Below are 57,671 nucleotides of genomic sequence, written 5' to 3'. Positions count from 1 at the left end.
AGCAATAAAAAAGTTTAATTATTTGTACCTTACAGTAAAACTTAAATCCAATTAGTAGAAATTATAAATTTCATAATCCCGATGGATTGTATTTTGTAAGTTTTGCTGTTGTAGGCTGGTTAGATGTTTTCACACGAAACGAATAGAAAGACATCCTGATAGACAGTCTTGATTTTTGCCCAAAGGAGAAAGGCATGGAAATCGTTGCTTGGTGCATAATGACCAATCATGTTCATTTAATTTTTAGAAGTATAAGGGGTAAGAAACCAGAAACTATATTGGGTGATTTTAAAAGATTTACTAGCAAAAAGATTGTAAAAGCAATTCAAGATACCCCAAAGGAAAGTAGACGAGAATTTTTACTTGAACAGTTTGAAAAAGCAGGTGATAATAGTTCAAATGTTCGCAACTATCAGTTTTGGCGTCATGACAATAAGCCTATTGAGCTTTGGAGTACAAAAGTTATACTGGAAAAAATAAATTATATTCATCAAAATCCTGTTGAAGCTGGAATAGTTTATCACCCAGAAGAGTATCGCTATAGTAGTGCAGTTGATTATGCTGGATAAAAAGGTATGATTGGAAATTTAGTTATATTTAGAAATTATTGAAAGATTTTATTAATGTACCACAGGATGAATTGACTTCGTCGAATCTTCGACTTCGTGCGGTAGCGGGGTGAAAATTAAGAATTAAATGATAAATATTTTAAGTTAGCTGTAAAGGATTTTCAAAATCAGGCTAGAACAGAACACCCAATTTTACACAAAAGATAGTCATGGAAATAATTTATAGGCCAAGTAAAAAAAAACTTTTTCATAACATTTTTATCTATAGCATACTGATAGCTTGTGGTTTATTTATTTTAATAAAATCAGATTACATAGCTACAACCTATTACGCAAGAAGTTTAGGCTTATTTGGAACGCAAACATCTTTACAAATCCTTGGGATTTTAAGTATCACAGGGCATTGTTTTTTAATTATAGGCACAATAAATTTATTCTTCCAGAACTACGTCCTGATAATTAATGAAGAAGGTTTTATTAACAATACAAACTTCACCAATGCTGGCTTGATTCTTTGGAGTGATGTTATAGACATAGGAATAAATAAAAAAAAATACTTTAGTAGGATTTCAATTTATATGAATAAAAAAAATAAAAAGAAATACTATAGTAAGATCAAAAATCCAATTATTAAGTTAAATGTTATTATTTATAATAAAGTTTACGGAGCACCTTTCTATATAGAAACAACACACCTATCAACTTCAGATGATGAATTATTTGAAATACTAAAAAAACATGCCAAATTGTAATTTGAATTCACTCTTCCACGCTGCCGGACTCCCGAATCATCGGGATGTATCGTGTGGTAATTTATAAAAGAAAACAAACCACTTCAATTATAGGACTGGTTATTTTTTTGTTTAAAAAGAAAAAGAAACCCTTTATCAAGACGGAACTTCAAAGTATTGTTTAGTCCATTTAAATGAAAACTGGTTAAAAGGCCTTGTCAAGGTTTTGATCCTTGACAAGGCTCAGTCCAATAGCTATCAATATTATATTGCTACTATTTATAAAATCATTTTTCAAAGGTGAAAATGTTAGGTACAAATTCTTTCAATAATTTACATCTAATTATGCTATTTAAGTCTAGAAGCCAGTATTCCTTATAAAATCTACGTCATTTGATGCCAAAATTGTCGAAATAAGTCATCACTACCAATTGGCTAAACATTCTATAAACCAAAATAATTCCCATATAGCTTATAGGACAATTTTGTAACTTTGATAAAAATCCAAAAGAAATGGATACAACAGTCGATTTAAGAAAGCGCGTTCTAAATTACATTCAAAATGCTGACGATAAATTACTGCGATTGATACAAGCATTGGCAGAGACCTATCAGTCAGATGAAAATACGGTTGAACATGATTTAACAGAACTTCAGAAAAAAGAATTGGATGCGCGTATGGAAAGCTACCAAAATAATCCAGAAAACGTTACGGACTGGAAAGAAATGAAAGATAGCTGGTAATGGTTTACACGGTCAAAATTTTACCGATTGCTCTCAAAGATTTGCGAAATGAAAAAATCTGGTACCAAGAGCAAAGTGAAAATATAGGCGAAGAATTTAAAAAAGAAATTTATCAAGAAATTGATTATATCAGTAAAAACCCCAATCATTTCCAACTCAAATACCAATCTATTCGTCAAGCTTTAGTAAAACCTTTTCCCTATGCCATTTTTTATTTTATTGATGAAGAAAGAGCGAGAATAGTTCTAGTAGGGATTCTTCACGTCAAAAGAAATCCAAAAATTATTCAAAAACGAATCAAATAGGTTCTTTAAAGGAGTCTTGTTAAGGTTTTAAATGCCCATATATCGTTCAATTTCAATTGATTTAAATTTTGGATATATTTAGAGTTTAATAAAGGATTTACTAAATTGACCACAAGATGCTCCCTAAGCTTTGGGAGTGCGGTAGCGGGAAGGATTCACTGTATAGTAGTTATAATTAAGGAAAATGCAAAAGAATAATAATTTAGATTTTATTAATGATTGGTTAACTTTTATTATAAAATTTTTATATCAAAATAAGCAAAATTCTGCCTATTTTGAAACTATGCTCTTACGTTTGGAAAATTATTATTCAATTAAAAATAAAAAAGAGATGAATTCCATGCTAATGGAACTTCGTTCTATTTTATCAACAAGTTCAATTGAATTGAGAATTAAATTAGATGATGCTTTAAGAGAAAAATTTAACCTTTCTTTTAAAGATATCTCTCCAATTAAAAAAAGCAATCAATTCTTAACTGAAAAACAAAATTCAGAAGTTGAATTTATCAAAGATTGGTCTCTTACAATTATTAATTTTTTAAAATCTATACATAATTTAGAGGTTTCATTTTTGCTTGATAATGAACAAATTTTTTCTGAAGAAGTAAAACGTAAATATTTAATGGAAACAAGTCCTTCAATTTATATAAAGGGATTAAGAATGGTTTTCAATGATATTAATGAAATGGCATTGGATTTATCATTACAATTACAAGTTGAACTTAACAAATTGTTACTTAGTAAATTTGAAAAAGATTTGAATTTTTATTCAACTTCATTATCTAAAAAAGTTAGACAAATCATCAAGAGAGGAGAAATAAAAAATCCAAATGAATTTAGATTATTGCAATCTAGAGCTGAATTAATTTATGAAAATGAAGAGTTAAAAACTGAGCTCACTGAGATTAATAAATTAATGGTGAGCTACGAAGAAGATGGAAGAGCTGAAGTTTAATAATTTGTAATTTTCAGCTATAACCCGATATCGCGGATTTTCAATCCGTGAAAAAAGTATAAAAATCCACTCTGTTTATGGAGTGGTTATTTTTGATTAAAAAGAATAAAAATCATTCTCGATTCCCCACAGTCATTTGGTTAAAGAAAAATAAATCAATTATCGATTACTGCGCAAACGCTATGGTCATCACAGAAATTTTCGCTTCCGGATATTCAGTATGAATCAAATTTACACAAGTAGAAATGGTTGCACCCGTAGTCAGAACATCATCCATCAACAAAAAATGACCTTCAATGGGTTGATTCGTCAGTCCGAAAGCTGTTTGAAGTGTGGTCAGTCGTTTGCTTCGATTTTTCAAAATTTGCGAAGGATTGTTTTCCTTTCGTATCAATATATCTTCTCGTAAAGGAATTTCAAAATGTTCCGCCAATGTTTTGGCATACGGAACCACTTGATTATAGCCTCTTTTCTTTTCCTTTTTCGGGTGAATCGGTACCGGAATAATTCCATCGAATTTCGATAAATCCAATTCCGATTTTGCTTTATCGGCTAGTAATATCCCAATTTCAGGATGATTCAGATATTTCAAATGATGCAGTAATTTTTGCGTCACATTGTTGTGCTGGAAATACAAGAAACTATGAGCTGAACTGAGATTGCAGAGTTTTTTCAATTTGGTATAAGCCGGATTTTCTTTGTCCAAATGCCAATGCGTATAAGGTAAATTGGCGGCGCATGGTATACACAAAGGATTGTCAAAGGAAATGATGGCATCACAGTTCAGACAACGCCTTGGAAAAAATAAATCGAAGATAGCCTGTCCGATTGATTGGATTTCCATTAACTTTGCAGTTGGTTTAGACCATTAAGGTAATGAATAAAATTCGCGTAACAAAATCATTTAACTTCGAAACAGCCCATGCTTTGTATGGTTATGACGGAAAGTGTAAAAACATTCACGGACATTCCTACAAGCTTTTTGTCACCGTAAAAGGAACTCCTATTCAAGACAATTCCAATCCAAAATTTGGGATGGTCATTGACTTTGGGGACATCAAAAAAGTGGTAAAAGCTCAAGTGGTCGATCAATTTGACCATGCGATTTTGTTGAATGAAAATTCACCACACAAAACCTTGGGAGACCAATTGATTGCGGAAGGGCACAAAGTGATTTTCACTTCCTATCAGCCATCTTGTGAGAATATGTTGTTGGATATGGTGGACTTAATTCGTCCGCATTTAGATGCCTCTGTAGAATTGCATTCGTTGAGACTTCACGAAACCGAAACATCATATGCTGAATGGATAGCCGAGGACAACAAATAGAACTTCAACTCCCACCAGGCAAAAAAATCTATTTTGCTTCAGACCAACATTTGGGTGCGCCAAACGATGAAGAAAGTTTGGTTCGCGAAAAACGATTTGTTCGTTGGTTAGATGAAATCAAATCCGATTGTCAAGTTTTATTTCTTTTGGGAGATCTGTTTGACTTTTGGTACGAATACAAACAAGTTGTTCCTCGTGGATTCGTTCGTGTTTTGGGGAAATTAGCCGAATTATCAGATTCTGGTATCCAAATTTATTTCTTCACGGGTAACCACGATTTATGGATGCGCGATTATTTGTCCAAAGAAATCGGAATAACCGTTTTCAGAGATCGTCAAGTATTTCATATTAATCAGAAGAAATTTTTTATTGCACATGGCGATGGATTAGGACCCAATGACAAAGGCTACAAGCGCATGAAAAAGTTGTTTACCAATCCGCTTGCACAATTCATGTTCAGTACCTTTTTACATCCAGATTTTGCAGTAAAATTGGGCATCAATATGTCACGTAAAAACAAATTGATTTCGGGAGACGAAGACGTGAAATTCTTGGGCGAAGACAAAGAATGGTTGGTTCAATACGCCAAACGTAAATTGGAAACAGAGCATTATGATTATTTCGTTTTTGGACATAGACATATGCCAATGGAAATCAACGTTGGTGAAAATTCAATCTATATGAACTTAGGAGATTGGGTAAATTACTTTACCTATGCGGTTTTTGACGGTTCTAACTTAAGTTTAGAACGAAACATTGCCCAATAAATCCTGGTAGAATTCCATGATTTCCACTCGGAAATAAAATCCCATCATACAGACTAAAAATGCCCAAAGGATGATTTCTTGAAGAATTTTAGAGGATTGGTATTGGACAAATCTTGTAAAGAATATCGCAATCGGAAGTCCCAAAAAGGCCAACAACGAATAGAATTCTCCTCCAAATACAATCAAAATGATCAACAAATTGATAAAATACAAAAAGGTTAAAAAGTATTTATGACGTTTGTTGATGTCTTGTGTGTTGGAATTGGACAAATGATCAAACCAGCAAACCAAAATGAACAAGCCTATCGGAATCAAGCTCCATAAGGAATAGTTCCAAAAATCGATACAAAAAGCCGAATAATAAGTTTCCAACCAAGCCAATTGATCTGTTAAAAATAATAACTGAATTCCTACGACCAAGGGTAAAGTAAATCCGATGAAAAACAACAAAAAGGATTTGATGTTAAAGGATTGAACGTAGAAAAATATAAAGATTAAGAATCCAGCTAAGAGTAAACTTGGCGGATAGAAAAATCCGGAAATGCTCAATAGAATTCCAATATCAAAGAAGAATTTCTTGTTCTCCATACTCTGTTCGGTAGCGAGCAATCGCCAAAAGATAAGCGTAACGAAAAATAGAGAAGTAGAAATTCTTGGTTCAAATGCTATGTCAGCAAATGGAAACATCCAAATCATCAAAAACCAAATGCCAAAACCTGGATATTTGATTAAATTTTGATTGAAAATAAGGACCGAAGAAAGGAGGATGGTTGCAGCAAAGGAAATAATTCCCAAATTATCAATCCAATCTGTTGAAAAAGGTGTGTTTTTCCACAAGAAAAGGATGAAAAAAAGGACGCCTAAAATAATTTCTGCAAAAAAAGATTTTCTTGAAAGTAAATTTACCAACATTTTTATAACTTTGTCCTTTTAAGGAAACAAAGATATGGGATTAATTACAGATATATTCTTCGGAATCGCAAATTTCTTCAAGTGGATTTTTGAAAACACTTTGGAGCCAATTGGAGTTGGAATGGACTGGCTTTTGTTTATCATCGGAATGGTGATGATGGGATGGTGGTTATACAAATTGGTTCAATTTGGTAACGATAACGAAAAAGATTACGAAGGTTGGTAAATCTAAACATTTAGAATACCCATTAAAAAATATATCCTGTTGGGAATTCATTCTAAACGGGATTTTTTATGTTCAAAATTTTCGTTTTAGATAGCATTTTCATCGCCAAAGATCATCAGTTTAACCGTCTTGTAAATGATGAAAATATCCAATAGAAAAGACCAATTGCGAACATAATAGATATCGGCACGAATTCTTTTCTCCATATCAATATCACTATCAATTGCTCCTCTATAACCTTTTGTCTGGGCAAGTCCTGTAATTCCTGGTTTCACATAATGGCGCAATGAATATCTCTTAATGATTTCGGAATAAGATTCGTTTTCTGACACCATATGAGGACGAGGTCCTACAATCGACATTTCTCCTTTTAAAACATTGATAAATTGGGGTAATTCGTCTAAACTTGTTTTGCGTAAGATTCTTCCGAGTCTGGTTACTCTTGGATCGTTCCGTTCCGTAGGCTTCACGGAATTATGTTTATGGGGAATCATGGTGCGAAACTTCAAACAATCAAATTCCTCCCCATTCAAACCATTTCGTTTCTGAGAAAAGAAGATAGGTCTTCCTTGAGTGATTAAAACTAAAAGTGCAATAATAGGCATCAACCATGAAAGAAGGAAAACGAATACAAAAACGGTAAAAACGATGTCAAATACTCGTTTTGTAAATTGGTTGAATGTATGGTCAAGTGGAAGTTTTTTGTAATAAAGTATTGGAAAAGAGTCCAAATAGTTTATTTCTAAACTCTGTTTATTTTCAATGGAACTATCTGGAATGTAACCAATTATTTTGTAATTTTTTTCTGCTATTTCAACAATTTGGTTAATAGTTGTCTCGCTTAAACCACTGCCCAAACAAATGTAGATTATGTCAATTTTCTGCTGAATTAATTCATCTTGAAATGTTTCCAAATCAAATAATTGCTGGTTTTGTTTAGGGTCTTTAGATACAAGAATTTTGGTTACCATCAAACCAAATTCTTTTTTTTCATTCATCAAATTCAACAGGCCATCCGTATTATTGTTGTACCCGACCAACAAAACATTTTTATTATCAAGTCCTTTTCTCCACTTGTGTTTCAAAAGTCGTAATACTGCGAATCTAGAGACCAAAAGGTAAATAAATAATATAGCCAAAAACACCAAAGATAACTTGCTTGAATATAACATTTCTGACTTCCCGCCTGAAATTGCAAATAAAATAATGGCAAATCCTAAAGTTTGGAAGGTTGATTTTCGCGCAAATTCAAGGTATCTCGTTAACCTGAAACTTTTATAAAGTTTGGAATGGTTTGAAATTAATAACCAGAAGATGATAAATAGCAACAAGGATTTATAATGAACTTTCCCAAAAATAATTAGACCTTGAAGACTTCTATCCCAAGTAGGATCGTTTACAAAAAGGAACAAAAAGAACAAGAATACAAGGATTGTGAGGTCCAAAATTACCATCCCAATAGGAATTTTTAATTTTGATTCTTGGTTTTTTGTCATTTGTTCTTATTTACACTTCTAAATGGTGGATAATAGCGCAAATATATCAAATTTGAGATAGTAAAGTATGTTCTTCTAGCATCTTTTCCACATTAAAAGAAAAGGATTTTCAAAAGGTTGTTTGGCTTGGTGAGTAATATTCTCTTGAATGAGTTTGGTAGAAAACGATGGATTTAAAAATAATGCGAAGTTTCTATAAATTAGATTCCGAATACTTTATACAGATAGTAAATTGGTAATGCTATTGATGAACTCTTTTTTAGAGAATTTTTGGGAATGTTTTGAAATGTATTCATAATCAAACTGGTGGGATTCAAATTCCTCGACAGATTTGATAAGAGAAGTTACATTTTGATTCTCTACCAAAATTCCTGTTTTTTTATGTAAAATAGTTTCTGCCGTGCCGCCATTACCAATTGCAATTACTGGGGTTCCACAAGCTTGAGCTTCAACGGCTGCAATTCCAAAATCTTCTATACCAATGTAAATTGCCGCTTTGGCTTTTTTCACATACTCATATACCTTGTCGCTGTTCAAGAAACCTGTAAATTGTATATTGGATTTAGCGGTTTTTCTGAATTGATCATTAAGTTCACCATCTCCAATCAAAATCAGCTTTTTATCGGGCATTTGATTAAAGGCATCAATCAAAATGTCGAAACGTTTCATTTTTGCAAATCGTCCAACCGCAACATAGTAATCTTCCTTTTGGGTGTATAGTTGGTATGTTGATAGATCTACTGGCGGATAAATAACGACTGAGTCACGATGATAGTGGTCCCATAGCCATTGCTTTTGAAACAAAGAATTGGCGATTAACAGATCTGGTTTTTGAGCTGATTGAACATCGTATTTTTGTAAATATTTTACGAAGGGTAAAATCAGGAACTTAAATTTCCCAAAATACAAATCAATTTGTTCATCATCCCATATGTATTTCAAATTTCGAGATTGAATATAAGAGTAGTGAATTTGATCTGCTGATGTTTTTGAAATCCCTTTAGCAATGTTATGCGATGAGCTAAAAATAAATTTCGAATTGGGATCTATTTTGATTTGTTTTACAAAATAGGGGAATAAGGGTAAAAGGTAACGGAAGTATTTTCCAAAAACTTGAAGTTTTGTTGAATGAATTTTGGGATTTCCTTTGAAAAATAAATGTTTATCTTCTGGTTTTCGAATATCTGTCAAAGTGTAGACTTCATCAAAATTTATAATTTCATCTAAAATAGTTATGACTTTTTCTGCACCTCCATATAAATCGAGCCAATCTGCAACCAAAACTCTTTTACCTTTCATTTCAAGAAAATTAACCATTGTTAAAATTAGTGAGTTTCTTGAGTTTGTTTGATAAATCTCGAGAAATAAAATATAAAAAGGAGTTTCTCAATAAGCTATAAATAGGGTAAAAGCCAAATTCAAAATGGTTGAGAATTATTTTGATTCTGTTTTTAACTTGGAGTTTTCTTTTTTGAGTTGAAATAGATTTTTCTTCTATAACATACACTAACAAAGATTCTGGCAAATTTTCGCATTTAAATTTTTTAACCGCATCAAAATAGAATGCATAATCTTGTGCAGCATGTCTGTATTCATATTTATACAAGCCAATTGTATCGAGAATTTTTTTTCGGAAAATAACAGTTGGGTTTATGAACATGCTATTTACAAACATCTTTTTCTTGATTTTTTCATATTCCGTTGGGAATTCCAATACAAACATAAAATCACCATTTTCATTCACGATATCTGCCCATGTTCCCAAAACCATCACATCAGGATTTCTATTCAGGTAGTCTAATTGTTTTTGATATTTATTGGGTTTATTTAAATCTCCACAATCTAAACGTGCAATTAGCTCATAATCCATTTTTTGAATTAATGATAGTCCATGATTTGCAGCAATTCCAACTCCTTGATTTTTTGGCAATAATTCTAAAAAAACCTCTCCTTTGGTATAGATTGATTTTAAGTGATTTAAAGTAGGTTTTGTCTCGCTTCCATCATCGACAATCATAATGTCAACATCAAAAGGTTCATCTATAGATAAAAGAGTTTTTTCTAATCCTTCTAGATTGTTATAATGGGCGATAAGTACAATTAAATTCTTGCCAATCATTTTATTGATTTTGCTACCTTGATTCCACTAAAAAATATATAAATAGATAGAAAAGGTAATTATTTTTGGGTATCTTGTTTACGATTACCAATACTGGTGTCGCAAGATAAGAATAAACTTATTATCCAAACAAATCCAACAAGCATCGCACCAAGCTGTCTACTTAAAACATTTTCAAAAAAGAAGAACAAAGCTAGCGCTAATACAATGGCAATCTGTGGATATGTTGAGGAGTTTTTATATAACAAAGTTGTCATGAACAATAAGAAAAGAATTAAACCAATAAAACCTGTACTAAGTAAAAAGTTTAGATATTGATTATGTGTATTAAATCTACTTTGTATAAAATATTGTCGATGGTCTTCGTCTAAAAATCCATCTTTTGTTGTATAATTTTCTACTAATTTATCAATTGTAGTTCTATAACCATACCCTAAAATGGGCAATGGTTCCGCTTGCAAAATTTGATAAGCAGATAACCAGATATGTGATCGTGGTTCCATTGCAATTACTTTCTGTACTTTGATATCTTCTTGGGCGAATCCAGCCGTTAAACGACTTTTGAAGGTGGGATTTGTCAGTGCAAAAACCAAAATTCCAGCTATTCCTATACTTACAGCTCCAAAAAGTTTCAGTTTATTTTTGGCATAAAATATAGATATACCTAAAATAATCACCAAAGTTAAAATAGAAAGTCTTGCGGAGATAAATAGAATAAAACTTGCAAAAATTAAGCAAACTACACCTAAGAGTATACGTTTGGCTCGATTTTGACTTTTGGTAATCAAATAAAAACATAAACAAATCGACACGATGTAAATAAAGCCCAAAAACGGTCTTTCTCCCATCAATAATTCATTCACTTCTTTTCCTACATCTAACTTTAGCGTTTGAAAATGCAGATAATGATTCGTGAGTTTGCCAACTGATATAAGTAGTAAACCAAAAGAACCTAATAGAAATGAATAAATCAGTTTAGGAAAATCATTTTTATGAATTCCTAAAGCTAAAATTATAAAGATAGGAACAGAGATTAATTTGTTGAGAAAGCCTAAGTCCTTCCAATGTTGATTCCACAAAATGCCCATTAATGTCCACAAACAAATAGCCAAATAAGCGAAAAATGGGATTGTGTTTAATTTTGACAATGATTTTTTTTTGAATACAAAAGGAAACAAAATCAAAAGTAGACCCGTAATAATGTTGGGGCCGGCCTTAAAATGTTCAGTGAAAGGTATAAGTAAACATAACGCAGAAAATAATAGAGGATAGATTTTTTGAATATTCTTCACTTTAGAGTTATTTACTTTTGATTGAACGATATTAGAAAACAAATATTTTATCTTTTTTGTAAATAATCGCAATTGTTATACTATGCCATATAACGATTGTAATACCCGTTGCAAGAGCAGATCCATTCATCCCCATTTTGGGAATTAAGAGGTAGTTTAACGCGACGTTAAGTAAAAAGGCAAAAATTAGAATTTTATGTAAAATCCTTTGTTTCCCAGTCATATTCATATAATTTCCTGCCATTCCCATTACGGTTGTGATGTATTGTGCCGTTATAAGGATGAATAAAGCCATTTTGGCTGATTTATATTGTTCTCCAAAAAGACCTAAAACAAATTCTGCAAAAACAAATAAAAATAGAATCGCAGGAGTACTAAATAACAACATCAATCTGATGGAGGATTTGACGAGTTTCTGCAATTCATCCAATTTTTGTTGATTATAGAGTTCAGCAATTTTTGGTGCTATTACAACATTTACAGACATTACACCGATCATAGTAAGAGATGCAACACGAACAGCCGTGTCATAATAGGCGACGGTGTCAAATTGCTCAAATTTACCCAACAAAATAACATCTGTACTTTGCATGAGGAAAAATGTCATCGCATTGAGTGCCATCGGATAGGAAGTGTAAAATATTTCCTTCGTAGATATTTTTACGTCAGGATTAATTTCGCCTAATTTTTTAAATTCCAACGCCAATAAAATACAAGTGATTAGGCAAAGCACTACAAAACATCCTAAGTATACATCCACTAAATAGAAATCTAAATCATTTATGAGTAGAATGTAAGCTCCTATGAAAAATAGTCCATATCGGGTGATATTTCTAAAGATTTCTGAAATAACCATTTTATTCAATGCTCGAAACATTTCAATGTTGAGCATCATGATGGAATGGAAAAATAAATAAAATGTAACTTTTTTAACTAGTCCAAAAGGGTTTTCTACTTCGAAGAATGAATTGATAAATTCAGCATTTATTAAATTCATTATGAGTATAAGCAACAAGGATGAAAACAAAATCAGTTTAACGGTTTTGAAGTAAACTGATTTTATATTGTTGATAGCATTTTTCGAACGTAAATAGCCCGAATAATAAATAATAGATTGTTCTGCGCCAATTATACTGATACCTCCTAAAATCAATAATATGGAACGACTAAAACTATATTGTCCTACCAAATCTGGAGAAAAATTATTGGTTAAAAACAATGTGAGTAAGAACAATAACCCAACCCCTGACATTTTGAGGGTAAGGGCTATCATACTATCTTTTGCATTTTCTCGATTTTTAAATTTTTCGAGTAACGACTTCAACATACTATTTCTTTTGATTTAGCGTAAATGCTATAATTGGAGCAAATGTAACTTATTTGTTGTGTAAAAAGTTATTAAGGGGCCTTTATTGGTTGTATTTTATTGCTTTTTTAAGTTTAATCATTAGGTTTCTTGGGATGAAATAAATAATGGAATTTTGGACTAGGGCTAATATCGGATAGATTCCAAATTCGAAATTATCCAAATTTATCATCAATCGATTTTTGACTTGATCTTTTCGGTGTAAACTTGAAATTGAGTTTGGGTCTACCACATAATCTACCAAAAATTCAGGAAGGTTGGTTGTTGGGTAAATTTTTGAAAAATTGTAAAAAAACGCATAATCCTCACCGTTTCTATTGTATTTTTCTGGAAATAACCCTGTTTTTTCTAATGCCGAAACATAGAAAATCACACTGGAATTAGTAAAAGCACTATTAAAATTTAATTTCTTTTTTATAGCCTCATAGTCTGTCGGATGTTTGAGTTTCATTAGTACTTTTCCTTCCATATCAACCATGTTAATCCAAGTCCCTAAAAGTTTTATTTCTGGGTTATTTTCTAAAAACTCTAGTTGTTTTTCATATTTATTAGGATGAACGATATCTCCACAGTCCAATCTTCCAGTTAAATCATATTGATGCTGGATGGCAAAATTTAGGCCCACATTTGATGCCTTACCTACCCCTTGATTTTCTGGTAATAGCTTCAAAAAAACCTCTCCATTTTTATACAAATTTTTAAGATTTTGCTCGGCAGGTTTGGTTTTACTCCCATCATCGACAACTAATATGTCAATTTTAAAATTTTCCTTTATGGATAAAATCGTTTTCTCTAATCCTTCAAGATTATTAAAATGACAAATGATGATTAGAAGTTTAGCGGTAATCATAGAGATTGTACGAAAAGTGAGCTCATAATTTTTAGATATTCATTTGAAAAACCATTAGTTCATGATGTTGGTTGATTTCGTAATAAAAATAATCTTTTGAAATTATATTTTCACAATATTTAAAAAATTATTTTTTCTCCTTAAAAAGCTTTTATCCTAGTGGGTTTTAAAGTTTACTTTATAAACAACACTGTCCATTCGATCGGAATTATATGAATCTAAATATACTTGATAGAATGTTTTATCTTTAATCAATACTATATTAAGTCCTCTCTTATTTAAGGATAAATCAGCGCCATTAATTCTGATAGAAGAAACATTCCCCGATCGGTATCCGCCTGATTTCATTTTTGTAATACCTAAATCATTTAAAACTTTATGATTCTCAAAGGTAATTTGTTTTTGATCATCTATTTCTTCCAAAAGAACTTTGTTATTGGAAATAATTGAAACATAAGAATTACGATATCCTAGTTTGGGTAAATTTAACTTAAATTCTTGATAGATTTTATTTTTCTGTTCGTTGTTAAACCCATTACTTGCTTCGTCCTTTGCAGATATTAATAAAGTTTCACTGTCAAATTTTCGTAAAAAGTCAATAAAATTGGCATCGTTAGATAAACCAAGATCAGATAACATAAGCGTGTCAACACTTGCAATGTTAGATATCTCTTGGATTTTTACATTGGCAAATGTATTTGGGAGGTAGATAAAATGTCCTTCAGTTATTTTCGTTAGTTCAAAAGGAATATTGTTTTCTTCAAATCTTTTGTAAACATGGAAGAAATTTTGTTGGTCAATTTTCAATTTTACGCCATCCGTTTTCCAATCTTTCAGTAAAGAATTTATTTCTTTTGTAGAATTTATTTCAAATTTAAGTGTTTGAGTTAGGCCTAAATAGAAGTTAAAAAATAAAGAAAATAATAAGAAGAATTTTAGAGCTCTAAAAAAGTATTGTTTTGAATCCCAAATCATCACTAGAGCTATGATGTTGATAAGCCATAGTTGAGGTACATATCTTGCCCACCAAAATTCGGGATTAATAAAAGTTGTGATGATTATACCAAAAACTATAGTATATAGCACCAATAGTTTCTCTTTGTTAACTTGAAAAACTTCTCTTTTATAAATATACATGTATAAAGGATAAACAATCAAAATCAAAACTGATAGAAGCAAGATACCACTCGCGAAAACACCAAAACCAGATAGCCTCAGATCGTAATGATGCAAAAATTCAATTTCTCCAGGTTGAATGGTAAATGGAATCTTTGATTTTTGAACCGGAATTCTATCTTCATTCATCATATAAATATTGGTTACCTCAGAAAAAAAAGCAGTTTTAAGTCGTTCTAATTTTCCTTGGTCACTCATATAATGCGGTATAACTTGTGAGATGATGTCTACCTTCTCAGTTCCCATAAGTGGGTGAAAAATATGCTTTCCTTCATTTATATTAGTAAGCAATGGGTTAAAAGTTGTGATGATACCAGCAAAAAATACGATTGTCAAGGAAATAACTGCTGGTCGAATGAATGTCCAATTTTTTTTATAAATGATAAATGCTAAAAATACGGCTACAAGTACTACAAAAGAGGGTAATGTTGAGAATTTAATGTTGCATAACAAAATGGAAATCATAATCAAATTGGCCCAATAGAAATTTGTTTTGTGTTGATACACCAAAATCATACTAGCAACCAAGGATATGTAAAGCAAATAATAAAGACCGTCATTATAATTAGTGAAAAGTTGTGAGATGACAATCAAAGAAAAACTTGCTAAAATAGCTAAGAAAAAAGCACTAAATGTATTTTTAATAGTCAATTTTATTGCTTCAAAAACCACCAATAAACAGCTGATCAATAAAAGAAAATTGATGGTTTTGACAGATTCTAGTTTATTTGATATGAGATAAAAATTTGCCTGCATAATTTCAATACCCTTTTGGTAATGGTTTAACCAAATAGCATACTGAGAGTCTGTTTTTTCCTTTATTGGATTCCAGCCTTCGGCTAATTGCACAACTGCATCTTGATGATAGGCCATGCCATCAAAAGAAAAATCATAATAATTTATACTTAAGAAGTAGCTTATCATTAGGATTAAACTTGCCCATAAAAATGATGATATATAATTTTTCAGATCATTTTTTCCATATAAAAAATAGGTGGTAACCAAAGCCAAAATAATCGCAATTGGGAAATGAAATTCAGAGAGTTTTATGTTGAATAGAAATCCTAAAGATGAAACAACCAATAAGAAAAAAAGTAAGGCTAACAGAATACTGTAAATTCCTTTTAAAAGTCGGTGATTGTAAAGTAACATTAAAAATTAATAAGTTGATTAATAAACAAATATAAAAATACCTACATTAGCTTTTGTTCAATAATGGTTATAATTATGAAGGACTTATTAAAATTGTTAAGAGTTCACCAATGGTTTAAAAATTTATTTGTTTTTATACCTGTTATCTTTTCTGGTAACCTATTTATTCATAACCTGTTTTTTCAATCAGTTCTAGCATTTTTTCTGTTTAGTATTGCCGCAAGTAGCATATACATCATCAATGATTATAGTGACATTGAGTCAGATAAAAACCATCCTACAAAACGCTTTCGACCCTTGGCGTCTGGGGCTATCTCAAAAACTCAAGCCATAATTTTACTTTTTCTTTTAGTGTCGATTGAAATTGTCTTGTTGATTTTATTTGCCAATTTGACCACGTCATTTTTGGTGCTGGGATATTTCTTACTCAACCTTTTCTATACGTTTAAATTAAAGACAATAGCCATTTTAGATGTTATGGTGATTGCTATGGGTTTTGTTTTACGCGTTTTGGTAGGTGGATCTATGACGGGAATTGAAATTTCAGATTGGACCATTTTATTGACCTTTGTTTTGGCTTTGATGTTGGCTTTGGGTAAGAGAAGAGGTGAAATCGTTAATGACCAAACAATGGGAGTTACAAGAAAATCTTTAGAAGGTTATAACTTAGAATTTATCAATATTGCATTGGTAATTAATAGCGTGATGGTCATTGTATGTTATATGATGTTTACTTTGTCTGAAGATACACAAGAGCGATTTCATTCGCTTATTTTTTATACAATTATATTTGTCATTATAGGGGTATTTAGATATTTGCAACAAACATTTGTATTCAATCGAACTGAATCACCTACAAAATTGATTTATAAAGATCTTTTTTTACAGCTTACAATAGTGGGTTGGATTTTGACAATCGTTATGCTAATTTATTTTAACTAGACAAATTTGGAATCTAAGAATTTATACCTATTTGATTTTGATGGAACGATTACCCATGTAGATACTTTATTTGATTTTTTGAAATTTAGTTTTCCAGATCAGTATGGGAAGAAATTTTTACATTTCACAGCTCAATTTATATTGGCCAAACTCGGTTTGAAACAAAAAGCTGAAGTAAAACGTAGGTTTATCAATTCTTTTCTCCTTCATAAAAATAGAACGGAATTATCCATATTAGCTCAAAACTATTATGAGGCAAGGTTTAATGTTATTTGTAGGAAATCAGCTATAGATTTTATCAAGAATATAGAGAACAATCATAAGATATATATCGTATCTGCTTCTCTAGATATTTGGTTAACTCCCTTTGCCAAACATTTTGGAGCGGAACTGATTTGTACCCAAGCAGAATTTGACAAATCAGATACGTATACAGGAAATTTTGCTACACCCAATTGCAATTTTGAAGAGAAGAAAACCCGAATTTTAAAAGAAATTGATCTTGCCTCATTTTCAAAAATATATGCTTTTGGTGATTCCAAAGGTGATTATGCTATGTTTTCATTGGCAAGCCAACATTTTCGGAAAAAATTCTAATTGGCTCCATATTAAAAATTTAGAGTAAATTGATAAACCAATTAAGAAGACAAAAAATATAGAAAGATGAGTCGAGTAAAAAATTCCGAAATAATTAATTTTTTCAGCCAATTTTCTCACTCATCAAATTTTATAGACAATTTAAAAATCAAGTACAGAGCTTTAATTTGCCCATTTGATGATTTGCTAGAAGAAATTCCCAAAAATTCAAAAATTGGTGATATTGGTTGCGGTTCTGGGCAATTCTTACTTTTAGCAGCTGAATTTAAACATCCAGAAGAAGTATTTGGCATTGAAATTTCAGAAAGACTTATTGAAAATGCTAGAAATAATTTTCGTCAACATGGTTTAGTAAACTCTGAATTTAACGTATATAATGGAGAATATTTTCCTGATAAATTAAGCGAGATGGATATTGTTTTTTTAATAGACGTTTTGCACCATGTTCCCAAAGCAAAACAAAAAGTTTTTCTTGAAAATCTATGCAAATCACTTAAAACGGGAGCAACTTTGGTTGTAAAAGATATTGATGCCGCAAGTCCATTTGTGGTATTCAACAAAATTCATGATTTGATTTTTGCCAAGGAAATCGGGAACGAGTTAAGTAAAACGAAAACAAAAAATATATTGCTAGACTCGGGGATGAATTTTATGAAAGAATCTTATAGGCAAATGTATGTCTATCCCCATTTTACATTAGTTTTTAAAAAGTAATTATATCTTTATTCGTTCAAAATTGATTTTCTTTTTAAAATCATAATTTGGATAAGTAACATCAAGCAAAGCCAAAATCCATATTGTCTAAAGTAGTCTAATTGCATCCAATTTATGGATAATCCTACAAAAGATATTATCAAAATAACTCCCACAAATCGCATAGAATTATTGCTCAATTTCCAAACCATAAAGGAATAATAAATACACAATAGCATGAGGATAGAAAAAATCCCCAATCCTATGACTCCTAATTCTGCTGCGAGACGCGTGTAGATATTATAATTGGGAGGAAATGATTTGTCTGTTTGGTTTTTATATTTTAATTCAAATTCCCAATTATTATGAGTTGACCAGTAAGGATAATGCCTTATTGCATGATAGGTGTTTTGTCCCAATCCTACACCTATTATGGGATTTTCTTTAAATACTTCTAGGGTTGCGTGTTGAATTCCGAATCTCGATTTATTGGAAACGTTTTTGGTTAAATTTTTAGAGAAATTTACACTATCAGCTTTTTCAGAAACGGTTTTTACAATAGCTTCAGAATTCCATAATAATAAACAAAAAATGGCTATGCTGCTATATTTTAAAAGACTTAAAGTGTTCTTACGATATTGGGGATCCAATATGAGTAAAATGAGTAATACAATTAATTGTAGTAATATGACGATTAAGGCAGACCTAGAATTGGAAAAAAATAATAAAATGAGGGAAACTCCTAATGGTAAATATTTGAGTATATTCTTTTCGGTGAATATATAACTAACCATCCAAGGCAGAACCATTATTAAATAAGTTCCTAATGCTGGAATTTCAAATGTAACGGACGAAATACCTATACGACTGCCTTGATGTAAATTATTATTAATAAATGGTAAATACTCAAATAAATCAAATACAGGCATCAAAAATCCCATGCCTAGATAAACAATTGCTATTTCAAAAAAACCATATAGAGATACAAAAATGAAACTGAATAGTAAAACCTTTCTAATTCGTAAAAAATTCTCATAAACCGTATTATTTTTGATAATATTCCAGAAAAAAAGTGGAAATACTATCGCTGAAATTAACAAAGAGAAATTTTGTCTAATGAACCTATTCCAGCCAGATGTTTGTTTGTAAAAGTTTTGATTGACCGTATCAAAATTTAAGATGGTAGCAATTGTTGCCCATAAAATAAAAGCTCCCAATATCCACATTAAATGATGTTTGTAGGGAATAGCAAACTTTCCCCTCACTAAACTTTCAATAATTAAAATAAAGAACCCAATTAAGAAGAAATAAGTAGCAGATTCATTGCTATATTCTCCTAGAAAGGTAGGTCCTTCCATTTCATTAAACGGAATAAGGAAAATTCCTATAAAAAAAAATAATGTATATATATGTCTGAGGCTCAAGTGCATTGTCTTGGCTTAAGAATTTTGAGAGGTTTTGTTTTTATATTTTTTGGATAGTATTAAAATTAAGTTAGCTCCTAAGAAAAGAACAAATAATACAATAGGTAATAGAATCATTTTAGGAGTAGATGATTCTTTTATATTCAGAACTTTGGAAGAATCGTAGATAATTTTGGATTGCTCCAATTGAAAAACTTTCGCTTTGTTTCTATCTTCCACCAAACTTTTCTTACTATTAATAAGATTATTTAGCTCTGAGTACATCTCAATGTTTAAATCACCAGCTGTTGAACTAGATTGGCCTATTTTATTAAGAATGGCATTAACACTTTCAATTGATTTTTCGATTTCAGATATGGACAAATTGAGATTTTGTTGCTCTATACTTTGTCTTGATAAATAATAAGGGTCTGCATTTAATGTATTTAAAAGTGAGTCAATTGTTTGACCTTTGGAGTCTTCGCCTTTTGTATAGATAGTCATCAAGTGATAACGATATAACTTTTCTACTGCATTTTTATCATTAAATTTATCTAATTGGATATTGTTTTCGCTCATGTATTTGGCGATTTCCAAATTTTGATATCTTTCTTGGATGAATTGATATATATCGATAATTGGTTCAACCTGAGCTTTAACTATTTTACTATTTTTATATTCTAAATTTTGAATGGAATTATACAAATAACTATTGCTACTAAAATTTGGAATGACTATAACTTCATGCTTGTATAGTTTTTCAGCTCTATTGTCTAATAAATATCCGATAACTCCACCAACTATTAAAAGCACTAATAGTATCCAGATATTTTTAATCAAAAACTTAATAAATCGATAAATTGAATATCCAATTTTATCAAATAAATGACCTGTTTTTTTCGACAAATAAGATAGATCGATTTCTTGCGAAGAATTTGTATTCGACTCCATTTCGATAAGTGTTAAAAATTAATTTAAGCACAAATATAAACGAATAATCTATATATATGAATCTTTTGAATTTCCTTTGGCCTAACCCAAAACACTCCACAAGGGACGCTTTGCAGGTGTTGGATATTCCGCTGTAGTTATCGGATTGATTTTTGTCTTAAATCCATTTTCTTGTGCAATTTTCTGCGCAAATTCAAACCATGACATTTGGTCTGGTCCCGAGAAATGATGAATTCCATAATCGGTGGAATTCGTCTCAATCATATTATAGATGTAAGCCGCTAAATCCTTTGCATGCGTTGGCTTTCCAATTTGGTCCGCAACAATGTTTAATTCATCGCGTTCTGCCATTAATTTCAACATCGTTGTATAAAAGTTCTTCCCATAGTTTGAATAAACCCAAGAAGTTCTAATCACAAAAGAATGAGGATTTTTTGCTAAGGCCCATTTTTCTCCTTCCCATTTCGATTTTCCATAAACGTTGATGGGATTGGGTTGGTCGCTTGGCATATAAGGAACTTTGGACGTACCATCAAAGACATAATCCGTTGAAACATGAATCAATTTGGCTCCCTGTTCTTGTGTTTGCTCTGCCAAATATTTCACTCCATCTGAATTGATTTTAAAAGCTTGTTCCACCTCCGATTCTGCCAAATCTACAGCTGTATAAGCTGCGCAATTCACGACAAAATCGACTTGGTTGGTAAAGAAAAAAGATTCCACTAAACTCTGATTGGAAATGTCAAGTTGCGAACGATCAAAAAATAAAAATTGAAAATTGCTGTTATTTTTTTCTTGAACGTAATCTTTCAAAGATTTTCCTAATTGACCATTTGCACCAGTAACAACTATTTTTTTCATGCGTTAAAAAGGGATGAATTCTGAGAAATCTTGGGCAATTTTATCTTTCTCTGATAATATCATTTTCTCTGTTGGTATTTTCCAGTCGATGTTCAATTGAGTAGACAATGGGTTCACTCCATCTTCAGAATCTTTGTCATAATAGGCATCGCATTTGTACGACACTACTGCCAAATCGCTTAAAACGGAAAATCCATGTAAAAATCCTTGAGGAATGTACAATTGTTTTTTGTTGTCGTCGCTTAATTCAATCGAAAAACTTTCACCATAAGTAGGAGAATCTTTTCGGACATCGATGGCAACATCGAGAATTCTCCCTTGTAAAACTCTTACCAATTTGGTTTGGGCAAATGCACCTTTTTGCATATGCAATCCACGAACAACCCCATACGATGATTTGGATTGATTGTCTTGAATGAAGTTGATGGAAGATTGAGTGATTTCTTGAATTTTGTCCAATCGATAACTTTCAAAAAAATACCCTCTTTCATCCTCAAAAACACGAGGTTCAATGATGAAACAACCTTTCAATTTCGTTTCTGTAAAATGCATTTCTTTAATTTGAGCTGAAAGTTAACGAAAAAAGCCATTTTGTAAAACAAAATGGCTTTTTTTATCCTTTATAGAAAGGAATTATTTGATTCCTAAATCTTTCTTTACATCTGCTGTAATGTCGATTCCGTTTGCATACAAGAACATGGATTTTTCAACCACATATTTCAATCCTTTTGCAGCCGCAACTTTGTCGATAGAAGCTTTTACTTTGTCTTCGATTGGTTTCAATAAAGAATTTTCTTTTTCGGTCAATTCTTTCGCAGCAGCTTGTTGATAGGTAACCAAAGCTTGTTGTTTGGCCATATAATCCTTTTGAGTTGCTTCCAATTGAGTCATCATACCTTGGATTTCAGCTTGAGATTTTCCTTCTGTTTTTGCTTGAACATCTTTCTCAATAGCCAACAAAGCTTCTTGTTGTTTTTTGATTTCAGCTTGATGCTTTTCTACCAATGTATTTAATTGTGTGTCAGCATTCTTTTTCTCTTGGAAATTGTTGAAGATATCTTCTACACTAACAACTCCTAAATCTTGCGCAGATACAGTTAAGCTACCTACTAAAAGGAATGCGAATACAGTAAATAATTTTAAATTTTTCATTTTTTGTTATAATTAATTTTTGAATGGTTACTTTCTTATGCTATTTCCCGTAGGAGCAGCTTTTCCAGGAGTTGTCGTTTGAGCTTTATTGCTTGTGTTAGACGAGGCTCCTCTACTTTGATTCGACGTATTTGTATTTCTTGAAGGCGTCGCATTGTTATTGTTAGATGAACTAGAGCTTCCCTCTTTTAAAGCATTTGGATTCAACTTCAACAAAACTTCGCGACTGATGTCAAATTTAGGATCGGTATAAACCATGATCAAATCACTTCCTTTGTCAAAAATAAATCCGTAATTTCTTTTTTCAGCTACTTCTTTAACGGCAACCCAAATTTGATCTTGAATCGGTTTAACCAAAGTTTTTCTCAATTTGATCAAATCTCCATCTTGACCGTATCGGTTTTCTTGTAAAATTTGGATTTGTCTTCCTTCCCAATGAATATCTTCTTCTTCCTTTTTAGCTTGTTCTTCTGTCAACAAAACTTTCTCATTTAAGAAGTCAGCTTGTCTTTTTTGCAAAGCTTCTTGACGATTTCTGATTTCCGTGTTCCATTGTTCTGTTTGGGTCTTCAATCTTTGTTGCGCTTGCGCATATTCAGGAAGATTTTCCAATATGAAATCTGTGTCTACATACCCAAAACGCTGTGCGCTAAGAGGGGCAAGTATCCCTATAAATAATAATGTTAAGAGTAGGTTTTTCATATTCAAAATTGAGTTTATCGAAAATTATGCCATTTGGACATTCATACAAAAATACATTAATTAAAATTGTTGACCAATAATAAAATGCGTTTGCCATCCAGATGGTTCTGCGCTATACATGGTGCGGTCAAATCCGTATCCGAAGTCAAATCCTAACATTCCAAATGCAGACATGAAGATTCTTACTCCGACTCCCACAGAACGTTTCAATTCAAATGGTTTGAAGTCTTTGGTATCAGACCAAGTGTTTCCAGCTTCTGCAAATCCCAATGCATAAATGGTAGCTTGTTGACCCATTGTAATTGGGTAGCGCAATTCAAACGTAAATTTATCGTAGATACTTCCTCCACCTGTTGGTGTGATATCTTCTGATGTTCCTCCAGATTGCGTAGAATCATCGTATCCTCTTAAAGGAACGATTTCACGTCCATCAAATCGGTTCCCCATCAATCCTGTTCCTCCTAAATAGAAACGTTCAAATGGAATCGTTCCGATTTTGCTGTTGTACGTTCCTAAGTATCCAAATTCACCTCCAACTTTCAAGACCAATTTTCCAGCCAATTCTTTGTACCAATAAGCCTTTCCTTTCACTTTGTAGTATTCCAACCATTCGAATTTTTCTACATCACTCATAGAAGAATAGTTTTTGTCTCCAAATAAGGAATAGGGTGGTGTTACTGTAACTGCTACACTCATTTCAGATCCACTTGTTGGGAAGATTGGATTTGGTCCCATGGAATTACGAGTCAAAGCCAACGTATAATTGAAGTTGTTAGATGAACCATTGGTGTAATTGATTTCTCCAACGGATAAAGCATAGTTGTCGAAATTGTATCGTTGGTACGACAAAGAATGTGACAAACGGAACCAGTCATCTGGCCATGTCAATAATTTGCTCAATCCAACAGATGCTCCTAAGATGTTCAATGCAGCTTCTTCTCCGTAAATGTCACGGTAGTTATAACGTGAATAATAAATAGAAGTCGATAAAGCAGTTGGACGTTTTCCTCCGATCCAAGGCTCTGTAAAGGAGAAACTATAGTTTTGGTATCCTCTACCAGCTTGAGCACGTAAAGACAATGCTTGTCCGTCACCCATTGGTACCGGTTTCCAAGCATCTTTGTTGAATAAGTTTCGAACCGAGAAGTTTCCAAAGGTTAATCCTAAAGTTCCTAAGAAAGTTCCAGCTCCATATCCACCTTGAAGTTCAACTTGACTTGAACTTTTGTGCACCAATTCCCAGTTCAAATCAACTGTATTGTTCGATGGGTTTGGTTGAATATCTGGATTGATGGAAGTCGGTTCAAAATAACCCAATCCAGCCAATTCGTGTAAAGTTCTTCTAATTTCAGATTTAGAGAATAAATCACCTGGTTTTGTACGTAATTCACGAGCGATAACGTGGTCATAGGTAACATCATTTCCTGAGAACGTAACTTTGTTATAGGTTGCAGGTTCTCCCTCCATGATTTTGATTTCTAAATCAATTGTATCGTTTTTGACATTTTTTTCAATTGGAATGATGTTCGCAAACAAGAAACCTCTGTCCATATACAATGTCTGAATGTCATCGTCTTTTGGTGAACCTGAAATTTTGTTTTGAATCCCAACCGCATCATAACGATCTCCTGTTTGGTACGAGAAAACACGTTGCAACATTTCGGTTGTAAATTCTGAATTTCCGGTGAAGGTAACATCTCCCAAGAAATAAGGTTTCCCTTCTTCTACTTTGATGTTGATGGCAATACGATCATCTTTTACACGCATAACCGTATCCGAAATAATTTTCGCATCGCGGTATCCGATAGATTTGTATTCGTCAACGACTTTTTTCAAATCATCGCGGTATTTATTCGGGATAAATTTGGACGATCTAAAGAAGTTTAAAGAAGTTTCACGTGTACCTTTCATCGCTCTTCTACGCAATTGACCATCACGCAATTCATTGTTTCCTTCAAAATCGATGGAAGAAATTTTTACACGTTGACCACGATCTACATTGATGGTTAAATTGACTTTGGAATTATCTTCTGCTAATTCTTTTTCAATAAAATCAACTTTTGCGTCTGGATATCCTTTTTCCAAGAAATGATTCTTGATGGAATTACGAACTTGATTTTTCAAGTTACTGGTGATTTTGATACCAGGACCCAATTTGTGTTCTTTGATGAAATCTTCTTGTTTGCTTTTCTTCAAACCATTGAAATTTACTTCCACCAATTCAGGTAACCCAATTAAATGCAGACGCAAGAAAACTTTGTCTCCTTCCGTTTTTACCACATACAATTCAATGTCTGAAAACAAATTAGATTTCCATAATTTTTTCAGAGCGTTGTTGATTTTAGAGCCTGGAATTTCCAAGGATTCACCCATTCTCAATCCCGTAAAACGCATGATTTGAGCTTTGGTAAACTTTGATTCACCACTTATTTCTAAATCACCCAACATATACATTTGCGGATTGGTATATCCAGCTTGTGAAATATCTTGTGCGGTTGGTTCTGGTATAATTTTGACAGAATCATTTACAACTTGTAAGGAATCTTCTTGAGCAAAAGCTAATCCACTCAATGCTACGAAAATTAATGCGTATAAATTCCTCATTTCCAATCTTTTTAACATATCTCTGTTATTCTGTTTTTATTTGCTCTCCGGTTTTTCCGTATCTTCTTTCTCGTTGAGAATAAGATTTTATAGCCTCTATAAAATGTTCTTTGCGGAAGTCTGGCCATAAGACATCCGTGAAATATAATTCTGCATAGGCAATTTGCCACAATAAAAAATTGCTAATCCTATGTTCCCCACTGGTTCGAATCATGAGGTCAACATTGGGCATATCATGCGTATACAAGTAATTTTCAAATAGTTTTTCGTTGATGGCTGAAATCTCCAACATTCCTTTTTTTACTTCTTCGGCAATTTTTTTGGTTGCTTGAAGGATTTCATGTTGTGAACCATAATTTAACGCGATAACCAAAGTTGCTTTGGTATTTTCTTCTGTTAATTTGATGGCTTTTCGCAATGGTTCTTGAACACTTGACGGAAGATTATCCAATTCACCAATTACCTTCAATCTAATTCCTTTCCCATTCAATTCCTGAATTTCATTCTGAATTGTTTGCGTCAATAATTTCATCAAAAAATTGACTTCCAATTTAGGTCGATTCCAATTTTCGGTTGAAAAAGCAAAAAGGGTCAAATAAGGAATAGACAATTCCCCACAGGTTTCAATTGCTGAACGAACTGCTTTCAAGGCATTTTGGTGCCCAAAGGTTCTGTCAAAGCCCTGCTTTTTTGCCCAACGACCATTTCCATCCATAATGATGGCAACATGTTGAGGAAGGTTAGATGTATTGATGGTATCTGTAATCGATTGGTTCATGTAAGATTAATCACAATAACATGGTGGTCTACCAAACGTGTACGTTAAGGTAAGTCCCGTAAATACATACCAGTCATGGTTGGACATATTTCCAACTTGACGTGATTTGATGATGTTGGTATTCAATTGATTTAATTCTGCTTCGTTGATTCCAGGTTCATTGTTGAACGTGAAATCTTCTTCATTGGCAAAACTATGATCTAAATTATCTGTCGTTGTATAGCGGAATCCGACTTCTGCCGAAATCACAAAACTTCCACGGTATTTGTATTTATATCCTAAACCAAATGGAAGGGTGAAAGAAGATTTCTTTTCCGGTTTACCGATTATTTCTGTCGAAATTGTTTCGGGTTGAACGATTACACCATTTGCATCACGTGTAAAGGTGTTGTTCACCACGTATTTATTTTGGTCATACATGAAAGCCCCGACTCCTCCAAAAATATAAGGAGAATGTTTTTTTCCATGTTCATTGTTGATGTCAAAAAAGTTGTACTCAAACACCAAAGACCCTTCTAAGATGTTGTTTTTGTAGACATAATCACGATCTTTTTTGTATTGTTCTGGAGCGGCAACGTCTGCACCTAAAACTTTTCCATACAAGGCGTTGAATCGCACACCCATGTGTCCGTTGAAGTTGAATCGGTACAACAAACCAGCTGCAATAGGAATACGCTCAATTGTTTCGTCTGTTTTATGAGATACAGGCATTGGATTGATGTAATTGCTTCTTCCGATGTCGCCAATCACATTGGTGCCCCCAACCATGATTCCTATTTCATGTCTTTGTGCGAAAGACAATGAGAAGGATAGTCCAAATATTAATACAAATAGATTCTTCATATGTTAATTAAGAATAGTGTGCAAAAAATGAACGGCAAATTACCAAAAATGTTGCACATTTTCTCTAATAAGCGACAAATATAATCAAATCTACGTGCTGGGTATATCCTTTAACAAAAATTATGAAAATTTTGTGGGGATTTTAATTTCTTTTATCCGAACCCCAAAACATTTTGTCTCGTAAAGTCATCAAATAGGTTTTGTCCTTGGGCTCCACGATTTTAAGTTTGAATTTTGCTTTTTTTAATCTCAATTCAACTGTTGTTGGCAATGGCAAGTTACGAGCATCCAAGGAAAGGAAATATTCGTCAACACGACTATGTATTTTTAAATCCAAAATGGAATGATCTGAAATCATATACGGACGAACGTTTAAATTATGCGGAGCAATCGCCGTTACAATAAAGGTGTTGTTTTCAGGATGAACGATAGGTCCGCCACAACTTAGTGAATAACCTGTCGAACCAGTTGGTGTGGAAACAATCAATCCATCTGCCCAATAGGAATTCAAAAATTCCCCATTTACATAAGCATCAACGGTTATCATACTCGTTGTTTCTCGGCGAGTTACCGTAATTTCATTTAGCGCGTAAGGAAATTCAATTTCGGCAGTGTCGGAAATTACTTCGATTAACGATCTACTACTTATTATATAGTTACCCGACAAAATCGTTTCTAAGCTGTCCATTAATTTTTCCAAATTGATGGTTGCCAAAAATCCCAATCGACCTGTATTCACCCCAACAACTGGAATGTTTTTGTCTTGAATGATGGTTGCCGCACTCAATATGGTTCCATCTCCACCAAAAGTGAAAAACAAATCGATGCTTGGTTGTAAATCTTCGTAGGAAGTGAAACTTTCTATTTCCGATAAATCTAATTCGAGTAATGATTCTAAATTTTGTTTGAAAGCTTTTTCTATGGTGTACTGAATGTTTCTTCTGTTCAATTCGTCCAAAAAATTCATCAAAGAAGTTTTTTGTTCGGGAGAAGTTTTCAAACCATAAATCGCTACTTTCATACAAATATCATTTAGTTACTCAATAGAAACAGAGTTATACATCCAAGAATTTCATCAACATATCGTATCGATCTTTCATCAATTCTTCTTTTTCATCATTGAAGAATTTGTAAATAACCGAATAGTTAAATCGCTCAAATGTTTCGCCAACCGACGCTAGATTTTCGGCGATCAATTTCAATCCGATTCTGACTTTGTCTTCGGTATAACCCGTGACAAATAAACCTACAATTCGCGCATTGTTGCTTTCGGCAATTTTAGCAATTTCACTGATGGAGAATTGTTTTTGGGCAACTTCAACCACCATGATCGCTCCTGGTTCCGTAATGAAAGGCATCGTGGAAATTCCCGAAATCACATCGTCCATCATCAAAAATCCAATGTAGTGCTGTTCTTGATTGAGAACCACCAAAATATTGGTATCGTTTTGATGGAAATTTTGAATCGCATCTAACAAGGATCCATTTTCAGTTGCATAGAAATATTCGATAAAATCACGCAATTCCGAAAGCGGCGTGTCCAAATCGTTTTCTTCTAAACTTTCTCGAGAAATATTCCCCACAAAATGCAATCCCTCAAATACTGGAAGGTGCTTCAAACCGTATTCGCGAACAAGGTGTAAACCATGCTCAACTGTCTGATATATTTTGGGAGGAATGAAATCCTTGCTTATATAGTCAAATGCTAACATCTTTTGCAAAGATACTGAATTCTATGTTTCTATAAATTGAACAAAAAAATCCCTCATCAATGGAGGGATTTTTAGGGATTCAATTATTTCTTTTTCAATAAGACCGTAAAATGTCGTAGGATTTCTGATTCCCAAACAATTTCCAATCCGGAATTGATTTCATTTCGTCTATCGTAAATTTTTTTCAATGCCACTGCAACATAATCCAAATGTTTATAGGAATAAGTTCTTCTCGGAATGGCCAGTCGAAGCAATTCCAATTTAGGAAAGCGATCCAATCTTGTTTCCGGGTCGCGATCGGCCAACAAAGTTCCGATTTCGACTCCACGAACACCTGCTTCTTTGTACAATTCAATGGCTAAAGTTTGCGCCGGATATTCCTCTCTTGGAACATTGGGCAAAAAGGATAAAGCATCCACAAAAACTGCATGTCCACCAATTGGTTTTTGAATCGGAATGCCAAATTCCATCAATTTATTGCCTAAATATTCGACTTGATCGATTCTCGCTTTTAAATAAGGATATTCGGTTGACTCTTGTAAACCTTGTGCCAAAGCGCCTAAATCACGACCCGCTAAACCTCCGTAGGTAATGAAACCTTCGTAGATGATTCCCATGTTACCACAAGCTCGATACAATTTCTCGTCACGCATTCCCAATAATCCCCCAATGTTGACCAATCCATCTTTCTTGGCCGACATGGTAAATCCGTCGCCCATCGCAAACATTTCTTTGACAATTTCTTTGATGGTTTTGTCTTTGTAGCCTTCTTCTCGTTCCTTGATGAAATACGCATTTTCAGCAAATCGGGCTGCGTCAAAAAATACTGGAATTCCATATTGATCAGACAAAGCTTTAACAGCTTTGATGTTTTCCATGGAAACGGGTTGTCCACCAGAAGAATTACAGGTAACGGTAATCAAGCAGAAAGGAATGTTTTCTTTGGGATGCGTTTTGTAAATTTCTTCTAATTTCCCTAAATCGATATTTCCTTTGAACGGATGCAAGTCGTTGATGTCAAAGGCTTCGTCGATAGTACAATCGATGGCATGTGCTTTTCGGAATTCAATATGACCTTTTGTGGTATCGAAATGTGAATTTCCAGGAACGACATTGTTTTCTTTTACTAAGATGCTAAACAAAACGTTTTCGGCAGCTCTACCTTGGTGAGTAGGCAAGAAATAAGGAAAACCTAAGGTATTTCGAACGACTTCACGTAGTTTCAAATAGGATTGTGAACCTGCGTAGGATTCGTCACCCATCATGATTTCGGCCCATTGTCTGTCTGACATAGAACCCGTTCCACTATCGGTTAACAAATCAATGAAAACGCGATCACTCGCCAAATTAAATAAATTATAACCTTCTTCCTCAATCCATTTTTCACGTTGTTCACGGGTTGATTGGAAGATTTCTTCGACCATTTTTACTTTATAGGGTTCTGCCCAAGGTAATTCCATTGTAATTAATTTTGTGGTCCTAAATTAATCAATGTTTAGAGAAATCCAATTTTTGTCGGATAGAAAGAATCAGATCAAGCCTTCTTCACTCCCGCGACAAATTCCTTCAAATAAAAAGGTTCGAAGTAAGCGACATCTTCTTGAAGATTTTGCAAAACTTTGGCTTCGGCAAGGTGAATCATAAATTGTGCTGACGGATGAACATCCAAAATGAATTCAGCATTGGGCAAATTCAAAATCGATTTTGATTTCTCTACGCCATCACCCACAAAGACAATTTTTTTATCGGCAAATTCTTGAAAGGAAGTTTCATCCAAGATTTTCGCTTCAATTTCGGACAGTTGATTTCCATTTCCATCAAAAACAGCGGTGTAAACCTCCATTCGGCGCGCATCAATCATCGGAATGATTAAATCAAATCCTTTGTCGATTTGGGATTCGGCTAAAATTTCCAAAGAAGTTAAGGAATACAAAGGGATGTTCAATCCAAAACAAAATCCTTTAGCAGCCGAAACGCCAATTCGTAAACCTGTGTAGGATCCAGGCCCTTTGGATACACAAACTCCATCGATATCCTTTAACGAAATTTCAGCGCCTTCCAATGCCCAATTGACAAATTGATGCAGCTTTTCGGAATGTCCGTAATTGTCGTCGTATTCTTCGCAAAGGCATAGCATTTCACCATTTCGGGAAATCCCAACAGAACAATTTTTGGTAGATGTTTCGATATGAAGTAAAGTCATTTCGATGGAAATTTTGTGCAAAGTTACATCAAAATGTATGATTCTATTTCGTTGAAAGGGTGAAAATCTATCGCAATCCTTGTGTCAAAGGAATTCCTGCATAGAAATCCAAAACTTTCATACGGAACACAAAGTTGTATTTCGCTTGCGCCATTTGAGATTTCGCAATCAACAAATTATTTCGAGCGGTGTTCAAATCGTAAATGTTCAAAACACCCGCATCAAAGCTTTTTTGTGCAAAATCGGCTGAAAGTTCGGAAGATCGAACGCTTTCTTTGGCTGCTTGATAGGCCTGATAAGAGGAATTTGCGTTGAAATAGGCTTCTTGAACGTTTTCGCGAATGGTTTGTTTTTGTTGTTCCACGGAATTTTGCGCCAAACTTTGACCTATTTTGGCTTTTTCAACATTCAATTTGTTGTTGAATTTTTCAAAAATCGGAACATTGACACTTATCCCAAAAACATTGGTCAAATTGTCGTGCCATTGACTTAACCAAGCATCTGTTTCCAATCCTTTGTTGAAGTAATCAGCATAACTTGTTCCGAAATTATAAGAACCTGTGATGGTAGGTTTGAATCCAGTTTTGGCAATTTCAATGTCTTTTTCTGCCATTTCCAAATCGACTTCCGCCTTTTTAACTGCAGGTTGTTGCGCATATGCGGTTTGCAATACTTGGTTCAAATCATATAAGCCCAATTCGATATTGTCTGGAATTTGAATTAATTCCACATCAAAATCTCGATAATCTGCTAACTGAAGCAACATTGACAAATTGAAAATTGAACGCTCCACCTCAATTTTCGCATCGGCAACATTCTTTTTTTCTTGTGCTACGGTTGCTTCTGACTGTACCAAATCTGCTCTGGCAATGCTTCCTGCGTTGAATAATTTCTGAGATCGATCCAATTGTTGTTCGCTTACGGCTAAATTACCTTCTGCGATTTCCAACAATTCACGATTCAACATGATGTTGAGGTAATAATTGACTACCATTAAAGAAATATCATTTATAATGGCTTCGGTTTGTAGTTTGGATGAATTCACATTCAATGCCGCTTTTTCAATGTTCAAATCCAATAAACCACCATTGTAAATGGTAATTGAGGAGTTGATGCCCAAACTATTGGAATATTGTTGATACCCTTTGTTGATCGCCGGATGGTTAGTTCCAAGTGTGAATTTATTGTCTATATATCCGCCTACATTGGGCAACCATTGGTTGTTGGCATATTGCAGATCATTTGCGATCAAATTCTCATTGATTTTGTTTTGAAGAACTGTCAAATTATTTTCAGTTGCATAGGTGACAATTTCCTCTAAGGTCCATAATTTTTGGGCTTGAGAAGTTTGGAAAAATACAAATCCGATGATAATAACGAAATATCTCATAAATCTTTCAACTAAATGATTGGTCAATTGAGGTTGAAAATTGTTACACAAAACTACAAAACAAATAGAGAGAATGCGTGAATCTTATTTATCTTCGTACAATAAAAGAATTTTTAGATGAATAATAAAATGGTTGCAGGTAGCGAAGAATGGGTTTCACTTCCTGATTTGGCATTGCCTATGATCAAAGTGCGCGTGGACAGTGGCGCAAAGACTTCTGCTCTTCATGCGGTCAATATTTTACCATTTCAACGAAATGGAGAAGCTTGGGTTTCATTTGATGTGTATCCGCTTCAATTTGATGGAAAAAAGGTCGTGCATTGTGAAGCACCTGTAGCCGATCGACGCACCATTAAAAGCACAAGTGGAAATAGAGATTCTCGTTATGTCATCAAAACCAAACTGAAAATTGGAGAAGAATCTTGGGAAATTGAGGTTTCTTTGACCAATCGTGATTCCATGGGCTACCGAATGCTTCTAGGGCGTGAAGCCATGAGAGGAAAAATGTTGGTCGATCCAGATAGTAGCTTTTTGTTTGGAGCTTTTGCCAAAGATGAAGCCGAAAGTTTCTATAAAAAAGGAACTCAAGATGTACAAGGATTGCGCATTGGCCTATTGGCGAGTAATCCCGATTTGTATAGCAACCAGCGAATCATTGAGGCAGGTGAACAATTGGGGCACCAAGTGGAGTTTTTGGACATCAAACAATGTTACATCAAATTGGATGCGAAAACACCAGAAGTTCATTACCGTGGAGGTCGAATTTTAAATAATCTGCATGCTGTAATTCCTCGAATTCGTCCAAGTATGACCTATTATGGTTGTGCTTTGACACGCCAATTTGAATCCATGGGTGTCTATGCTTTGAATACGTCCAATGCTATCACACACTCTCGAGATAAATTATATTCCCTTCAATTAATGTTAAACAATGGATTGGACATTCCGATTACGGGATTTGCCAATTCTCCATTGGATACCAATGACTTGATCAAAATGGTTGGAGGTTCGCCTTTGATTGTGAAATTATTGGAAGGAACCCAAGGAAAAGGAGTCGTTTTGGCTGAAACCAAAAAAGCAGCAGAATCGGTAATCAATGCGTTTAAGAGTTTGAACGCCAATATTTTGGTTCAAGAATTTATCAAAGAAGCGAACGGAAAAGATTTGCGTTGTTTTGTCATCAATGGAAAAGTTGTAGCAGCGATGCAAAGAGAAGCTCCTCCGGGTGAATTCCGTGCGAACATCCATTTGGGTGGAACAGGTTCTGTGGTGAAAATTACCAAAGAAGAAAGAAAACTGGCCATTCAAGCAGCCAAAGCGATGGGATTGGAAGTGGCAGGAGTCGATTTGATTCGTTCTTCCAAAGGTCCATTGTTGTTAGAGGTGAATTCTTCTCCAGGATTGGAAGGAATTGAAGGTGCAACAGGAAAAGACATTGCAATTGAGATGATCAAATCCATTGAAAACAACGTCGCCAAAAAGTTTAGCAAACGAATTTTACGAAATAGAATATCCTAAATTTTCATAGAATAAGAAATATTTTACAAAGAGACGCAACGAGTAAATCCTTGGGTCTCTTTTGTTTTATATGAAATTTATGTGCTAATTTAGTAGGATTCTTTTGACAAATCTCTTACAATGCCTACATCAATTGAATCTTATTTTTCAGTTTTGATGCTGTTTGGGTTTTCTCAAGCAGTTCTAAGTATTTACCTTTTGACAAAGGAGAAAAACCGGCCATTTTCCAATAATATGTTGGCCCTGATGATCTTTTTCTGGGGATTTTCTTGTTATTGGTTTTTTGCTTACATCTGGAAAGGGGCTTTGTTTAGTGTGACAGTCACAACCTTTATCGGTCCCATGCTCGCATTGACCTTGTTCCCGCCGATTTATTTATATGTAAAATATCTTTTCTACGAATTCAAATCATTTCAAAAATGGGATCATATTCACTTTTTACCCATTTACATCTATTTGTCATTTACTTTATTTCTTTTCTTGGATTCTGATTTTTCAATCGAACAAATGCGAAAGCACAAATGGTTTTCATTGAGAAGAGATATGAGTGCTTATATTGCCACTTTGCAAGGTCCCTTGTACTTTTGGATGACGCATAAAATCTTGAAAAGGTGGCATTTGAAGTTGGAAAAGGATTTTTCTGAAATAGAAAGCCGTAAATTGGAATGGTTTCGTACCATTAATATTTGTTTTGCCATCGTTTTTATCATTGGTGGAATTTCCACGATATTACGCATCACTTTAATCAATCCTTTTTATTTGTACATGGGGTATCATGCGATTATGGCCTTGAGCTTATTTTATATCGCCACCATGATTTACAAATATCCTTTATTGTTTAGTCAAAATTTCTTTTTCCAAAAGGAAGCAAAACATACCGAAGAGGTAGAGGAAATGGAAGTAGAGGAATCCATTGTTATGGATTTGGAAGAAAAGGAGCAGAAGGAAATTTCCCAAATCGAAAAAGAGCAATTGATCATTAAGAAGATTGAAAAAGTGATGAAGGAGAAGAAATTGTACCAAGATCCTAACTTCAATTTGAATGATTTAGCAGGAGCTATATCAGAAAGTCGAAATGCCATTTCGATGGCCTTGAATCAAAACTTGAACAAGACCTTTTATTTTTATATCAACGAGTTGCGAATACAAGAAAGTTCGATGTTGTTATCGGATCCTTCCAAAGCACATTTTTCCATTGAGGGCATCGCAAGTCAATCCGGATTTAAATCCATGTCGGTCTTTTATCGATTTTTCAAAGAAATACATGGTGTGACGCCATCTGTTTATCGAAAAAACGCAATAAATTCATAATCTGCCAATTAACTGGTTTATTTGGCTAGTTTTTCTCTCTTTGGGACGAAAAGGAGAGGTGATATTTGCCTATGCAAGAGGAAGTGATTAGTTTTCAGCATTATAAAAAACACAACAAAAACACGAAAAAACACAATGAGAACACTGAGACAATTTTTACTCATGGTGCTGATGATTTCGACCACTTGGTTGAGTGCTCAGCTTCATGGGTTTATGGATGATGTGGAAAATCAAACCGATTTTGCCCAAACGGGTTTAACTGGTTGGACTTCCCTTGACCTCGATGGATTAAATACAGCAGGACCATTTCAAAGTTTTCCTGGAAAAGGAGGGCCTTTGGGGTTTATTGTTTACAATCCATCTCAAACCGATCCTGTAAACACACTTGATGGATATGATCCGCGATCGGGTCAAAAATATTTCGCGAGTATATCTTCTTGGTCTGGGCCCAATAACGACTGGTTGATTTCAGACGAATTGGCAGCTCACCCAGGAGGAACTTTTTCATTTTACGCGAAAAGTGCGGCCGATTTTTCGGGATTGGATCAATTCAAAGTAGCCTATTCGACTACCACCAATAATCCCGCGGATTTCGTTTTCCTAAACGGAGGAAATCCAATTTCAACCACCATTAACTGGGTAAAATACGATTATACAATTCCTGCCAATGCGAAATATATCGCGGTGAATTGTGTTTCCTATGCATTTATGATGTTGTTGGATGATTTGTCTTTTACTCCAACGGTTGCGGCAACTGCGCCTAATTCCATTACGAATTTCTCGATGGAAGCACAGATCGATTCGCAATTTAGAGCGGTATTGAACTGGACAAATCCTACTATCGATTTTCAAGGAAATACCTTAACCGATTTGACAGGAGTGAAGATTTATCGCGGAACGCATCCGATGAATTTACAATTGGTAACAACCTTGACTTCTTCTGTAGGTCAAGCTCAAACCTATACCGATATTCTTCCAGGGGAAGGTTCTTATATCTACCGATTGGTTCCTTATAATGCTGCTGGTGATGGGAAATCTTTTGATACGCCTTTGACCTATTTTGGCTATGAGACGACACCTGGTGCACCTCAAAATGTGAATTTCTCTCAAAATGCAAGTTTGCAAACAGTTATTAGCTGGGACGAAGTGAATTATGGTTCAGGTGGAGGTGTTTTGCAAGATCCTGTCGTTGGGTATACCATCAAACGAACTTTGGGCACAACGACCGAAGTTTTGGCAGAAATGCATCCGTCTACAACTTTTACAGAAACAACAATTCCAGAATTTAATTTGTACACTTATTCGATTCAAGCCCAAACAAGCGAAACGAATTTAGGAATTGCAACGGTAGTTTCTTCTCCATCTGGTTTGGCGGCAGATCAAGTTCGCATAACATCTGGAACAGCGGCTAAAAATCAACCATTTGAATTGGGGAACAAATCTATCATTTCGCAAAGTATCTACTATCCGTCAGATTTGGGTGAAACTGGCGTAATTACATCGATTTCCTATTTTGCGAATTTGGCTAGTCCAACTACAGCTCGATATAAAATCTATATGAGCACCACCGATCGAGATGTTTTTGGTACAACCTTGAACAATGCGATTTGGGAATTTTATGGTGATCAAAAATTGGTGTACGATGGAGAAATTCAATTCATTTCTGGAAGAAAAGCGATGACGATTGATTTGGATCAGCCATTCTTTTATGATACTGCTTCTGGTCAGAATATTATCATTTCGATTGTAAAGCCTTATTTGGAAAATGTCCCAACGTTCAATCCGAGAGAGTTTTACAATACGCCAGTTGAGGGGATGAGAACTTATTATGCCAACGGATATACGGTTGACTTGAGCGTTGTGACAACTCAACCTGCTGCTTGGTCTACAGATGAGGTGACGAGTATTCCTAGTATTGTTCTTGGGAAAGCTTCTGATTATGGAAGTTTATCGGGCCAAGTAATCAGAGAAGATGACGGAACTGCCTTGGAAGGAGTTTCAGTACAATTAACTCCAACCGATGAGAATTCCTATCAGTCTGAAGTCACTTTGACCAATGTTTTTGGAAATTATGAAATCAGAGGAATTTTACCTGGAAATTATACAGTAACATTTACCAAAGACACCTATAATACCGAAACAGAAACCATCAGCATTGTTGCGGGTGAAGAAGAAATTTTAGATGTTGAAATGAATTCTGCTATTCCGATTTCCATTGCAGGAACTGTTGTCAATGTTCAAGGACAGCCAATTGCAGATGCGACTTTGAACCTTTCTGGATTCTCAACATTCACAACGACAACAAACGCAACTGGATCCTTTGTTTTGGAAGCTTATGCTGGCAAAGAATACGATTTAGAAGCTTCACATCCTTTGTTTGTGTCAGAAACAATTTCATTTGTTAGTGAATCAACAGATTTCACCTTGGATCCGATCGAGTTGGAATTGGCGCTAAACAAACCAGGATCTGTTATAGCTGTTAACAACAATGGAGTTGGAGAAGTCTCTTGGCAAAAACCAGTTGGAATGTTCAACGAAACCCAAATTGGTTGGGGAAGTTTCTTGGCTGCAGGTGATGCTTGGGGTAATGGTGGAAATCCGTTTATTGCCGGAATTCGTTTAGAGCCAGCAGATTTAGCCAATCAATTAGAAGAAGGTGCGAAATTGACGCACGTGAAAATCTATTATGCCAACAATGCCAATACGATCATTCATATTTACAAAGGAGCAAATGCTTCCGAACTAATTCATTCGCAACCATTCAATGTGACAACAGAAAATTGGTATACAGTAGAATTAACTTCGCCAATTGAAATCGATCAAACCCAAGAACTTTGGATTGGTGTAGAATTTTTAGCAGGCCAATACGGAGCTTATCCGATCGGATTGGACGACGGACCAAATGCACCTGCTCGAAAAGGAAGTATGTTAAATGAAAATGGAACTTGGGTTGGAATGAGTTTGACCAATAAAAACTGGAACATTTATGGAATCGCCAACAATACTATGGAGGCCAATCCAGAAGGATATAAAGTCTTTAGAAGTCCGGCAGCAGAAGAAAACTGGACCGAACTTACTCCTTCAATGATTACTGCATTGGAATTTGACGATACAACCTTGAGTTCAGCGCCAGCCAATATGTATAAATATGGTGTCGAAGCACTTTATGGTGAAAACTTGATTTCAGAAAAAGGAATCTCAAACGAAATTGAACACGGATTGTATTTCGATTTCACGTTGACGTTAAATCCGGATTCTGGAAATGCAACTGGAGCCTATGTTTCAATGTGGAACGATGTGAATTTTGCAGAAGCGACAATCACCAATGGAAATACCATTACGTTGAGTCATTTGATGATTGGTACCTATAATTTACGTGTTGAACTGGACACTTATGAAATCATTGAATTGAATGATGTAGTGGTTAGCAACGAAGGTTCATTGACGCTGCCATTGAATTTATTAAAAGTTCAACCTTCCAATTTAACGGCAGATGTTCAAGGAAATACAGCAGAATTGCATTGGACTTTACACGATACATTTACCGAAAAATTCGAACGTTATCCAGATTTTGAACGAAATACAATTGGAAATTACATTTTACGTGATTTAGATGGTTTAGAAACCTATACCTATACCAATTTCTCTTGGCCAAATGATGGAGATCCTATGTCCTTTATGATTTTTAATCCGTTTGCGACAACTCCGCCTGTCAATATTCCTGCTTTGTCTGGTAGAAGATTCTTGTCGGCTTTTGCGGGTCCAGATGGAGCCAATAATGATTGGATTATCATTCCTGCAGGTCCGGGCGAATTTAAATTCATGGCTTCTTCATTGACCAATGAATTATTGGAAAGAATTCGTGTGTATTATTCAACTTCAGGAACAGAAACTTCCGATTTTCAAGCTTTCGGATCTCAAATTACTGTTCCAACTGCTTGGACAGAATATACCTTTGAAGCGCCAGAAAACACGCGTTATGTTGCCATTAATTATGTAAGTAACGATAGTTATATTTTGAAAATTGAGGATATGACGTTTGAGAAAGAATACAATCATGCGCTGTATTATCGTGTTTATTTGGACAATGTTTTGGTGGCAGATAATTTGACCGAACAAAATTTCTTGTTGGAGAATTTAACGGGTCCAACGCATGTCGCGCACGTTGAAGCGGTGTATGGATCTGGAAATTCAGAAAAAACAGAAATCATTCTATCGCTTTTAGGTGTGGAAGATCCAAACTTAGCCCAAGTATCGGTGTATCCAAATCCGGCTTCTGGAAAATTCTGGATCAAAACTGACTTGAAAGGAGACATGAAGGTGATGGATTTAAACGGTCGTTTGATGTATTCTGGAAAAGTTCAAGTGGGAACGAATTTCATCGAACATACGTTTGAAACGGGAACTTATATTGTACAAATTCAAACCGAAAAAGGAATCATTTCGAAAAAATTACTCATCAAATAATAGTAAGAATTTAATTGATTCAATCCGCCTTTTCATTTTGTGAGAAGGCGGATTTTTCATTTCATGGAAATCAATTCACGTCGAATTAGTTTCGTAATTTTGATAGATAAACAATGAGTTAGAGTTCTATGTGTTATTATACCGAAATTCAAAAAGACGCGAAATCCATATCGAAGAAATTTAAAAAGACCTTCAAAGAACCAGAATTGTTCACGCCATCTGAGCAAATCAATGGATTTGCCTTGCCAAAAACTCCGGTCATAACGATTGAGAATCCCGAGGAGATTGAAATGATCACTTGGGGATTTCCAACCGATTGGGGGAAACCTTTGTTGAATGCCAAATGGGAGACACTTTTTGAACTTAAATCCTTTAAACCTTACACCGATAATCGTTGTTTGATCATCGTAGACGGATTTTACGAATGGAAACACGAAGGAAAAAATAAAATCAAGTACAACATTGGATTTGGTGACGAATTGTTTGCGTTTGCAGGGATTTTTAAAATAGAAAACGATCAACCTTATTATACAATTGTCACAACTGAAGCGCAAGGAATCATGCGCGAAATCCACAATACCAAATACCGAATGCCTTTTGCGTTGCATTCAGAAGAGAAACAAAACCAATGGTTGCATAACGAGCCCGTAGAACCCGATTGGGATTTTGAAGCGAAGGTTGTTGGGTGAGTTTTCGTTCTTTTATTTGGTTATGAGAGAAATCGTATTCGGTTCAATGATATTCTATAAAATAGTAATATATTATCCATATTGACAAATATTGAGTATATTTGACATTATATTACTTATTTATGAGTGAAATTTTGGATTTTAATAAAGCGAACTTAAAAGAGGTAAAAAATAGTCTTGCGGAATGGTGTCAGGCATTGAGAAAAGAAAATAATGAAACGCAGATTTCGTTGGCTCAAAAATTAAATGTATCCCATAAAACGATTTATAATCTAGAAAAGGGTAGCAATTTTACCATTGACACTCTTTTAAAGGTGTTACAATATTTTGACAGATTAGATTTGTTTTATAGGTTTTTGTCAGATCAAATTGCGCAAGAAAAAGACAAGAAAGACATAAGTTTTTATTAATGCTATATGAAATCAATAGGCGTATTCTTTGAAAATCAAGAGATTGGTAAGTTGGGGTTTGATGAAGCTACAGAAAATTCAATTTTTCAGTACAATCCAAAATTTTTAGAAAATGGAAATTTTAAATCCATTTTCCCTTTTGTCCTGAAAAAAACGCCTACATCTCAAATTTTCAACCAATTCAAAGGTGAAACATTCAAAAGTCTTCCTCCGATGTTTGCTGATTCTTTGCCCGATATTTTCGGAAATATGGTATTTAAAGAATGGATGAAGGCTAATAACAAAAAAAATGTATCTCCAATTGAACAACTTGCCTATGTAGGCGTTCGTGGAATGGGTGCAATTGAATATAAACCTTCCAATTTAGTAGATAATGATTTTACCTCAGATGTTAATATTGAGGAAATGGCAGAGTTTTCCAAGAGAATTTTAGATGTAAGAGCAGAATTAAGTTCTGACGGGTTAAGTCACCAGTCATTGTTAAATATGTTCAGAATTGGGACTTCTGCGGGTGGAGCAAGGCCAAAAATACTTGTGTCAGAACATAAAATTACTGGGAAGCTTTTTCCTGGAGATCTAAACTATTCAAATGAATACTATCACTATTTAATCAAATTATCGATTGAAGAATCCTATTCGCCGGAAATAATCGAATATTGCTACTATAAGCTTGCAACATCTTTGGGGATTAGAATGCAGCCATCAAAACTTATTGATAGGAAGCATTTTTGCACAGAAAGATTTGATCGTGTGGATGGGGAAAAAGTTCACATTTTGACAGCTAGTGGGATTACGGGTTGGGATTTCAAAAATCCGCAGTATTCTAGTTATGAAAATTTATTCAAACTTTGCAATGAACTGGTCTTGCCGCATGCGCAAATTGAAGAGCTATTCAAACGGATGGTACTGAATGTAGTATTCTTGAACACTGATGACCATCTTAAAAATACAAGTTTTGTTTACGATAATTCAACTGATAGATGGAATTTATCACCTGCGTATGACATCACATTTGCTTTAAATCCCTTATTGAATGTAAGAAACGTAAATAGGGCACTTTCGATTAATGGCAAACGAAATGATATAATCATTCAAGATTTGCTTCAATTAGCTTCTGATTTTAGCGTAAAAAACGCAAAAAACATTATCGATAATACCATCAATGCATTTGACACTTTAAAAATCGAAATGGAGAATAACAAAGTTCCAACGAGAGTTCTAAATTCTTTGAGTGATTTGATCGCAGAAAACATAAAAGAAATTTCAATAAAGGGGAAAAATAAAAACTCCTCAAAATCAAATGATTGAGAGGAGTTTCTGTACCCGAGGCCGGAATCGAACCGGCACGTCATTGCTGACACAGGATTTTGAATCCAGCGCGTCTACCAGTTCCGCCACTCGGGCTGCTGAATTGGTCGGCAAATATAGTGCGAAATATTTTTAACTTCCAAATTAAATTTCAATTTCTAGTCCATCAAAGGCTAAAAAAATATTTTCTGGAAGTTCTGCTTGAACTTCATCATGGAAGCCTAACGTTAGGCTAATGTGCGTAAAATAAGCTTGTTTGGGCTCTACGATGGAGGTGATTTCTAATGCTTCTTCTAGGGTAAAATGCGAATGATGTTTTTCTACTTTTCTTAGTGCATTTAAGACCAAAGCATCGACATTTTTGATTTTTTCGAGGATTTCCTCCGAAATAAAACTTGCATCGGTGATGTAAGCAAACTTTTTATCAATCAAAAATCCATAAATCGGAAGTTTTCCATGCAAAATCGGTAAAGGTTCTATGACAAATCCGGCAAATTCAAATGCTGATCCGTCCAATATATGTTCGGTGAAGGAAGGAGCTCCCGGATATTTCTCTTCTGCAAAGGCATAAGGAAATCTTGTTTTGATTTCACCTAAGGTACGCGGACAAGCAAAAATATCCATCGGTTTTTGAGCAAAATGAATGAAGGATCTTGTGTCGTCTAAGCCCAATACATGGTCGTTGTGTTCATGCGTGAATAAAATTCCTTCTAAATTTCGAACATTGGCGCGCAACATTTGATAACGGAAGTCAGGACCACAGTCAATTGTTAGGTTTTTTCCATGTTTCGAAAGCAAGACAGAACTACGTAATCGCTTGTCTTTGGAGTTGGTTGAAAAATTTACAGGATGATGACTTCCAATCACGGGAATACCTTGAGAAGTTCCTGTACCTAAAAACTGAACTTTTAGCATTTAATTCGGCATAATTTTGGTAAATTTACAGCATTAAAATAAAAATGCAGATATGAGTTTTGATCAGGTTCTTTCAGCCAAACAAAAGGCATTAGAAATTAACCTCAATTCCAACATTTATGGAACCTTTGCGGAAATTGGAGCAGGACAAGAAACGGTTCGTTTTTTTTACAGAGCAGGTGGTGCTTCTGGTACCTTGGCAAAAGCGATGAGCGCCTATGACAAAGATTTTTCTGACGCGATTTATGGGAAAGAAGAAGATGGACGCTATGTGACCGAAGAGAGATTGCAGAAAATGTTGGACCATGAAATGAAATTGATGGAAGAACGTTTGAACCATGAGACTCATAAAGACAAGCTTTTCTTTACCTATGCCAATACGGTAACGACCATTGATTTTACCAAAACTTACAAAGGACATGGTTGGGTAGGAATTCGTTTTCAATCTGACAAAACTTCCAAAAAATACAACGAAATTATTTTTCACGTTCGTTTCAAAGAGAATTCAGCTCAATTGCAGCAAGAAACTTTGGGGGTAATAGGTGTGAACTTGATTTATGGCGCATACTATTACAATGATAATCCACGTCGTTTGTTGCGTTCCTTGTATGATGGTTTGGATAATGACCAAGTGGAGATTGATATGGTAAACTTTAGCGGACCTTTGTTTGCCTATGTGGACAATCGTTTGATGAGTCTTCAATTGGTGAAAAATGGAATGACCGATGCGGTTATTTTTGGTCCAAATGGTAAAAACTTTTTACCTGCGGCCATCCTTTACAAAAAGAATATTTTTGCCATGCGAGGTAGTTTCCGACCTGTAACGCATGTCAATTTAGATATGTTGGAATCGAGTTTGGACATGTTTATGAACCAAAACGATGTCAACGAAGACAATACGGAAATCTTATTTGAAATCACTTTGAGTAACTTATCGACAGATGGTGAAATTGATGAACGTGATTTCTTGGATCGTGCCGATATCATTGGTAGTTTGGGCTATAATGTCATTATTTCCAACTTTTCGGAGTATTACAAATTGGTCCACTATTTTACTGAATTCACAAGAAATTCGACTCAAATCGGTTTAGGAATGGGTGTGAACAACTTATTGGAAGTGTTCAATCCAACTTATTATGATAATTTACCAGGTGGAATCATGGAGGCCTTTGGGAAATTATTCAAGAAAAATGTCGTGGTGTATCTATATCCGTACAATAACCGAGAGACCAATGAATTGTTGAATTCAGAGAATTTGAAAGTAAATGAAAACTTGAAAGAGTTGTATAAATTCTTCAAATTCAACCAACGAATCAAAGACATAGAAAACTATAATCCTGAATTTTTAGAAATCTATTCCAGAAAAATTTTGGAACAAATAGGAAAAGGAGAAGAAGGATGGGAAGAATGCTTACCAAAAGGCGTTGCGGAACTGATCAAAGACCGCGCAATGTTTGGGTATTCTACAAGCTATGCCATCAATTGACTGACCGAAGAATTTTGTATATAAAAGAAAAGACCACGAAGAAGTGGTCTTTTTTTATGGTGTAATTTTAGATTAATTGCTTGGTTCAGCTGCTCTAAGATTGGGATCAAACAAATCAACTTTGATTTCTTCTGGTTCTTCGACGTTTTCAATTATTTGATTCGCGCGGTTAACCGCTTCGTCTAATATTTTTTGTGCTTCGTCCACTTTGGTTCTTGCCTCATCTGCTTTTAATTTCGCTTCATCCAAAGCTTTTGCTGCTTCTTCTACTGAAGGGAACGGAGGTAAGTTTTCTTCTTTCAATTTCAATTTCGCTAAGTTGTCAAATTTGTACGCAAATCCAACTCCTAAGGTTTCTTTCAACTGTGTTTTCATGATTTGATCTTCATCATAAAATAAATTTACAGTCGCTTGAGCAGAAATGAAACGAGTTACTTTCATGTCCAAAATTCCTTGATAAGCAATATCCATGTTCAAAGGTTCATCTAAATAATTCGAATAAATCCCTAAACGATTGTCATAGGAAATGGTATTGGTAATGTTGAATTTGTATCGAGCTCCTAAAAAAGCACCAAATTCATATAAAAAAGAATCTCCATCATTCTTTAAACCATAACTTCCTGCAATTTGCAAGTCGCGATCGGTAATAAAGGTGAATCGAGAGGTGAATGGGTGAAAGTTAACTTGGAAATTTTCATTTGGTTTGTAGTCAACCCCCAATCCGAAAGACAAATATCCTGGAGCCATAAAGCTTGAAATCTTCTTGTAGTCTCCTGTTAAGCTATCTTGTACATTGTAGTCAAAACCATTGGTAAATTGGGTTTTGAAATTCATGGCACCTGCAAAATAAAAATGTTTGGCAAATTCGTAACCATAGGAGGAGCTTAAATCAATCACATCATTGGATTTGCGGTAATCTTCACCTTCATTTCGTAAGATGCCATAAGCCAAAATAAATCGGTTGTCCCAGATATGGCGTCCACGTGTCAAATTAAATTCGTAGTCGATGTTTGCATTTAAAGAATAAGAATTTACTCCACCTGCCATCCAATTGGAAAAAGCAGCTTGGTTAAAGGTCAAGGAATTATTTCCTTTTACAAACCAGCCTTGTAAACGACCATTATGCGATTTGGTTTTAAGGTACTGTTGACTATTGGTGGATAAATTTCCATTGCTGTCAACTTTTTGAGCGTGCAATTGATTGATCCCTAGTAGGATAAAAAACAACAAGATCTTTTTCATAATTTCCTAATTTATTTAAGGTTTGATTAGTCAGCGCAAAATTACAGTTATTTTTTTATGTCTATTACTGATTTAAATACACAACTTTTTCATCAATCGGCTTGCGACTGCTTTCATGCAATTCAGCTGCTAATTTTCCCATATAGAAAATACCATAACAAGTTTCATTTTCTTCCATTGACGTAAATTCATGCATACGTTTTATCGCTGTTGGAGATGACCAATACGAACCAATTTTCATAGATGTACACATCAACCACATGTTTTGAACCGCCATAGAAATTGCTGCAAGTTCTTCCCATTCGGGTAATAAATCAGACTTTTTCATGCAGATCAAAACGATTTTGTCTGACTTCAAACATTTGTCAATGATATCTTGACGTTTTCGGTCAGATTGCATTTCTGGTGCGGTAATTTCCAAATAAATTTTCTCCATAAATTGAGCAAATCTTTGTCTTGCTTCACCTTCAATTACACGAAATCTCCAAGGTTCTGTGCGTTTGTGATTGGGAGCCCAATTGGCACTTTCCAAAATCATTTGAAGTTCCTCGGAACGGATTTCTTCTGCGGAATATTGATTGGGCATCACACTTCTGCGTGTTTTTATAAGGTTTAATAATTCTTCTGGTTTCATAATTAAAAATTTGTGCAAAGGTAGTCCCTGAATTTGAATTGGGTTTAAACACTAGATTTATTTTGCATTAAGAAAATACGGAGTATTTTAGCATTCGAAATTCAAGTAGAATTCGCTTTTTATGCTGAAAAACAAGGAAATTTTTGAAAAAATGAATGAATTGGGGGCAAGTAAAACTCCTTTTTTTTTCATGATCGATTTCCTGAAAATGAAAGGCGAAGTCATTGAATTCTCAGAATTACCCAAGGATATTTTCTTTCAAATTGATGAAAAACCAGAAGAATTTAAGGGGCAAATTGATTTTCAGAAAAATCCGATGGATTTTGAAATTTATTCCCATCAATTTGATCTTGTTCTACAAAATATTTTGAACGGAAATTCTTTCTTGACGAATTTAACTTGCGAAACGCCGATTTCAACCAATTTAACTTTGGACGAAATTTTCAAATACTCTCAAGCGAAATATAAACTACAATATCGAGATGAATTCGTTTGTTTTTCGCCAGAAACCTTTGTGAAAATCAAAAATGGGAAGATATATTCCTTTCCGATGAAAGGAACAATAGATGCTTCAATTGAAAATGCAGAGGAAATCATCTTGAATGATCCCAAAGAAAAAGCAGAACATTATACGATTGTTGATTTGATTCGAAATGATTTGAGCAAAGTTGCCAAGAAAGTGACCGTGGAAAAATTTAGATTTATCGATAAAGTTCAAACCAACCACAAAACTTTGTTGCAAGTTAGTTCTGAAATTTCGGGTGAATTACCGACCGAATTTCACCAGAATGTAGGAGATCTATTTGATCAACTATTGCCCGCAGGTTCCATTTGTGGCGCTCCAAAAGAAAAAACGGTGGAAATAATTTTGGAAGCGGAATCTTACAATCGAAATTTCTATACAGGTGTTTTTGGAATTTTTGATGGTGAAAATTTGGATTCGGCAGTGATGATCCGATTCATTGAACAATCTGAAAAAGGATTGGTGTTTAAGAGCGGAGGTGGAATTACGCACCAAAGCGATGTGCAAGAAGAGTACAACGAAATGATTTCCAAAGTCTATGTCCCTATTTATTGAAACAATTTGCTACCAAAATGGTGAATTCCGAAATCTAGAATTGCATCAAAATCGATTGAATAAGACTAGATTCAAATGTTTGGGAATGGATGATGAATGGAACTTAGCGTCAATTCTTCCTATGCCTGAAACAGATTTAGCCGAAAAACAAAAATGTAGAATTGTTTATGGCGAAGACTTTGAATCCATTGAATTTCTTCCGTATCAAATTCGTCCTATTCATTCTGTTCGTTTGGTGGAGCATAATTCGATCGAATATAAATACAAATCTTTGGATCGCTCTCAATTTGAATTACTCAAAGATTCGGTAGCTGAAGATGAAATCATCATCGTTCAAAAGGGCCAAATTACCGATACTTCTTATTCCAATCTCGTATTTTTTGACGGTGAAAATTGGGTTACGCCTTCTCGTTACTTACTCAATGGAACCATGCGACAAGCCTTATTGAGAGAAGGGAAAATTTTGGAAGAGGAAATCAATCCTAAGGATTTCAATAAATTTTTATCGTTTAAATTGATCAATGCGATGATGAATTTGGAAGAAAGTCCAGAATTGGATATTTCGATTATTTGCTAAAGTTTCGCAATTTCGTTTGAAGACTTTCAATTTCAGCTTCCAATTTCGCTGATTCCGAACTAGGGAATTCAAAAATCTCTGGTTGTTGGGTTTGAATTCGCTCAATGATGTGAAGGCAATTTTGCGCCTTTTCCGATTCTCCTATTTTTAAATATCCCAAACCCGCTTCACAAAACATGGTCAATTGAGTCGTTCGTAATTTCTCATCCAAAAGAAAGGCATCTCTTTCTTCGTCTTCTTCCAATAATTTCGATAAGGATTCTGAATGGATTTTGAAATAGGTTTTGAGCAATTCCTCAAACGAAGCCAAATACATTTCGGTTTCTTTTTCAACGTCAATGTTCAGCAATTTCGCAATCGCTGTAAACAATTGTTCGATGATTTTCGAAATGAAATCTTGACGTAACACTTATTTCTTCAAGTTTTTGGAAATCAGGGAAGTCGCGATGAAGATTCCGCCCAATTCAATCAGCATTCCAAGGATGATCAAATTATTTCCCGTCAACCAACCGTCAGAAACCTTGTTGACTTTCATGATAAAACCAGCGACAACCAAAATCAATCCTAAAATGATGATTGTTAATCCTGCAATAACTCCGGGTGTAAATTTCATCTTAATTTAATTTTCCAGCTAAACGAGCAAAAACTTTGTTGGGTGCTTTTCCTTCGTATAAAATTTTGTAAACAGCCGATAGAATCGGAGCTTTTACTTCCAAAACTTTCTTCAATTGATAGACCGATTTGGTTGCATAATATCCTTCTGCCACCATTCGCATTTCCAAAATAGCCGCATTGACGGTATATCCTTTTCCAATCATATTTCCGAACATTCTATTTCGGGAGAAATAGGAATAACCCGTTACCAACAAATCGCCTAAATAAGCGGATTCTGTCACATCGCGTTTCATCGGAGAAACATTTTGGGTAATCCGATTCATTTCACGAGTTGCATTGCTCATCAAGACCGCTTGAAAATTATCGCCATACCCTAAACCATGGGCAATTCCAGCAGCGATCGAATAGATGTTTTTCAATACAGCAGCATATTCGGTTCCAAAAATATCTTGGGAAATATTGGTTTTGATGAAATGACAAGCCAAACCATCGGCAGCCATTTTGGCTTTTTGCTTATCCATCGCAGCAATCGTCAAATAAGACAAACGCTCCAAAGCGACTTCTTCGGCATGACAAGGACCGCTGATCACTCCAAAATTCTCAAATGGAACTTTGAATTCATCGTTTAAATAATTTCCAACGATTTTATAATGAACAGGAACAATTCCTTTGATCGCAGAAACCACCAAACGATCGCCAAACGGAACGTTTAAGTCAGCTAAACAAGCTTCTAAATGAATGGATGGAACCGCCAAAACAATCCAATCCGAATTGGAAACCAATTCATTGATATCGGTCGTTAAGTTCAATTGTTCTGGCTGAAATTCAACTGAACTCAAATAATTGGGATTGTGCTTATGGGTCAAAATATAATTTTTGGTTTCCTCATTTCGCACCCACCAATTGATGATATTATGATTTTTACAAAGCATCTTAGCGATGGCTGTAGCCCAACTTCCACCTCCGACTAATCCAACTTTTGGTTTTGACATCTTTACTTTATTTGATTTGCTAATCTGGGGTCAAAAATAAGAAATTTTAAACGAGTGCATTTTGGTTTCAATAATCTTTCGAATTTTTCGTTTGCATTGGAGGTGGAATTATTTTCTCAATTCCAAAAGAATACAGATTTTTGCCAATTAAAATTAAACCGAATTGTACAAAAGGCTACTCAGCGAAACCGTCATTTATGGAATTGGGTCAATCTTGCCAAGGTTGATCAATTTTGGGTTGACGCCATTTTATGTGGATAAAATCAATTCAGAAGACTTTTCCAAATTTGGACAATTGTATGCCTTGGTCGCTCTTGTCAACATCGTTTTGACCTTTGGGTTTGAAACGGCTTATTTCCGGTTTTCGTCTGATAAAAATTTATCGGGGAAAGTATTTCATTTGACCTTTGCGTTTGTATTCATCAATGCATTGGCTTTTTTGGTCGGGATGCACATTTTCAACATTCCCATTGCGAACTTTTTTGATTACCAAGATCATCCGGAATACCTAAAGTGGTTTGCTTGGATTGCCTTTTTTGATGCCATTTGTATGGTGCCATTTGCCTTTTTGCGATTTACCAATCGACCAATTAAATACTCAGCCATTAAAGTATCACAATCCTTGATTCATACGATGATAGTCTTGGCATTTTTCTTTTGGGTTCCAGCCGAAATTCTGGTAAGAATTGGGTTAGATGAACCTGTGGCCTATCCGTTTTTTGCCAATGTCCTCGCGAGCTTTTTAGGTTTGGTCTTTTTGTTTCCTATTTTATCCAAAGTTCGACCGTATTTTAATTGGGAACTGTTCAAACGAATGTTCAAATATGCGTATCCGGTTATGCTAGCGGGATTGGCCTTTACAGTCAATGAAAATTTGGACAATTTGATTTTGCGTGATATGATCGACAAGTCAGAAGCAGGAGCTTATGCAGGTTGTTACAAAATTGCAACCTTGATGATTTTATTGGTCACAGCTTATAGAATGGGCGTAGAACCTTATTTTTTCAAAAAAGCACAAGATACAGATGCGAAAAAATCCTATGCCGATGTGATGTTGTATTTCGTGATTTTCTGCGGATTTGGCGTTGTGGCGCTTTTGGGGAATTTAAGTTGGATCAAAACCTTGTTGATTCCCAATGAGGAATATTGGGTGGCGATTTCCATCGTTCCGATTATTGTAATCGCGAATTTCTTTTTCGGGATTTATTATAACCTTTCCACTTGGTACAAAGTTACTGACAAAACCTACGTTGGAACGATAGTTTCGTGGATAGGAGCAGGTTTGACCATTGCACTGAATCTAATTTTTATTCCCATTATAGGATTCATGGCTTCGGCTTGGGCAACTTTGATTGCCTATGGAACCATGATGGTTATTTCTTATTTCTGGGGACAAAAACAATACAAAATACCGTATAAGACTCGAAAAATTATCCTTTATTTGATATTAAGTATAGGTTTAGGATTTTTGGGATATAATCTATTTGATAATCATTTTATCATTGGGAATCTCTGTGTATTGCTTTATCTTGCAGCCGTATTTTTTATTGAAAAATCAAGTTTGAGAATTCAAGCTCAACAATCTGAAAATCAATCTTGAATACCCTAAAAATTGAAAACGAAACATGTATATAAAAATCATTAACCGATCCAAACATCCGCTACCAGAATACAAAACCGAATTATCGGCTGGTATGGATTTAACTGCGAACCTAAACGAGCCAATTGTTTTACAATCCTTGGAACGTAAACTCATTCCTACGGGTTTGTTTTTGGAATTACCAGCAGGATTTGAAGCGCAAGTTCGTCCAAGAAGCGGTTTAGCATTTAAACATGGAATTAGTGTTTTGAATTCTCCAGGAACGATTGATGCGGATTATCGTGGAGAAATCGGGGTGATTTTGGTGAATTTGTCCAAAGAGGAATTCATAGTTCAAGACGGAGAACGAATTGCACAATTGGTGATTGCCAAACATGAAGTAGCCAATTGGGTAGAAGTAGAAGAATTAGACGATACAAGCCGAGGTGCAGGCGGATTTGGAAGCACCGGAAAAAACTAGAATCAATCAATCAACTATAGAAAAAGAATTCATGAAAATTATTATCCCTATGGCGGGACGCGGTTCCCGATTAAGACCACATACCTTAACTGTTCCAAAACCTTTGATTCCAATTGGAGGAAAACCAATTGTACAAAGATTGGCTGAAGATATTACAAAACTAGCTGATCAAAAAGTTGACGAAATTGCTTTTATTATTGGGGATTTCGGAGAAGAAGTTGAAAAACAATTGATTGGAATCGCAGAAAAATTAGGTGCAAAAGGAAGCATCTACAAACAAGACGAACCTTTGGGAACGGCACATGCGATCTGGATGGCAAAAGATTCTTTAACAGGTCCGGTTGTGGTTGCATTTGCTGATACTTTGTTTAGAGCGAATTTCCATTTGGATTCCAATGCAGACGGAGTAGTTTGGGTAAAACAAGTAGAAGATCCAAGTGCTTTTGGTGTCGTGAAACTAAATGACGAAGGAATCATTGAAGATTTCGTTGAAAAACCAAAAGAATTCGTTTCTGACTTGGCCATCATCGGGATTTATTTCTTCAAAGATGGAGACAATTTGAGAGAAGAAATCCGTCATATTATCGAAAATGATATCCAAGGAAATGGAGGCGAATATCAATTAACAGATGCTCTGGAAAACATGCGTTCCAAAGGAAACAAATTCAAATTGGGTCCTGTGGATGAATGGATGGATTGTGGAAACAAAGACGCAACGGTCGATACCAATAGTAAGATTCTGGGATTTGAAAGCCAAGAATTTGAAAACATTCCAAGTTCAGCTCAAATTCAAAATTCGTTGATCATTCCACCTTGTTTCATTGGCGAAAATGTTGTGATTCAAAATTCAAAAGTCGGCCCAAATGTCTCGGTTGGAAACGGTACAAAAATTGTAAATAGCAACATAGACAACAGTTTAATTCAAGAGAAATCATCTATTGTAAACGGTAATTTAACAGGTTCCATGATTGGGAATCATGTAGATTACAAAGGTGTTGCGCGCAACATAAGTTTAGGAGATTATTCTGTTTTGGATTTTAAAGAATAAAAAATTATTGATTTGAAGTATTTCGTAAAAATAGGATTCTTAGCGCTTTTGGTTTTTCAAATTTCTTGTGGTACCCAAAAAGGTATGGCCACAGGAGAAGCAGAAGATTTGAAAACAACCGAATTGGTCAAAAATGTTTTGGCTCAATCTCCTAAATTCACCCATTTGACAATTTCCTCCAAAATCAATGCAGACATTGACGATGTTTCAGTTGGTTTGAATGGGAAAATTTATGTGCACAATGGCAAGAAAATTTGGGTAAATGTTACCAAATTTGGGGTCACAGGAGCACGAGCATTGATTACGCCAGAAGGTTTCAAAGCCTATGAAAAATTGGATCGAACCTATATAGATGGAGATTTTTCCTATTTCAATAATTTGTTGAAAGTCGATTTCATCGATTACCAAAAACTTCAAAATCTATTGTTGGGACGAATTTTTGTTGATCTTAAGGCTTCCGAATTTGATTCAGAATTGGTGGACAATCAATACAAATTATCCTACGAAGAGAACGCCAATATTTTAGTCAATCCCAAAGAGGGAAAATACTTTCAGGAATATTTTTTTGATGCCAATTTCAATTTGGTGAAGGCTTTGATTATCGAACCCAAATCGAAACGTGAATTGGAAATTACTTACGCAGGTTGGCAAAAAGTGGGTTCGCAAACTTTCCCGAAAACTGTTAAAGTTTTGGTAAAAGATACAAAAACCCAAAAAGTAGATTTAGAATATAATAATTTTACTTTTGAACAAAGCGAAACACCTTTTGAAATCCCATCTGGATATAAACCCAACAAATTGCTAAAATGAGAAAACATTTGTTTTTCACTGTCTTATTGTTTTTAGTTTTTGCTGGACTTGCCTCTGCGCAAATTACAGAGCAAGAATTAAAGGTTCAGAAAGAAAAATTACAACAACAAAATAGCTCCCTTAAAAAAGAGATTTCGGAACTCAACAAAGATTTGCAACGCAATCAAAATGAGTCCAAAACCTCTTTGTTGTATGTGCAAAATTTAACCCAAAAAATTTCTGCTCAAACAAAATTGGTCAACGGATTGAGCAAAGAGAAACGATTCATTGAAGATGAAATTTATTTAATCCAATTGGAAATCAATAAATTGAGTCGTGAGTTGGGAGAATTGCGAAAAGAATACCGAGACATTTTGGTCAAAGCCTATAAAAACAAATCGGTTGAAAACAAATTGCTTTTTGTCCTTTCCTCTACAAGCTTGACTCAGGCTTATCGTCGTATCAAATATTTGGAAAAGTATTCCGATTATCAAATGGGGAAAGCCGAAGAGATCTTGGCGAAAACCAAAGATATTGAAAAAGAAAAAGCGGCAAGAGAAAAGGCAAAACAAGAAAAAGAAACGGTATTGGCACAACAATCCATTGTCGTAGATGAATTGGAAAATGAGAAAATTGCCAAGCAAAACGTCATTGAAGAATTCAAGAAAAATGCCGGAACCATTTCCAATTTGATTGCCGAAAAACAACGTGAACAAAAAGCGTTAAATACCGAGATTAATCGAATTATTGAAGAAGAAATTCGATTGGCTCGAATCAAAGCGGAAAACGATAAAAAGGCTTGGGACAAGGCAGCGAGAACCAATACCATTGCTTCTTTCCAAGAATATTTAAATGAATGGCCCAATGGGGATTATTCCAATGCCGCTAGAAACAGCATCAAGAATTTAGAAGCCGATAACAAAGGTTGGCAAACCGCAAGAAGCAACCATACCAAAGCGGCTTATCAGACCTATTTGAAAAGCTTCCCTCAAGGACAATTTGCCTCAACCGCAAGATTGGAAATCACCAAATTTGAGCGTGTAGAAGAGGAAGAGCGTCTAGCAAGAGAAAAAGCGGAACGTGAAGCGGCAGAAGCCAACAAACCAGTAGAGGAAGTTGTCGTAAAAGAAGTAGAAAAACCAAAACCGGTTGAAAATCCGAAACCCGACCCAGCGCCACAAAAAACATTTGATGTAAAAACCAATACGGCCGAATTATCTTCTGAATTTGCAAGCAATAGAGGTCGTTTGCCATGGCCAGTGTCAAGAGGTCAAATTGTCGTTGGATTTGGACCAGGGAAACACCCCGTTTTAAACATTGATACCAACAATGACGGTGTGGATATTGCGACCAATAAAGGCGTAAATGCACGAGCAGTTTTTGACGGAGAAGTGAGTTCCATTATCTCCATTCCAGGAGGAAATAGAACGGTTTTAGTGAAACATGGTACCTACTATACCTTGTATGGAAACCTTTCATTTGTATCGGTTAAAAAAGGAGACAAAATCAAACGTGGTCAGGATATTGGACGAATTTATACAGACGAATTAGGAAATACAACCTTGAATTTCCAAGTGCGTAATGGAGCCGATAAACAAAATCCTGAATTATGGTTGAGTAAAAATTAATTTTGAGTAACTTTGTAGTCTTATATTTAGAATTATGGGAAAATTTGGAACTTGGGAAATCATCATCATCGTATTGGTAATTTTACTATTGTTTGGTGGAAGAAAAATTCCTGAATTGATGAAAGGTTTGGGTTCTGGTATCAAGGAATTCAAAAATGCAACGAAGGACGAGGAAGACAAGAAAAAAGCAGATTCCAATACTGAAAATCCGCAATAAGATTTCTTTGAAGAAACATAAAAAGGTAGAAGAAATTCTGCCTTTCTTTTTATCATATTATTTCAAACGAATTATTACTATTCCACATGAATTTTACCGAAAAAGCTTGGAACATATTCAATCAAAGCATCAACGATTATCACGTTCATAACGACGTTTACGCAACGATTCAAAATCCGTATGCTGAATCCGATTTGATTGAACATTTATTATACAAAAAGAATTGGATTGACACCGTTCAATGGCATTTAGAAGACATCATCCGTGATCCAGAAATTGATCCCATTGATGCTTTGAAATTGAAACGTTGGATCGATAAATCCAACCAAGAGCGTACCGATATGGTTGAGTACATCGATTCTTGGTTTTTACAACAATACGGACAAGTTCAAATTCAAGAAGGAGCAAAAATCAACACCGAAAGTCCAGCTTGGGCAATTGATCGTTTCTCGATTTTGGCCTTGAAAGTCTATCATATGCGCGAAGAAGCCAATCGTACAGACGCTTCGCCAGAACATATTGCGCAATGCCAAACCAAATTAAACGTCTTGTTGGAACAACACCAAGATCTTTCTACGGCAATAGAGGAATTGATTCAAGATCTAGAAGCAGGAAGAAAATACATGAAAGTGTACAAACAAATGAAAATGTACAATGACGACGAACTAAACCCAGTTCTTCGCAACAAAAAATAAACAAAAACGCTCTACTTAGTAGGGCGTTTTTTGTTTGAATTCTCAGTTTTTATTCCAATTCAAAACTAACCTTCAAGGTTACTCTATATTCTGTGACCTTTCCATTGGAAATCGTTACACTTTGGTCTTTCACCCAAGCCGAACGTAAATTCTTCAAGGTTGCCGAAGCTTCTTTCACTGCTTTTTCCGTTGGTCTACCCAACTCTTTTCAGAACTCGACAAAAGTTCAATTACTTTCACTACTGGCATTTCATTACATTTTTATTGGTTAATAAGCTTAAATGCAACGATAAAACCAATGAGAAAAATTACTTTAACAAGAATTTAATGCTTTCATCGAGAGTGATTTATAATTCGCTCAATCGATCTTTTACATATTCCACTTGCGTTTTTCCATGGGCTTTAGGTTTCCCATCTTCTCCTAAATTCACCATGGTAATATTGTCAACCGTGATGATGGTTTCGCGCGTCATTTTGTTACGAACTTCACTTTTCAAAACCAAGGACGAACGACCAAATTTTACTACTTCAATTCCGATTTCAATGATATCACCTTCCACCGCCTTGGCCATGAAATTAATTTCCGACATATACTTGGTTACGACATGTTTGTTTTCCAGTTGGATGATCGAGTACAAAGCGGCTTCCTCATCAATCCAAGCCAATAATTTCCCACCAAACAAGGTTTTATTCGGATTTAAATCTTCGGGTTTTACCCATTTTCTCGTATGAAATCGCATGCTAAAATTTTCCTATAAAGATAACCAAAAACCAAGTTTTGAAGACTCAAAAATCTGATTATTTGGGCGACTGCCGTTGCGGTTTCCTCGTACCGATTGCTTCGTTCCTCGCAATGACTAATGCAACCGCAACGTCACCGGGCTTTGCGTTGCAATCTTTTGGGCTTATAGAGTTATACTTACCTATTTTCTCCAAAGATATAGATATTCGTTTCTCAAGGGTGGCTGAGCGAAGTCGAAGCCCAAAAGGATTTCCTCTGCAATCCCTGTCGCAAGGAACGTTTAACAAATAAAGTTCAAGGTTTAAAGTTTCAAGACCTCCAACTTCCAACATCCCGCCTCCAACATCAAACTTCCCGCTTCCAACTTAAAAAAGAATCTTCACCAAATCTCCAACCTTCCCAATCGTTTCCACTCTGATCTGATAATCAG

59 protein-coding genes and 1 tRNA gene (1 of these 60 cut by a window edge) are annotated in these 57,671 nt (G+C 34.7%); 27 read left to right on the top strand and 33 right to left on the bottom strand.

The window, feature by feature from the left end; genetic code table 11:
- The first annotated feature begins 152 nt into the window (after positions 1-152).
- The 5 genes from ABID46_RS05565 to ABID46_RS05545 all read left to right on the top strand — a co-directional run bounded on the left by ABID46_RS05565 (position 153) and on the right by ABID46_RS05545 (position 3,304).
- Positions 153-569, top strand: a complete 417-nt coding sequence (locus ABID46_RS05565) for a transposase (protein WP_435529322.1) — start codon at positions 153-155, stop codon at positions 567-569.
- 209 nt (positions 570-778) lie between these two features.
- Positions 779-1,321, top strand: coding sequence for an STM3941 family protein (locus tag ABID46_RS05560; RefSeq protein WP_354507911.1), 543 nt, complete (start codon positions 779-781; stop codon positions 1,319-1,321).
- 492 nt (positions 1,322-1,813) lie between these two features.
- Positions 1,814-2,044 carry an addiction module protein gene (locus tag ABID46_RS05555; protein ID WP_354507909.1) on the top strand — a complete coding sequence of 77 codons (231 nt, stop codon included), beginning with the start codon at positions 1,814-1,816 and terminating at the stop codon, positions 2,042-2,044.
- Positions 2,044-2,349, top strand: a complete 306-nt coding sequence (locus ABID46_RS05550; protein ID WP_354507907.1) for a type II toxin-antitoxin system RelE/ParE family toxin — start codon at positions 2,044-2,046, stop codon at positions 2,347-2,349. The genes ABID46_RS05555 and ABID46_RS05550 overlap by 1 nt, the downstream gene beginning before the upstream one ends.
- Positions 2,350-2,533: 184 nt before the next feature.
- Positions 2,534-3,304 (top strand): hypothetical protein, encoded by a 771-nt coding sequence (locus tag ABID46_RS05545; protein ID WP_354507905.1) that lies wholly within the window; start codon positions 2,534-2,536, stop codon positions 3,302-3,304.
- 166 nt (positions 3,305-3,470) lie between these two features.
- Here ABID46_RS05545 and ABID46_RS05540 read toward each other — a convergent pair whose 3' ends face one another.
- Positions 3,471-4,148, bottom strand: a complete 678-nt coding sequence (locus ABID46_RS05540) for a ComF family protein (RefSeq protein WP_354507904.1) — start codon at positions 4,146-4,148, stop codon at positions 3,471-3,473.
- A gap of 32 nt (positions 4,149-4,180) precedes the next feature.
- Between ABID46_RS05540 and ABID46_RS05535 the strand changes: the two genes are divergently transcribed.
- Together ABID46_RS05535 and ABID46_RS05530 are read left to right on the top strand one after the other, a co-directional pair.
- A complete protein-coding gene (locus tag ABID46_RS05535) occupies positions 4,181-4,633 on the top strand; it encodes a 6-pyruvoyl trahydropterin synthase family protein (protein ID WP_354507902.1) in 453 nt (150 codons plus the stop codon).
- Positions 4,609-5,400: a UDP-2,3-diacylglucosamine diphosphatase gene (locus tag ABID46_RS05530; protein ID WP_354507900.1), complete on the top strand. Its 792-nt coding sequence runs from the start codon at positions 4,609-4,611 to the stop codon at positions 5,398-5,400. The genes ABID46_RS05535 and ABID46_RS05530 overlap by 25 nt, the downstream gene beginning before the upstream one ends.
- Here the strand turns inward: ABID46_RS05530 and ABID46_RS05525 are convergent.
- On the bottom strand, positions 5,377-6,312 hold the full coding sequence (locus ABID46_RS05525) for a DUF6427 family protein (protein WP_354507898.1): 936 nt from the start codon (positions 6,310-6,312) through the stop codon (positions 5,377-5,379). The two genes, ABID46_RS05530 and ABID46_RS05525, sit on opposite strands and share 24 nt — an antisense overlap.
- A 34-nt stretch (positions 6,313-6,346) precedes the next feature.
- Between ABID46_RS05525 and ABID46_RS05520 the strand changes: the two genes are divergently transcribed.
- Positions 6,347-6,538: a hypothetical protein gene (locus ABID46_RS05520; RefSeq protein WP_354507896.1), complete on the top strand. Its 192-nt coding sequence runs from the start codon at positions 6,347-6,349 to the stop codon at positions 6,536-6,538.
- An 86-nt stretch (positions 6,539-6,624) separates the two neighbouring features.
- Here ABID46_RS05520 and ABID46_RS05515 read toward each other — a convergent pair whose 3' ends face one another.
- The 7 genes from ABID46_RS05515 to ABID46_RS05485 all read right to left on the bottom strand — a co-directional run bounded on the left by ABID46_RS05515 (position 6,625) and on the right by ABID46_RS05485 (position 15,989).
- Positions 6,625-7,992, bottom strand: coding sequence for an exopolysaccharide biosynthesis polyprenyl glycosylphosphotransferase (locus tag ABID46_RS05515; RefSeq protein ID WP_354507926.1), 1,368 nt, complete (start codon positions 7,990-7,992; stop codon positions 6,625-6,627).
- 258 nt (positions 7,993-8,250) lie between these two features.
- A complete protein-coding gene (locus ABID46_RS05510) occupies positions 8,251-9,333 on the bottom strand; it encodes a glycosyltransferase (RefSeq protein WP_354507894.1) in 1,083 nt (360 codons plus the stop codon).
- A gap of 10 nt (positions 9,334-9,343) precedes the next feature.
- Positions 9,344-10,153 carry a glycosyltransferase gene (locus tag ABID46_RS05505; protein ID WP_354507892.1) on the bottom strand — a complete coding sequence of 270 codons (810 nt, stop codon included), beginning with the start codon at positions 10,151-10,153 and terminating at the stop codon, positions 9,344-9,346.
- 59 nt (positions 10,154-10,212) lie between these two features.
- Positions 10,213-11,301 carry an O-antigen ligase family protein gene (locus ABID46_RS05500; protein WP_354507890.1) on the bottom strand — a complete coding sequence of 363 codons (1,089 nt, stop codon included), beginning with the start codon at positions 11,299-11,301 and terminating at the stop codon, positions 10,213-10,215.
- A gap of 175 nt (positions 11,302-11,476) precedes the next feature.
- Positions 11,477-12,772, bottom strand: a complete 1,296-nt coding sequence (locus tag ABID46_RS05495) for an MATE family efflux transporter (protein ID WP_354507888.1) — start codon at positions 12,770-12,772, stop codon at positions 11,477-11,479.
- 82 nt (positions 12,773-12,854) lie between these two features.
- The gene (locus ABID46_RS05490) at positions 12,855-13,661 is read right to left on the bottom strand and encodes a glycosyltransferase (RefSeq protein WP_354507886.1); all 807 of its coding nucleotides are present in this window, start codon (positions 13,659-13,661) and stop codon (positions 12,855-12,857) included.
- 156 nt (positions 13,662-13,817) lie between these two features.
- Positions 13,818-15,989 (bottom strand): hypothetical protein, encoded by a 2,172-nt coding sequence (locus ABID46_RS05485; RefSeq protein ID WP_354507884.1) that lies wholly within the window; start codon positions 15,987-15,989, stop codon positions 13,818-13,820.
- A gap of 75 nt (positions 15,990-16,064) precedes the next feature.
- Between ABID46_RS05485 and ABID46_RS05480 the strand changes: the two genes are divergently transcribed.
- From ABID46_RS05480 to ABID46_RS05470, 3 genes are all read left to right on the top strand, one after another.
- Complete coding sequence (locus ABID46_RS05480; RefSeq protein ID WP_354507882.1) at positions 16,065-16,931, top strand: UbiA prenyltransferase family protein; 867 nt, start codon at positions 16,065-16,067, stop codon at positions 16,929-16,931.
- A 6-nt stretch (positions 16,932-16,937) separates the two neighbouring features.
- Positions 16,938-17,528, top strand: coding sequence for an HAD-IB family hydrolase (locus ABID46_RS05475; RefSeq protein WP_354507880.1), 591 nt, complete (start codon positions 16,938-16,940; stop codon positions 17,526-17,528).
- 66 nt (positions 17,529-17,594) lie between these two features.
- Positions 17,595-18,242 (top strand): class I SAM-dependent methyltransferase, encoded by a 648-nt coding sequence (locus tag ABID46_RS05470; protein ID WP_354507878.1) that lies wholly within the window; start codon positions 17,595-17,597, stop codon positions 18,240-18,242.
- Between the two features lie 8 nt (positions 18,243-18,250).
- Here ABID46_RS05470 and ABID46_RS05465 read toward each other — a convergent pair whose 3' ends face one another.
- From ABID46_RS05465 to ABID46_RS05400, 14 genes are all read right to left on the bottom strand, one after another.
- Positions 18,251-19,579 (bottom strand): O-antigen ligase family protein, encoded by a 1,329-nt coding sequence (locus ABID46_RS05465; protein WP_354507876.1) that lies wholly within the window; start codon positions 19,577-19,579, stop codon positions 18,251-18,253.
- 81 nt (positions 19,580-19,660) lie between these two features.
- Entirely contained in the window at positions 19,661-20,575 is a 915-nt protein-coding gene (locus ABID46_RS05460) for a hypothetical protein (protein WP_354507874.1), read from the bottom strand.
- A gap of 81 nt (positions 20,576-20,656) precedes the next feature.
- The gene (gene rfbD, locus ABID46_RS05455) at positions 20,657-21,436 is read right to left on the bottom strand and encodes a dTDP-4-dehydrorhamnose reductase (RefSeq protein ID WP_354507872.1); all 780 of its coding nucleotides are present in this window, start codon (positions 21,434-21,436) and stop codon (positions 20,657-20,659) included.
- A 3-nt stretch (positions 21,437-21,439) separates the two neighbouring features.
- The gene (gene rfbC / locus ABID46_RS05450) at positions 21,440-21,988 is read right to left on the bottom strand and encodes a dTDP-4-dehydrorhamnose 3,5-epimerase (protein ID WP_354507871.1); all 549 of its coding nucleotides are present in this window, start codon (positions 21,986-21,988) and stop codon (positions 21,440-21,442) included.
- A gap of 81 nt (positions 21,989-22,069) precedes the next feature.
- On the bottom strand, positions 22,070-22,588 hold the full coding sequence (locus ABID46_RS05445) for an OmpH/Skp family outer membrane protein (protein ID WP_354507869.1): 519 nt from the start codon (positions 22,586-22,588) through the stop codon (positions 22,070-22,072).
- Positions 22,589-22,615: 27 nt separating this feature from the next.
- Positions 22,616-23,290 (bottom strand): OmpH/Skp family outer membrane protein, encoded by a 675-nt coding sequence (locus ABID46_RS05440; protein ID WP_354507867.1) that lies wholly within the window; start codon positions 23,288-23,290, stop codon positions 22,616-22,618.
- Between the two features lie 60 nt (positions 23,291-23,350).
- Positions 23,351-25,894: an outer membrane protein assembly factor BamA gene (gene bamA / locus ABID46_RS05435; protein ID WP_354507865.1), complete on the bottom strand. Its 2,544-nt coding sequence runs from the start codon at positions 25,892-25,894 to the stop codon at positions 23,351-23,353.
- Positions 25,895-25,919: 25 nt separating this feature from the next.
- Positions 25,920-26,672: an undecaprenyl pyrophosphate synthase gene (gene uppS, locus ABID46_RS05430; RefSeq protein WP_354507863.1), complete on the bottom strand. Its 753-nt coding sequence runs from the start codon at positions 26,670-26,672 to the stop codon at positions 25,920-25,922.
- A gap of 6 nt (positions 26,673-26,678) precedes the next feature.
- Positions 26,679-27,515 (bottom strand): type IX secretion system protein PorG, encoded by an 837-nt coding sequence (gene porG / locus ABID46_RS05425; protein ID WP_354507861.1) that lies wholly within the window; start codon positions 27,513-27,515, stop codon positions 26,679-26,681.
- Between the two features lie 142 nt (positions 27,516-27,657).
- On the bottom strand, positions 27,658-28,536 hold the full coding sequence (locus tag ABID46_RS05420; protein ID WP_354507859.1) for an NAD kinase: 879 nt from the start codon (positions 28,534-28,536) through the stop codon (positions 27,658-27,660).
- A 34-nt stretch (positions 28,537-28,570) separates the two neighbouring features.
- A complete protein-coding gene (locus tag ABID46_RS05415) occupies positions 28,571-29,227 on the bottom strand; it encodes a CBS domain-containing protein (protein WP_354507924.1) in 657 nt (218 codons plus the stop codon).
- Positions 29,228-29,310: 83 nt separating this feature from the next.
- Positions 29,311-30,687, bottom strand: a complete 1,377-nt coding sequence (gene tnaA, locus ABID46_RS05410; RefSeq protein ID WP_354507857.1) for a tryptophanase TnaA — start codon at positions 30,685-30,687, stop codon at positions 29,311-29,313.
- Positions 30,688-30,761: 74 nt separating this feature from the next.
- The gene (gene tsaB / locus ABID46_RS05405; protein ID WP_354507855.1) at positions 30,762-31,430 is read right to left on the bottom strand and encodes a tRNA (adenosine(37)-N6)-threonylcarbamoyltransferase complex dimerization subunit type 1 TsaB; all 669 of its coding nucleotides are present in this window, start codon (positions 31,428-31,430) and stop codon (positions 30,762-30,764) included.
- Positions 31,431-31,497: 67 nt separating this feature from the next.
- A complete protein-coding gene (locus ABID46_RS05400; RefSeq protein WP_354507853.1) occupies positions 31,498-32,820 on the bottom strand; it encodes a TolC family protein in 1,323 nt (440 codons plus the stop codon).
- Between the two features lie 117 nt (positions 32,821-32,937).
- Between ABID46_RS05400 and rimK the strand changes: the two genes are divergently transcribed.
- From rimK to ABID46_RS05370, 6 genes are all read left to right on the top strand, one after another.
- Complete coding sequence (rimK, locus tag ABID46_RS05395; RefSeq protein ID WP_354507851.1) at positions 32,938-34,338, top strand: 30S ribosomal protein S6--L-glutamate ligase; 1,401 nt, start codon at positions 32,938-32,940, stop codon at positions 34,336-34,338.
- Between the two features lie 120 nt (positions 34,339-34,458).
- Positions 34,459-35,649, top strand: a complete 1,191-nt coding sequence (locus ABID46_RS05390) for a helix-turn-helix transcriptional regulator (protein WP_354507849.1) — start codon at positions 34,459-34,461, stop codon at positions 35,647-35,649.
- A gap of 135 nt (positions 35,650-35,784) precedes the next feature.
- Positions 35,785-40,116 carry a carboxypeptidase regulatory-like domain-containing protein gene (locus ABID46_RS05385; RefSeq protein ID WP_354507847.1) on the top strand — a complete coding sequence of 1,444 codons (4,332 nt, stop codon included), beginning with the start codon at positions 35,785-35,787 and terminating at the stop codon, positions 40,114-40,116.
- Positions 40,117-40,244: 128 nt separating this feature from the next.
- Positions 40,245-40,805 (top strand): SOS response-associated peptidase, encoded by a 561-nt coding sequence (locus ABID46_RS05380; RefSeq protein WP_354507845.1) that lies wholly within the window; start codon positions 40,245-40,247, stop codon positions 40,803-40,805.
- A 122-nt stretch (positions 40,806-40,927) separates the two neighbouring features.
- Positions 40,928-41,215, top strand: a complete 288-nt coding sequence (locus ABID46_RS05375; RefSeq protein WP_354507843.1) for a helix-turn-helix domain-containing protein — start codon at positions 40,928-40,930, stop codon at positions 41,213-41,215.
- 6 nt (positions 41,216-41,221) lie between these two features.
- A complete protein-coding gene (locus ABID46_RS05370) occupies positions 41,222-42,523 on the top strand; it encodes a type II toxin-antitoxin system HipA family toxin (RefSeq protein ID WP_354507841.1) in 1,302 nt (433 codons plus the stop codon).
- A gap of 12 nt (positions 42,524-42,535) precedes the next feature.
- On the opposite strand, the gene ABID46_RS05365 is transcribed toward ABID46_RS05370, so the two are convergent.
- Together ABID46_RS05365 and ABID46_RS05360 are read right to left on the bottom strand one after the other, a co-directional pair.
- Positions 42,536-42,619 (bottom strand) — tRNA-Leu (locus tag ABID46_RS05365).
- Between the two features lie 48 nt (positions 42,620-42,667).
- Positions 42,668-43,438 (bottom strand): MBL fold metallo-hydrolase, encoded by a 771-nt coding sequence (locus ABID46_RS05360; RefSeq protein ID WP_354507839.1) that lies wholly within the window; start codon positions 43,436-43,438, stop codon positions 42,668-42,670.
- A 52-nt stretch (positions 43,439-43,490) separates the two neighbouring features.
- Between ABID46_RS05360 and ABID46_RS05355 the strand changes: the two genes are divergently transcribed.
- On the top strand, positions 43,491-44,924 hold the full coding sequence (locus tag ABID46_RS05355; protein ID WP_354507838.1) for a TonB-dependent receptor: 1,434 nt from the start codon (positions 43,491-43,493) through the stop codon (positions 44,922-44,924).
- A gap of 72 nt (positions 44,925-44,996) precedes the next feature.
- Here the strand turns inward: ABID46_RS05355 and ABID46_RS05350 are convergent, their stop codons facing one another.
- Positions 44,997-46,166, bottom strand: coding sequence for a DUF3078 domain-containing protein (locus tag ABID46_RS05350; RefSeq protein ID WP_354507836.1), 1,170 nt, complete (start codon positions 46,164-46,166; stop codon positions 44,997-44,999).
- Between the two features lie 64 nt (positions 46,167-46,230).
- Positions 46,231-46,800, bottom strand: a complete 570-nt coding sequence (locus ABID46_RS05345; protein WP_354507834.1) for a nitroreductase family protein — start codon at positions 46,798-46,800, stop codon at positions 46,231-46,233.
- A gap of 121 nt (positions 46,801-46,921) precedes the next feature.
- On the opposite strand from ABID46_RS05345, the gene ABID46_RS05340 reads away from it, so the two are divergent.
- Both ABID46_RS05340 and ABID46_RS05335 read left to right on the top strand, forming a co-directional pair.
- Positions 46,922-47,878, top strand: coding sequence for an aminodeoxychorismate synthase component I (locus tag ABID46_RS05340; protein ID WP_354507832.1), 957 nt, complete (start codon positions 46,922-46,924; stop codon positions 47,876-47,878).
- Complete coding sequence (locus tag ABID46_RS05335) at positions 47,862-48,455, top strand: aminotransferase class IV (RefSeq protein ID WP_354507830.1); 594 nt, start codon at positions 47,862-47,864, stop codon at positions 48,453-48,455. Before ABID46_RS05340 ends, ABID46_RS05335 begins: the two co-directional genes overlap by 17 nt.
- On the opposite strand, the gene ABID46_RS05330 is transcribed toward ABID46_RS05335, so the two are convergent.
- From ABID46_RS05330 to ABID46_RS05320, 3 genes are read right to left on the bottom strand one after another with little or no spacing between them, the layout of a single operon-like run.
- Entirely contained in the window at positions 48,445-48,864 is a 420-nt protein-coding gene (locus tag ABID46_RS05330; RefSeq protein ID WP_354507828.1) for a hypothetical protein, read from the bottom strand. The two genes, ABID46_RS05335 and ABID46_RS05330, sit on opposite strands and share 11 nt — an antisense overlap.
- Positions 48,865-49,068: a hypothetical protein gene (locus tag ABID46_RS05325; protein ID WP_354507826.1), complete on the bottom strand. Its 204-nt coding sequence runs from the start codon at positions 49,066-49,068 to the stop codon at positions 48,865-48,867. It abuts the gene before it with no gap.
- Between the two features lies 1 nt (position 49,069).
- Positions 49,070-50,062 carry an NAD(P)H-dependent glycerol-3-phosphate dehydrogenase gene (locus tag ABID46_RS05320; RefSeq protein WP_354507824.1) on the bottom strand — a complete coding sequence of 331 codons (993 nt, stop codon included), beginning with the start codon at positions 50,060-50,062 and terminating at the stop codon, positions 49,070-49,072.
- A gap of 163 nt (positions 50,063-50,225) precedes the next feature.
- Between ABID46_RS05320 and ABID46_RS05315 the strand changes: the two genes are divergently transcribed.
- The 7 genes from ABID46_RS05315 (at position 50,226) to ABID46_RS05285 (ending at position 56,499) form a co-directional block, all read left to right on the top strand.
- Positions 50,226-51,662, top strand: a complete 1,437-nt coding sequence (locus ABID46_RS05315) for a lipopolysaccharide biosynthesis protein (RefSeq protein WP_354507821.1) — start codon at positions 50,226-50,228, stop codon at positions 51,660-51,662.
- Positions 51,663-51,687: 25 nt separating this feature from the next.
- On the top strand, positions 51,688-52,122 hold the full coding sequence (gene dut / locus ABID46_RS05310) for a dUTP diphosphatase (protein WP_354507820.1): 435 nt from the start codon (positions 51,688-51,690) through the stop codon (positions 52,120-52,122).
- A gap of 31 nt (positions 52,123-52,153) precedes the next feature.
- Complete coding sequence (locus ABID46_RS05305; protein WP_354507818.1) at positions 52,154-53,170, top strand: sugar nucleotidyltransferase; 1,017 nt, start codon at positions 52,154-52,156, stop codon at positions 53,168-53,170.
- A gap of 12 nt (positions 53,171-53,182) precedes the next feature.
- On the top strand, positions 53,183-53,980 hold the full coding sequence (gene lolB1 / locus ABID46_RS05300; RefSeq protein WP_354507816.1) for a lipoprotein insertase outer membrane protein LolB1: 798 nt from the start codon (positions 53,183-53,185) through the stop codon (positions 53,978-53,980).
- Positions 53,977-55,587 (top strand): murein hydrolase activator EnvC family protein, encoded by a 1,611-nt coding sequence (locus ABID46_RS05295; protein WP_354507814.1) that lies wholly within the window; start codon positions 53,977-53,979, stop codon positions 55,585-55,587. The genes lolB1 and ABID46_RS05295 overlap by 4 nt, the downstream gene beginning before the upstream one ends.
- A gap of 34 nt (positions 55,588-55,621) precedes the next feature.
- Positions 55,622-55,804 (top strand): twin-arginine translocase TatA/TatE family subunit, encoded by a 183-nt coding sequence (tatA, locus tag ABID46_RS05290; protein WP_354507812.1) that lies wholly within the window; start codon positions 55,622-55,624, stop codon positions 55,802-55,804.
- Positions 55,805-55,890: 86 nt separating this feature from the next.
- The gene (locus ABID46_RS05285; RefSeq protein WP_354507810.1) at positions 55,891-56,499 is read left to right on the top strand and encodes a DUF4254 domain-containing protein; all 609 of its coding nucleotides are present in this window, start codon (positions 55,891-55,893) and stop codon (positions 56,497-56,499) included.
- Positions 56,500-56,548: 49 nt separating this feature from the next.
- Here the strand turns inward: ABID46_RS05285 and ABID46_RS05280 are convergent, their stop codons facing one another.
- The 3 genes from ABID46_RS05280 to radA all read right to left on the bottom strand — a co-directional run.
- The gene (locus tag ABID46_RS05280; protein WP_354507808.1) at positions 56,549-56,701 is read right to left on the bottom strand and encodes a dodecin family protein; all 153 of its coding nucleotides are present in this window, start codon (positions 56,699-56,701) and stop codon (positions 56,549-56,551) included.
- Positions 56,702-56,846: 145 nt separating this feature from the next.
- Entirely contained in the window at positions 56,847-57,239 is a 393-nt protein-coding gene (locus ABID46_RS05275) for an acyl-CoA thioesterase (RefSeq protein ID WP_354507806.1), read from the bottom strand.
- A gap of 367 nt (positions 57,240-57,606) precedes the next feature.
- A protein-coding gene (gene radA / locus ABID46_RS05270; RefSeq protein ID WP_354507803.1) for a DNA repair protein RadA crosses the window boundary here: on the bottom strand, positions 57,607-57,671 show its final stretch. 1,291 nt of this gene lie beyond the right edge of the window; only the last 65 of its 1,356 coding nucleotides appear in the window; the start codon falls outside the window, past its right edge — the gene reads right to left on this strand; the stop codon is at positions 57,607-57,609.

This window comes from Moheibacter stercoris (genome assembly GCF_040545805.1).
In the GTDB taxonomy this organism is placed as follows: Bacteria; Bacteroidota; Bacteroidia; order Flavobacteriales; family Weeksellaceae; genus Moheibacter; species Moheibacter stercoris.
Note: the sequence above shows the minus strand (reverse complement) of the source record. Positions and strands in the feature narration are given on the sequence as shown.

Bases quoted from the DNA above. Each gene is read 5' to 3' on its own strand.
- ABID46_RS05560 (WP_354507911.1), top strand. From the start codon at position 779: ATGGAAATAATTTATAGGCCAAGTAAAAAAAAACTTTTTCATAACATT.
- ABID46_RS05555 (WP_354507909.1), top strand. From the start codon at position 1,814: ATGGATACAACAGTCGATTTAAGAAAGCGCGTTCTAAATTACATTCAA.
- ABID46_RS05550 (WP_354507907.1), top strand. From the start codon at position 2,044: ATGGTTTACACGGTCAAAATTTTACCGATTGCTCTCAAAGATTTGCGA.
- ABID46_RS05545 (WP_354507905.1), top strand. From the start codon at position 2,534: ATGCAAAAGAATAATAATTTAGATTTTATTAATGATTGGTTAACTTTT.
- ABID46_RS05540 (WP_354507904.1), bottom strand. From the start codon at position 4,148: ATGGAAATCCAATCAATCGGACAGGCTATCTTCGATTTATTTTTTCCA.
- ABID46_RS05535 (WP_354507902.1), top strand. From the start codon at position 4,181: ATGAATAAAATTCGCGTAACAAAATCATTTAACTTCGAAACAGCCCAT.
- ABID46_RS05530 (WP_354507900.1), top strand. From the start codon at position 4,609: ATGGATAGCCGAGGACAACAAATAGAACTTCAACTCCCACCAGGCAAA.
- ABID46_RS05525 (WP_354507898.1), bottom strand. From the start codon at position 6,312: ATGTTGGTAAATTTACTTTCAAGAAAATCTTTTTTTGCAGAAATTATT.
- ABID46_RS05520 (WP_354507896.1), top strand. From the start codon at position 6,347: ATGGGATTAATTACAGATATATTCTTCGGAATCGCAAATTTCTTCAAG.
- ABID46_RS05515 (WP_354507926.1), bottom strand. From the start codon at position 7,992: ATGGTAATTTTGGACCTCACAATCCTTGTATTCTTGTTCTTTTTGTTC.
- ABID46_RS05510 (WP_354507894.1), bottom strand. From the start codon at position 9,333: ATGAAAGGTAAAAGAGTTTTGGTTGCAGATTGGCTCGATTTATATGGA.
- ABID46_RS05505 (WP_354507892.1), bottom strand. From the start codon at position 10,153: ATGATTGGCAAGAATTTAATTGTACTTATCGCCCATTATAACAATCTA.
- ABID46_RS05495 (WP_354507888.1), bottom strand. From the start codon at position 12,772: ATGTTGAAGTCGTTACTCGAAAAATTTAAAAATCGAGAAAATGCAAAA.
- ABID46_RS05490 (WP_354507886.1), bottom strand. From the start codon at position 13,661: ATGATTACCGCTAAACTTCTAATCATCATTTGTCATTTTAATAATCTT.
- ABID46_RS05485 (WP_354507884.1), bottom strand. From the start codon at position 15,989: ATGTTACTTTACAATCACCGACTTTTAAAAGGAATTTACAGTATTCTG.
- ABID46_RS05480 (WP_354507882.1), top strand. From the start codon at position 16,065: ATGAAGGACTTATTAAAATTGTTAAGAGTTCACCAATGGTTTAAAAAT.
- ABID46_RS05470 (WP_354507878.1), top strand. From the start codon at position 17,595: ATGAGTCGAGTAAAAAATTCCGAAATAATTAATTTTTTCAGCCAATTT.
- ABID46_RS05465 (WP_354507876.1), bottom strand. From the start codon at position 19,579: ATGGAAGGACCTACCTTTCTAGGAGAATATAGCAATGAATCTGCTACT.
- ABID46_RS05460 (WP_354507874.1), bottom strand. From the start codon at position 20,575: ATGGAGTCGAATACAAATTCTTCGCAAGAAATCGATCTATCTTATTTG.
- rfbD (WP_354507872.1), bottom strand. From the start codon at position 21,436: ATGAAAAAAATAGTTGTTACTGGTGCAAATGGTCAATTAGGAAAATCT.
- rfbC (WP_354507871.1), bottom strand. From the start codon at position 21,988: ATGCATTTTACAGAAACGAAATTGAAAGGTTGTTTCATCATTGAACCT.
- ABID46_RS05445 (WP_354507869.1), bottom strand. From the start codon at position 22,588: ATGAAAAATTTAAAATTATTTACTGTATTCGCATTCCTTTTAGTAGGT.
- ABID46_RS05440 (WP_354507867.1), bottom strand. From the start codon at position 23,290: ATGAAAAACCTACTCTTAACATTATTATTTATAGGGATACTTGCCCCT.
- bamA (WP_354507865.1), bottom strand. From the start codon at position 25,894: ATGAGGAATTTATACGCATTAATTTTCGTAGCATTGAGTGGATTAGCT.
- uppS (WP_354507863.1), bottom strand. From the start codon at position 26,672: ATGAACCAATCGATTACAGATACCATCAATACATCTAACCTTCCTCAA.
- porG (WP_354507861.1), bottom strand. From the start codon at position 27,515: ATGAAGAATCTATTTGTATTAATATTTGGACTATCCTTCTCATTGTCT.
- ABID46_RS05420 (WP_354507859.1), bottom strand. From the start codon at position 28,536: ATGAAAGTAGCGATTTATGGTTTGAAAACTTCTCCCGAACAAAAAACT.
- ABID46_RS05415 (WP_354507924.1), bottom strand. From the start codon at position 29,227: ATGTTAGCATTTGACTATATAAGCAAGGATTTCATTCCTCCCAAAATA.
- tnaA (WP_354507857.1), bottom strand. From the start codon at position 30,687: ATGGAATTACCTTGGGCAGAACCCTATAAAGTAAAAATGGTCGAAGAA.
- tsaB (WP_354507855.1), bottom strand. From the start codon at position 31,430: ATGACTTTACTTCATATCGAAACATCTACCAAAAATTGTTCTGTTGGG.
- ABID46_RS05400 (WP_354507853.1), bottom strand. From the start codon at position 32,820: ATGAGATATTTCGTTATTATCATCGGATTTGTATTTTTCCAAACTTCT.
- rimK (WP_354507851.1), top strand. From the start codon at position 32,938: ATGAATAATAAAATGGTTGCAGGTAGCGAAGAATGGGTTTCACTTCCT.
- ABID46_RS05390 (WP_354507849.1), top strand. From the start codon at position 34,459: ATGCCTACATCAATTGAATCTTATTTTTCAGTTTTGATGCTGTTTGGG.
- ABID46_RS05385 (WP_354507847.1), top strand. From the start codon at position 35,785: ATGAGAACACTGAGACAATTTTTACTCATGGTGCTGATGATTTCGACC.
- ABID46_RS05380 (WP_354507845.1), top strand. From the start codon at position 40,245: ATGTGTTATTATACCGAAATTCAAAAAGACGCGAAATCCATATCGAAG.
- ABID46_RS05375 (WP_354507843.1), top strand. From the start codon at position 40,928: ATGAGTGAAATTTTGGATTTTAATAAAGCGAACTTAAAAGAGGTAAAA.
- ABID46_RS05370 (WP_354507841.1), top strand. From the start codon at position 41,222: ATGAAATCAATAGGCGTATTCTTTGAAAATCAAGAGATTGGTAAGTTG.
- ABID46_RS05360 (WP_354507839.1), bottom strand. From the start codon at position 43,438: ATGCTAAAAGTTCAGTTTTTAGGTACAGGAACTTCTCAAGGTATTCCC.
- ABID46_RS05355 (WP_354507838.1), top strand. From the start codon at position 43,491: ATGAGTTTTGATCAGGTTCTTTCAGCCAAACAAAAGGCATTAGAAATT.
- ABID46_RS05350 (WP_354507836.1), bottom strand. From the start codon at position 46,166: ATGAAAAAGATCTTGTTGTTTTTTATCCTACTAGGGATCAATCAATTG.
- ABID46_RS05345 (WP_354507834.1), bottom strand. From the start codon at position 46,800: ATGAAACCAGAAGAATTATTAAACCTTATAAAAACACGCAGAAGTGTG.
- ABID46_RS05340 (WP_354507832.1), top strand. From the start codon at position 46,922: ATGCTGAAAAACAAGGAAATTTTTGAAAAAATGAATGAATTGGGGGCA.
- ABID46_RS05335 (WP_354507830.1), top strand. From the start codon at position 47,862: ATGTCCCTATTTATTGAAACAATTTGCTACCAAAATGGTGAATTCCGA.
- ABID46_RS05325 (WP_354507826.1), bottom strand. From the start codon at position 49,068: ATGAAATTTACACCCGGAGTTATTGCAGGATTAACAATCATCATTTTA.
- ABID46_RS05320 (WP_354507824.1), bottom strand. From the start codon at position 50,062: ATGTCAAAACCAAAAGTTGGATTAGTCGGAGGTGGAAGTTGGGCTACA.
- dut (WP_354507820.1), top strand. From the start codon at position 51,688: ATGTATATAAAAATCATTAACCGATCCAAACATCCGCTACCAGAATAC.
- ABID46_RS05305 (WP_354507818.1), top strand. From the start codon at position 52,154: ATGAAAATTATTATCCCTATGGCGGGACGCGGTTCCCGATTAAGACCA.
- ABID46_RS05295 (WP_354507814.1), top strand. From the start codon at position 53,977: ATGAGAAAACATTTGTTTTTCACTGTCTTATTGTTTTTAGTTTTTGCT.
- tatA (WP_354507812.1), top strand. From the start codon at position 55,622: ATGGGAAAATTTGGAACTTGGGAAATCATCATCATCGTATTGGTAATT.
- ABID46_RS05285 (WP_354507810.1), top strand. From the start codon at position 55,891: ATGAATTTTACCGAAAAAGCTTGGAACATATTCAATCAAAGCATCAAC.
- ABID46_RS05275 (WP_354507806.1), bottom strand. From the start codon at position 57,239: ATGCGATTTCATACGAGAAAATGGGTAAAACCCGAAGATTTAAATCCG.